Annotated in this window: 44 protein-coding genes (2 of these 44 only partly in view); 35 read left to right on the forward strand and 9 right to left on the reverse strand. The window is 54.2% G+C overall.

Annotation, left to right across the window (positions count from 1 at the left end; genetic code table 11):
- The 7 genes from ACFQPC_RS01735 to ACFQPC_RS01765 form a co-directional block, all read left to right on the forward strand.
- Positions 1-676: the 3' portion of a pilus assembly PilX family protein gene (locus ACFQPC_RS01735; RefSeq protein ID WP_382269922.1), read on the forward strand. Its footprint begins 71 nt before the window's first position; only the last 676 of its 747 coding nucleotides appear in the window; its start codon lies off the left edge, out of view; it ends in the stop codon at positions 674-676.
- A complete protein-coding gene (locus ACFQPC_RS01740) occupies positions 667-1,107 on the forward strand; it encodes a type IV pilin protein (protein WP_382269923.1) in 441 nt (146 codons plus the stop codon). Before ACFQPC_RS01735 ends, ACFQPC_RS01740 begins: the two co-directional genes overlap by 10 nt.
- Positions 1,108-1,111: 4 nt before the next feature.
- Entirely contained in the window at positions 1,112-1,639 is a 528-nt protein-coding gene (locus ACFQPC_RS01745) for a GspH/FimT family pseudopilin (protein WP_382269924.1), read from the forward strand.
- 51 nt (positions 1,640-1,690) lie between these two features.
- On the forward strand, positions 1,691-2,782 hold the full coding sequence (gene ribD / locus ACFQPC_RS01750) for a bifunctional diaminohydroxyphosphoribosylaminopyrimidine deaminase/5-amino-6-(5-phosphoribosylamino)uracil reductase RibD (RefSeq protein WP_382269925.1): 1,092 nt from the start codon (positions 1,691-1,693) through the stop codon (positions 2,780-2,782).
- Positions 2,783-2,799: 17 nt separating this feature from the next.
- Positions 2,800-3,411, forward strand: coding sequence for a riboflavin synthase (locus ACFQPC_RS01755; RefSeq protein WP_382269926.1), 612 nt, complete (start codon positions 2,800-2,802; stop codon positions 3,409-3,411).
- Positions 3,412-3,663: 252 nt separating this feature from the next.
- Positions 3,664-4,851: a BamA/TamA family outer membrane protein gene (locus ACFQPC_RS01760; RefSeq protein ID WP_382269927.1), complete on the forward strand. Its 1,188-nt coding sequence runs from the start codon at positions 3,664-3,666 to the stop codon at positions 4,849-4,851.
- Positions 4,852-5,265: 414 nt separating this feature from the next.
- Positions 5,266-6,240 carry a tetratricopeptide repeat protein gene (locus ACFQPC_RS01765; RefSeq protein WP_382269928.1) on the forward strand — a complete coding sequence of 325 codons (975 nt, stop codon included), beginning with the start codon at positions 5,266-5,268 and terminating at the stop codon, positions 6,238-6,240.
- Positions 6,241-6,277: 37 nt separating this feature from the next.
- Here ACFQPC_RS01765 and ACFQPC_RS01770 read toward each other — a convergent pair whose 3' ends face one another.
- The 6 genes from ACFQPC_RS01770 to ACFQPC_RS01795 all read right to left on the reverse strand — a co-directional run bounded on the left by ACFQPC_RS01770 (position 6,278) and on the right by ACFQPC_RS01795 (position 12,286).
- A complete protein-coding gene (locus ACFQPC_RS01770; RefSeq protein WP_382269929.1) occupies positions 6,278-7,024 on the reverse strand; it encodes an MgtC/SapB family protein in 747 nt (248 codons plus the stop codon).
- A gap of 31 nt (positions 7,025-7,055) precedes the next feature.
- Positions 7,056-8,258, reverse strand: coding sequence for a DUF2252 domain-containing protein (locus ACFQPC_RS01775; RefSeq protein ID WP_382269930.1), 1,203 nt, complete (start codon positions 8,256-8,258; stop codon positions 7,056-7,058).
- A gap of 162 nt (positions 8,259-8,420) precedes the next feature.
- A complete protein-coding gene (locus ACFQPC_RS01780) occupies positions 8,421-10,178 on the reverse strand; it encodes a sensor histidine kinase (protein ID WP_382269931.1) in 1,758 nt (585 codons plus the stop codon).
- Positions 10,179-10,324: 146 nt separating this feature from the next.
- Positions 10,325-11,005, reverse strand: a complete 681-nt coding sequence (locus ACFQPC_RS01785; RefSeq protein ID WP_382269932.1) for a response regulator transcription factor — start codon at positions 11,003-11,005, stop codon at positions 10,325-10,327.
- A 332-nt stretch (positions 11,006-11,337) separates the two neighbouring features.
- Positions 11,338-11,886, reverse strand: a complete 549-nt coding sequence (locus ACFQPC_RS01790; protein WP_382269933.1) for a DUF4136 domain-containing protein — start codon at positions 11,884-11,886, stop codon at positions 11,338-11,340.
- Between the two features lie 13 nt (positions 11,887-11,899).
- Positions 11,900-12,286, reverse strand: a complete 387-nt coding sequence (locus ACFQPC_RS01795; RefSeq protein WP_382269934.1) for a response regulator transcription factor — start codon at positions 12,284-12,286, stop codon at positions 11,900-11,902.
- A 404-nt stretch (positions 12,287-12,690) separates the two neighbouring features.
- Between ACFQPC_RS01795 and ACFQPC_RS01800 the strand changes: the two genes are divergently transcribed.
- The 26 genes from ACFQPC_RS01800 (at position 12,691) to ACFQPC_RS01925 (ending at position 46,529) form a co-directional block, all read left to right on the forward strand.
- A complete protein-coding gene (locus tag ACFQPC_RS01800) occupies positions 12,691-13,635 on the forward strand; it encodes a SphA family protein (protein ID WP_382269935.1) in 945 nt (314 codons plus the stop codon).
- A 9-nt stretch (positions 13,636-13,644) separates the two neighbouring features.
- Positions 13,645-14,811, forward strand: coding sequence for a BamA/TamA family outer membrane protein (locus tag ACFQPC_RS01805; protein ID WP_382269936.1), 1,167 nt, complete (start codon positions 13,645-13,647; stop codon positions 14,809-14,811).
- Between the two features lie 139 nt (positions 14,812-14,950).
- Positions 14,951-15,577: a hypothetical protein gene (locus ACFQPC_RS01810; RefSeq protein WP_382269937.1), complete on the forward strand. Its 627-nt coding sequence runs from the start codon at positions 14,951-14,953 to the stop codon at positions 15,575-15,577.
- A gap of 186 nt (positions 15,578-15,763) precedes the next feature.
- A complete protein-coding gene (locus ACFQPC_RS01815) occupies positions 15,764-17,152 on the forward strand; it encodes a hypothetical protein (protein WP_382269938.1) in 1,389 nt (462 codons plus the stop codon).
- Positions 17,153-17,187: 35 nt separating this feature from the next.
- Positions 17,188-17,673 carry a YidH family protein gene (locus ACFQPC_RS01820; RefSeq protein ID WP_382269939.1) on the forward strand — a complete coding sequence of 162 codons (486 nt, stop codon included), beginning with the start codon at positions 17,188-17,190 and terminating at the stop codon, positions 17,671-17,673.
- 117 nt (positions 17,674-17,790) lie between these two features.
- Entirely contained in the window at positions 17,791-19,320 is a 1,530-nt protein-coding gene (locus ACFQPC_RS01825) for an arylsulfatase (protein ID WP_382269940.1), read from the forward strand.
- 91 nt (positions 19,321-19,411) lie between these two features.
- Positions 19,412-20,707, forward strand: a complete 1,296-nt coding sequence (locus ACFQPC_RS01830) for a DUF1254 domain-containing protein (RefSeq protein WP_382269941.1) — start codon at positions 19,412-19,414, stop codon at positions 20,705-20,707.
- Positions 20,708-20,717: 10 nt separating this feature from the next.
- Positions 20,718-22,190: a DUF1254 domain-containing protein gene (locus tag ACFQPC_RS01835; RefSeq protein ID WP_382269942.1), complete on the forward strand. Its 1,473-nt coding sequence runs from the start codon at positions 20,718-20,720 to the stop codon at positions 22,188-22,190.
- Positions 22,187-23,935 (forward strand): SulP family inorganic anion transporter, encoded by a 1,749-nt coding sequence (locus ACFQPC_RS01840; protein WP_382269943.1) that lies wholly within the window; start codon positions 22,187-22,189, stop codon positions 23,933-23,935. Before ACFQPC_RS01835 ends, ACFQPC_RS01840 begins: the two co-directional genes overlap by 4 nt.
- Before the next feature lie 35 nt (positions 23,936-23,970).
- Positions 23,971-24,381, forward strand: coding sequence for a hypothetical protein (locus ACFQPC_RS01845; protein ID WP_382269944.1), 411 nt, complete (start codon positions 23,971-23,973; stop codon positions 24,379-24,381).
- Between the two features lie 43 nt (positions 24,382-24,424).
- Positions 24,425-25,423, forward strand: a complete 999-nt coding sequence (locus ACFQPC_RS01850) for a formylglycine-generating enzyme family protein (RefSeq protein WP_382269945.1) — start codon at positions 24,425-24,427, stop codon at positions 25,421-25,423.
- Between the two features lie 58 nt (positions 25,424-25,481).
- The gene (locus ACFQPC_RS01855; protein ID WP_382269946.1) at positions 25,482-26,483 is read left to right on the forward strand and encodes an HAD family hydrolase; all 1,002 of its coding nucleotides are present in this window, start codon (positions 25,482-25,484) and stop codon (positions 26,481-26,483) included.
- 128 nt (positions 26,484-26,611) lie between these two features.
- The gene (locus ACFQPC_RS01860; RefSeq protein WP_382269947.1) at positions 26,612-26,881 is read left to right on the forward strand and encodes a hypothetical protein; all 270 of its coding nucleotides are present in this window, start codon (positions 26,612-26,614) and stop codon (positions 26,879-26,881) included.
- 12 nt (positions 26,882-26,893) lie between these two features.
- Positions 26,894-29,104, forward strand: coding sequence for an autotransporter (locus tag ACFQPC_RS01865; RefSeq protein ID WP_382269948.1), 2,211 nt, complete (start codon positions 26,894-26,896; stop codon positions 29,102-29,104).
- Positions 29,105-29,237: 133 nt separating this feature from the next.
- Complete coding sequence (locus tag ACFQPC_RS01870) at positions 29,238-30,065, forward strand: hypothetical protein (protein ID WP_382269949.1); 828 nt, start codon at positions 29,238-29,240, stop codon at positions 30,063-30,065.
- A 35-nt stretch (positions 30,066-30,100) separates the two neighbouring features.
- The gene (locus ACFQPC_RS01875; RefSeq protein WP_382269950.1) at positions 30,101-31,357 is read left to right on the forward strand and encodes a DUF3300 domain-containing protein; all 1,257 of its coding nucleotides are present in this window, start codon (positions 30,101-30,103) and stop codon (positions 31,355-31,357) included.
- Between the two features lie 11 nt (positions 31,358-31,368).
- Positions 31,369-32,337, forward strand: a complete 969-nt coding sequence (locus ACFQPC_RS01880) for a DUF2950 domain-containing protein (protein ID WP_382269951.1) — start codon at positions 31,369-31,371, stop codon at positions 32,335-32,337.
- 12 nt (positions 32,338-32,349) lie between these two features.
- The gene (locus ACFQPC_RS01885) at positions 32,350-34,542 is read left to right on the forward strand and encodes a patatin-like phospholipase family protein (protein ID WP_382269952.1); all 2,193 of its coding nucleotides are present in this window, start codon (positions 32,350-32,352) and stop codon (positions 34,540-34,542) included.
- Positions 34,543-35,094: 552 nt separating this feature from the next.
- On the forward strand, positions 35,095-37,923 hold the full coding sequence (locus ACFQPC_RS01890) for a two-partner secretion domain-containing protein (protein ID WP_382269953.1): 2,829 nt from the start codon (positions 35,095-35,097) through the stop codon (positions 37,921-37,923).
- Between the two features lie 118 nt (positions 37,924-38,041).
- A complete protein-coding gene (locus ACFQPC_RS01895) occupies positions 38,042-39,760 on the forward strand; it encodes a ShlB/FhaC/HecB family hemolysin secretion/activation protein (protein WP_382269954.1) in 1,719 nt (572 codons plus the stop codon).
- A gap of 52 nt (positions 39,761-39,812) precedes the next feature.
- The gene (gene exbB / locus ACFQPC_RS01900; RefSeq protein WP_382269955.1) at positions 39,813-40,238 is read left to right on the forward strand and encodes a TonB-system energizer ExbB; all 426 of its coding nucleotides are present in this window, start codon (positions 39,813-39,815) and stop codon (positions 40,236-40,238) included.
- Positions 40,231-40,611 carry an ExbD/TolR family protein gene (locus tag ACFQPC_RS01905; protein WP_382269956.1) on the forward strand — a complete coding sequence of 127 codons (381 nt, stop codon included), beginning with the start codon at positions 40,231-40,233 and terminating at the stop codon, positions 40,609-40,611. The genes exbB and ACFQPC_RS01905 overlap by 8 nt, the downstream gene beginning before the upstream one ends.
- A gap of 28 nt (positions 40,612-40,639) precedes the next feature.
- On the forward strand, positions 40,640-41,314 hold the full coding sequence (locus tag ACFQPC_RS01910; RefSeq protein WP_382269957.1) for an energy transducer TonB: 675 nt from the start codon (positions 40,640-40,642) through the stop codon (positions 41,312-41,314).
- 50 nt (positions 41,315-41,364) lie between these two features.
- Positions 41,365-44,667: a two-partner secretion domain-containing protein gene (locus ACFQPC_RS01915; protein ID WP_382269958.1), complete on the forward strand. Its 3,303-nt coding sequence runs from the start codon at positions 41,365-41,367 to the stop codon at positions 44,665-44,667.
- 161 nt (positions 44,668-44,828) lie between these two features.
- Positions 44,829-45,758: a substrate-binding domain-containing protein gene (locus ACFQPC_RS01920; RefSeq protein ID WP_382269959.1), complete on the forward strand. Its 930-nt coding sequence runs from the start codon at positions 44,829-44,831 to the stop codon at positions 45,756-45,758.
- A 195-nt stretch (positions 45,759-45,953) separates the two neighbouring features.
- Positions 45,954-46,529 (forward strand): nitrogen fixation protein NifQ, encoded by a 576-nt coding sequence (locus ACFQPC_RS01925; protein ID WP_382269960.1) that lies wholly within the window; start codon positions 45,954-45,956, stop codon positions 46,527-46,529.
- Positions 46,530-46,571: 42 nt separating this feature from the next.
- Here the strand turns inward: ACFQPC_RS01925 and ACFQPC_RS01930 are convergent, their stop codons facing one another.
- Both ACFQPC_RS01930 and ACFQPC_RS01935 read right to left on the reverse strand, forming a co-directional pair.
- Positions 46,572-49,460 (reverse strand): autotransporter family protein, encoded by a 2,889-nt coding sequence (locus ACFQPC_RS01930; protein ID WP_382269961.1) that lies wholly within the window; start codon positions 49,458-49,460, stop codon positions 46,572-46,574.
- Positions 49,461-49,586: 126 nt separating this feature from the next.
- The gene (locus ACFQPC_RS01935; RefSeq protein ID WP_382269962.1) at positions 49,587-52,175 is read right to left on the reverse strand and encodes an autotransporter family protein; all 2,589 of its coding nucleotides are present in this window, start codon (positions 52,173-52,175) and stop codon (positions 49,587-49,589) included.
- Positions 52,176-52,846: 671 nt separating this feature from the next.
- Here ACFQPC_RS01935 and ACFQPC_RS01940 point away from each other — a divergent pair.
- Together ACFQPC_RS01940 and ACFQPC_RS01945 are read left to right on the forward strand one after the other, a co-directional pair.
- The gene (locus ACFQPC_RS01940) at positions 52,847-53,704 is read left to right on the forward strand and encodes a helix-turn-helix domain-containing protein (RefSeq protein WP_382269963.1); all 858 of its coding nucleotides are present in this window, start codon (positions 52,847-52,849) and stop codon (positions 53,702-53,704) included.
- 145 nt (positions 53,705-53,849) lie between these two features.
- The gene (locus ACFQPC_RS01945) at positions 53,850-54,392 is read left to right on the forward strand and encodes a GNAT family N-acetyltransferase (protein WP_382269964.1); all 543 of its coding nucleotides are present in this window, start codon (positions 53,850-53,852) and stop codon (positions 54,390-54,392) included.
- 58 nt (positions 54,393-54,450) lie between these two features.
- Here the strand turns inward: ACFQPC_RS01945 and ACFQPC_RS01950 are convergent, their stop codons facing one another.
- Positions 54,451-57,671, reverse strand: partial view of an autotransporter domain-containing protein gene (locus ACFQPC_RS01950; protein ID WP_382269965.1) — the 3' portion only. The gene runs 142 nt beyond the window's last position; only the last 3,221 of its 3,363 coding nucleotides appear in the window; its start codon lies off the right edge, out of view; it ends in the stop codon at positions 54,451-54,453.

Raw genomic sequence — 57,671 nt, forward strand, 5'->3', positions numbered from 1 at the left:
GCTACTGGTACTGTTGTTGGGAGTTGCCACGGCACAGATTGCGCTGCAGGGAGAAAAGACGGCGCGCAATGACAGGGACAGACTGATCGCTTTCCAGGCGGCGGAAGCAGCATTGCTTGATGCTGAACTGGATATCCGGCATTCACCTGATATCAGTGAATCGCGCAGCTATATTTTCTCTGCCGAGAGTAGTCCGGGCTTTCCCGAGACTGGTGATAGTTCCTGCGGCAGCGGCATACAGAACGTCTATCTGGGTTTGTGTCGCGCCATTGCAGATGGCAGGACACCGACCTGGAAGACTCTCGATTTTACCGATGATGCGCCGCTTACCGTGCATACCGTGGCTTATGGTCGTTTTACCGGGAATGCCTTTCCTTTTGGTGCGGGCTCTTTGCCAGCCAGGGCTCCACGCTATGCAATCGAATTACTGGACGATAAAAGTATTAGCCAATTCAGCGGCAAGCCGGCGTATTTCTATCGGGTGACGGCAATCGGCTTCGGCGCACGCGAGACTACCCAGGTAGTGCTGCAAACTGTTTATCGTAAATCACTACCTGCAGGTGCGTCCGTTATCCAGGCACCGCTGCGGGCTGGGCGGCTGAGCTGGCGCGAAATGATCAATTGGCCGGAATTGTCGCTTGTTGACAGAAAATGCCAGGGGCGGCGATGCGAGTGAACAGCGGTTTTACACTGATAGAAATAGTGGTAGCGCTGCTTATCGTTGCCTTGTTGGCGACCCTGGCGATTCCTTCGTATCAGAATGCAGTCATCAAGAGTAAGCGGGCGGAAGGGCGTGCCGCTTTGATGCGGTTGATGCAGCAGCAGGAACGTTATTATTCGGTACATACGACTTACTTGCCTTTCTCTGCGACTTCTGGCGATGAACATGAGCGGCAATTCAGTTGGTACTCCGGTACCAGTGAACAGAGCAGCTCCTATGAAATTAGTGCTGAAGCTTGTGACAGTAGCGGAATCCGTCATTGCATACGCCTGATGGCCCGACCCGGTACTGACAGGGTAGATGCGTCCTACCGCGATTTCGTGTGCGGCACCCTGACCCTCGATAGCCGTGGTGACAAATCCGCGGCTGCGAATGATTGCTGGTAAGGCGATGCAGCGTCATCCAGTGTCAGATGGACTCACGCTGATCGAGCTGCTGGTCATCCTGTCGATAAGCGCGGCGCTGCTGGCAGTCGCCATTCCCGGTTTTTCCAGCCTGATCCAAAGCCAGCGCCTGACGACGAGTAGCAATGCCTTGTTTATGGCGGTCAACATGGCGCGCTCTGAGGCGATCCATCGTGGGCGGCGGGTCGACTTGGTGCCGCTGGATGGGCGGCAATGGAGTAATGGCTGGCTGGTTTTTGTCGATGAAAACAATAACCAGCGGCCGGACCAGGACGAGCTGATCATCCATTCCTACCGTGCCAATATCCGGGATCTGCGTATCACGCCTCGCTTTAGCGATTCGAAAGTACAATATATCGCATTCAACGGTAGCGGCCGTAGCCGTAGCAATGCGGGTAAGCAGATCGCACAGTCCGGACATTGGTTGTTGGAACTGGGGCCACATTCGCGCAAGCTCGTCATCAACTTCCTGGGTCGGCCACGCGTTTGCAATCCGCGCAAGGCAGGCTGCTGAAGGCAAGCGGGCCGCTATCGATTAACGACTTCATCATTGGTAAAGACTCTCGTGGAAATTCATAGCGACGTACAGGGCATACGACTGGCATTGGAATTGGCTGCCAAGGGCATGTTCACGACCACACCCAATCCGCGCGTCGGTTGCGTCATCGTCAAGGAAAACAAAGTCATCGGTAGCGGTTATACGCAACCGGTCGGCCATGCGCATGCCGAAGTGCAGGCGCTCAATGATGCCGCAGATCGCGGCTTCGACGTCAGCGGCTCGACTGTCTATGTCACCCTGGAACCATGTAGCCATCACGGCCGTACACCGCCGTGTGCCGACGCCTTGATAAAAGCACGGGTGGCACGCGTGGTGGCGGCGATCGCCGATCCGAATCCGCTGGTTGCAGGGCAGGGCCTGGCACGGCTGGAAGCGGCTGGCATACAGGTCAGTTGCGGTGTACTGGAAGCGGAAGCACGGGAAATGAATATCGGCTTCCTGTCGCGCATGCAGCATGGCAAGCCGTGGGTGCGCATGAAGAGTGCGGCCAGCCTGGATGGCATGACCGCGCTGCATAATGGCATCAGCCAATGGATTACCGGTGACGAAGCGCGTGCGGATGGCCATTACTGGCGCGCCCGTGCCTGTGCGATCCTGACCGGTATCGGTACCATAATGGAAGATGATCCGCAATTGACGGTACGTGCCATCGATACACCGCGCCAGCCGCAACGCATCGTGATTGACAGCCATTTGCAGATTAGCCCGCATGCGCGTGTGCTGAGCGGTGGCGGTACGCTGATCGTGGCGGCGCAAGCCAATCCGGAAAAAGAAAAGCCACTGCGCGACCTGGGTCATGAAATCATTGTGTTGCCGAATCCCAGCGGCAAGGTTGACCTGGCGGCGTTGATGCAGGAACTGGGACGACGCCAGATCAATGAATTGCATGTAGAAGCAGGCTTTAAACTGAACGGCTCCTTGATACGCGAAGGCTGCGTCGATGAGTTGCTGGTGTATCTGGCGCCGACTTTATTGGGCGATGCGCAGCGCATGTTCAACCTGCCGCCGCTGGAGTCGCTGGAACATAAGAAAAACTTAACTTTCCATGAGGTCAAGCAGATCGGCGCCGATTTGCGTATCCTTGCTCGTTTCATCTAACTAATTTTCACGCAATCATGTTTACTGGAATCGTCGCTGCCATAGGCAAAATTACCCACATTACCCCGCTCGGCGATGCTGAAGCCGGACACCGCCTGACAGTCGATGCCGGTGGCTTGCCGCTGGCCGATGTTGCGCTCGGCGATTCGATCACGCTCAATGGTGCCTGCATGACGGTAGTCGCGAAGACGGACCAGCAGTTTGATGTCGATGTCTCGCGTGAAAGCCTGAATTGCACAGCCGGACTCGATGCCCTCGGTGAAGTGAACCTGGAAAAAGCCGTAACCCTGTCGGAACGCCTCGGCGGCCACCTGGTGTCCGGCCACGTCGACGGACTCGGTGTGGTCAGCAAGTTTGAACCGGTAGGTGAATCATGGCTGCTGGCAGTGACGGCACCAAAAGAGTTGGGCAAGTTTATCGCGGTCAAGGGATCTATCGTTATCAATGGCGTATCACTGACGGTGAATACCGTGGCCGATAGTACGGATGGCTGCACCTTCTCGGTCAACCTGATTCCGCATACGGTACAGGTCACGACGCTCAAGCATCTCAAGGTTGGCAGCAAGGTCAACCTCGAGATAGATTTGATTGCGCGTTATGTTGAGCGCATGTTGTCACAATCCAGATAAATCACTGCGTAAATTGAATCCATCAGGCCATGCTATTTCCAGTGTCGCTGGAATAGCAGGCTTGCCGGCAAAAATCATTTACTACGCTTTACCACCTTCCATCCTGCTAAATGCACCTTAGGGCATTTAGTCGCACCCTAAAGTACGATTGTCTCCCTTCCGTGCCTAGCAGAGCATGTATGTCCGTGCCTGGTCGTTTCATGCGCCAGCTTGATGTCATGTATTGCAGAAAAATATCGGAAGGTAGATCGCATGCAAGCTCACTTCGCTTTGCCATTCCGTACAAATGATAGCCAAGCCATGGGACGTGGCGTGCTGACAGCCATTGTTGTCGGCCTGCTTCTCGCTTTTGCGGCCGTACCGGAAGCACATGCCGATGACAAGCCCATCCAGTTTTTTGATCCGGGAGATGGCAAGCTGGACTTGAGTGACTTCCTGCTCAATCACAAGGGTGCGCTGGTCGTGCCGACCATCATTACAGAACCGGCGATAGGATATGGCCTGGGCATAGGCCTGGCATTTTTTTCACAATCAATTTCCGAAGCTGCGGCTGATGCCAAGAAAAGCGGTAAAGGCATGGCACCGCCGAATATGACGGTGCTGGGCGGCGCAAAAACAGAAAACGGCACCTGGGGTGCCGGCCTCGCGCACTTCCACACATGGGATGGGGATCGCTATCGCTACCTGGGTGCGATCGCCAAGATGGATGCGCAACTTGATTACTACGGCCAGTCCAATCGGCCACGTGGCTATGAACTTGACGGTGTGTTCTTCATGCAGCAATTGCTGGCACGGGTAGGTGATACGCCTTGGTATGTCGGTCCGCGCTATGTCTACTTCGATTCCAATACGCGCTTTACCGGTGAAGTCGCCAATGAACTCAATCTCCAGGGCAAGGACCTGAAGATAGGCAAGATGGGGCTGGTGGTCGATTACGATACCCGCGATAACATCTTCTATCCGAGTAGCGGTACTTACGCCGAGTTCGAGGCGCAATTCGCCCGCGGTGCGTTCGGCGGCAAGCAGGATTTCAATCAATATAATGCGCGTGGTTTTACCTGGCTGCCGATCTCCAAGAAATGGATACTCGGGCTGCGCGCTGACGGTCGTTTTTCCAGTGGCGATATTCCGTTTTACGCACAACCTTATGTCGATCTGCGCGGTGTCTCCAAAGGCCGTTACCAGGATCAGAATGCCGTCGTCACTGAAGTGGAATTGCGCTGGGACGTCACGCCGCGCTGGTCGGTGCTGGGCTTCACAGGCGTTGGCAAAGCGTATGGCAAGTGGAATGACTTTTCGAACGCATCGACCGCCGCCAGCGTGGGTGCGGGTTTCCGCTATCTGATCGCGCGCAAGCTGGGGCTTTCACTGGGTATCGATGTGGCGCGCAGCAGGACTGACAGCGCGTTTTATATCCAGGTCGGCAGTGCCTGGCACTGAACAGGAGCCAGCTGAGCAATCCGCCCGCATACTTTGGCCGGTGGGCTTATCCCGATGCGGCCTGTCAATACGCATAATTTCATCGACTGTACTTCGAAACAATTTGTACCCCCTTGTAACGTAACGGCGGAACATCATTGTCCTTATCAAAGTCCCAGGAAGGCAGGGTATCAGCAGGGTGATTATCCTAAGCTATTGTTTTTAAATAGTATTTCATCCATTCCCCTAGTAGGCCAAACCGCTCGCGCAATGAATTTGTAGCTGGCATGCAATGTGCAATCCTTCAATTGCACGCTGCTTTTGTCTGATACGCCAACTCATTTCAGCCAGCAGCCGCGTGTTGAATAAGTACAGCAGATTCAGACGGTTAAACATTTGACCGGGTGAAGCAGAACTGTTCAATGAGGGGGAAAGATGGGATTGATTTCCAAATTGCGTGCTGCCTTGGGCGGCGGCAAGTTTGCGGGTGAAAAAAATCGCAATGCCGTCCTGCAGGATCGCTGGCTGCAACTCACACATCCCTTGTTTGCCGGGCGGGCTTACTGTTCCCCGGATCAGCGTTGGGTCATGGGCTGCAAAGTCTTTGACAATGACAGCGGGAATGGCAGGCTGATCCTGGTTAATTATGAGTCGGATACAGTTGCGCACGAGCTGAACTCCTTCGCCCATCCGATGGGTGCGGCAGTTTCCAATACCGGGACTTATATCCTGGTCGATGCCGGATGCGGTTCAGAGCTGGAAGGTGCGCTGGTCGCAATTGATAGCCAGGGCAATGAACTCTATCGCAAGTGCTATCACGCCAATATTTTCAACATTGGTATTTCGGACTGCGGAAGATATGCAGCGGTACAAACAGCCAATGCCTTGAACGCCGATGCCGACCTGTTTGAGATCCTGGATATTAAACTGGGCCGGCTGGTATTTTCACGGTTGCCGGCAACCGGCTGGCCTGATCAATACACTTTTGATGTGGATGCCGCAGGTGAACTTGAAGCCGTCGGCGTAGTGCACAAATCCCTCGGACAATTTTTTTATTCAAGCCAGGGTGAATTCAGGGATCAGCAGTTATTTCAGGATGCGAGGCTGGGGATCGGACATTATGTGGCGAAGATATCCGCGGCGCGCGAATTGCTGCAGACCACCCCCACGGCGGATAACGCGATCATCGCCTTGTTCGCTGCCGATGAAGCGTTGCAGGAGGGCGCCGAAGACCGGGCCGACTGGGGTGCATTGGCGCATCGCATACGCGGCGAATCATATGAATTGCTCGGACAATTACCGGAAGCCATGGCCGCGTTCGAGCAAGCCCTGCGCCTGAATCCCAAAGTGGATACGCAAAACAGTGTGAGCTCTTTGCGCAAGAAGCTGGATACCAACAAGCTGGCTTAAGCTGGTCTTGCCATATGAAACGCGGACTTGCGCACGTTTACCCGCGTGCATGGGCCAGCTGGAATCCGGTCAGGTCCTTGATCTCTTCCAGTTTTTGCGTCAGGTGGGTAATTGCTTCGCCATGGCTGCGATCAATATCGATCGCAATAAAGCGCCATTCAATTTTTTGTTCCCGGCGACTGACAGAGAGCGAACGTTGTGCAATCTGGTAGCCGTTTTCTTGCGCGAACTGATACAGCATCGTGGTGGCGGGCGCGTGTTCGTGACTAAATTCCATCACCACCGCAATGCCTTCCTGTGCCGGCAGGGCGTTCTCCAGTTTGCCGCCGAAAGCCATGCAAATACTGGATAGCAGGGACAGGCCGACCGCCACCGGATACAGTTCAAGCCCTACCAGGATACCAATCGCCGATGAAGCCCAGATCGATGCCGCCGTTGTCAGGCCATGCGTTGAATATTGTTCATGTACGATCACACCGGCACCGAGGAAGCCGATGCCGGTGACGATCCCCTGTATCACCCGCGTGGGATCGGGGCCGACCACAGGAACAAACTGCGCACCGAACCAGACTTCCTGATGGCCAAGGATCGCAATCAAAGCGGCCGACGCCATGCACACTACGCCGTAGGTACGCATCCCCGCCGCATGGCCGTGATAAAAGCGCTCATAGCCAACGAGCGCGCCGAGCGCCAGGGCGACCAATAAAGTGACGACAAGGTGGAGGCTGGCGTCCAGGTGGGGACCTGACCAGTAAACCGAGAGGATTTGATCGAAGGAAGGCATAAGGTGGTCGGATAGGTCTATCGTTTAAAAGTCAAGCAAGGGTGAATATTCCATCATCATATGCTGTGCAATAGCTGCGCCAGTCTTCTTTTACCCGGGCCGCGAGTTCATGACATACCGGCAGCAGATTGGCCTGCCATTTCTTGCGTGCGGAAAAATCGATGAGTGCATCGGCAATTGCAGATCCTTGACGCCCCGCGCTGCGTAGCTGTGCCCACGCCAGGCACTGGCCCATAACCCGGACCACACCAAGTAAATGATCGAGGTGATGCTGCTGGCCTGTCAGTGGTACCCGGTCTTCGGTGGGCTGCAAGGCACGCAACACATAAGACTGACCCTGGATTTCAACCGCATGCAGGAAGGCGATGGAAACCGCCTGCATCCTTCTTTGCAAGCTGACGACGCGCTCCGCATGATTATTCCATTCAGGCTGCAGTTTTGGTAAATGTCTGGCGATGGACGAGGGCAGAGCCTGTTTTAGATCGAGTAAATAATTTTGCTCGGGTGAGCCTTTGCCTTCGACCAGGATGGCATAACGTGCCACACCCAGGCTGCCGGTACCGGCGACGCGACGGGCGATATCGATCGTCTTGTAAAAGCCGGGCTGGTCTTGCGCCTGCGCGAAGTCGTACATGAAACGATGGATCTGCTTGCGCTCCAGTTCGGAAATGGGTAGCAACTTCTTGCCATCGATACGGAAGCGCCGTTGTCCCTTGCTTTTCAGGGTTCTTTTGTTAAGGAAGTCGACACGCGAGCGCAGGCGTACCTGATCCAGTAACTGGCCGACCAGGCCGGATGCGGTTTCCCTTTCCACCCATCGACTTTTGCCGAGTCCCAGCGCATGGCTATAAGCATGCATGCATTCCTGGGCCAGCGTATGCGCATCCATGTTGGACAGGCCCAGCGATGGGACCCCGACCAGGATGCTGACCAGCAATCGGGATAGTTCCCACGGGACAGGAGCGAGCGCGGCTTCATCGAAATCATTGATATCGAAGTAGGCGAGTCGGTTGTCACCCTTATAGCTGCCAAAATTTTCGATATGCAAGTCGCCGCAAGACCATACCAATGGTGATGATTTGAACATCCCATCCTTCGGCAAGCGGTCATAGAACAGGTGGCAAGTCGCGCGTAAAAAGACAAATGGATCGGTGCGCATGGCAGCGTACTTCATCGCCAGTCGTTGCGGATCGCGTCCTTCATTGGCCTTGAGTATGCGGTTGATGACTTTCATGCGTCTGTCCTGACCCGATGGAAAAACAAGAAGTAAATGAAACGCTCAAATCAAAATATAGCGCTTAGTCAGCACTTGCGCTTGGGTCAGTGGATTTTCAGGTTTAAAGAAGATATCAGTCTGACGCGGGAAGGATAAATGCGCCCGGTGGAGGCCCCGGATCTACTTAAAGTGCTTTGCCACCGGAAAGGTAATGACAAAAGTCGTACCGCCGCCGGGATTATTGAAGACGTCGATGCGTCCGCTATGGGCATCGACGATGGTTTGCACAATCGCGAGCCCCATGCCCATGCCTTCCGGTTTGGTTGTGTAGAACGACTCGAAGATATTCGGCAGGATATTGGTCGGGATACCGGGACCATTGTCGGCGACGATCAGCTGGATATGGGAAGGATTGTTATGTTTGGTCCTTATCGAGAGTGTTCTTTGTGCGGGCGGAACTGCTTCCATAGCTTCCATCGCATTGGAGGCGAGATTGATCAGGACTTGCTGCAAATGAGTGCTGTCACCCATGATCAGCGGCAAATCTTCCGCCAGCTCGGTTGCAATCGTGACGTGATGCTTGATGGCGAGATTGCCGAGCAGGCTGCGCGAGGTATTGATTACCTCGTTCAATGAAACCGGTTTGGATTCCAGCGAACGCTTGCTCAGTAGTACGCGTAGTTTTTGAATAATCAGGCTGGCGCGCAAATTATCATCGCGTATATCCGCCAGGATAGCCCTGAGTTCCTGATCCGGATGTGATTGCTGGTTCAGCATCATGGTCGCTGCATCCGCATTCGCGAGGATCGCTCCCAGTGGCTGGTTTATTTCGTGGACGATGGAAGCAGTGAGTTCGCCGACACTGCCCAGGCGTGCCACATGGGCCAGGGCGGTACGTTGACGGTTCGCTTCTTCATCCGCGCGCAGTCTCTTCTTGCGCTGCCATTGCAGGCCGAAGATCAAGAGCATGATGACAGCTGTCATCAGTGCGAAGGCGATGATTTGCATCGCATTGCGTTCCAGCAGGGTGGGGGTATTAAAAGGGCGTTCGCAGTCTTCAGGGATAATGTTTAAATCAAATCCCCAACGCCGGATTTGGCGATCATCCAGTACGCAACGGGTTTTCTGGCTAATTTGTGTATACGGACCGCCGTTCGGGTTTTTCAGCAGTTGCAGTGCCAGCTGTCCGGCTTCACGGCCATGTTCGCTCAGGTTGATGACCTGGCCACCGACTACGCCGTTACCCATATAGCTGCTGCGCATACCGTATAGCGGCACACTGGATTTCTCCGAAATTGCCCGTACCACTTCATCGGTCGCATAGCGTACGCCGTCGCGATCATCATCTATGGTCATGGCCAGCAGTGCAGTATCGGGCGGGAGTGCCGCGACAAAGCTCAGCAAATCGGCCAGGGGTCTTTCGCCTATGGTATCTACATGCAAGTCTGCCTGTTTGGCTTTGGCGAGGGCGGCCAGTTTGGTATGCAGTTGCTGGATTTCTTCCGGATGGGGCGATTCCACTATCTGGATGATATGCCTGACGGTGGGCTGCAGCTGCATGATGAGCGCCAGGTTCGCCGCATAGTCGTAGTCAATAAAGACGCCGCTGATATGTTGTGGGCGCTGGCGCCAGTAAATGTCGGGACTGGACAAGGAGTAATACATTGCCGGCGTGTCAGGCCAGATCGTTTGTCCGTTGCGTTCGATAAAATCCAGTGCACGTTCGCCCCGGCCTATGATCAGGTCTATATGACGATCACTGTATTTCCTGGCAATCAGGTCGATTGCATCTTGTTCAAGTTTGCCGGGTGGTTCACTGTGCCTGATCAGGTGCTCGGAAAGAATTTCTACTTTTTGCGACGATTTGGAAAATACCTCGTACATCGCGTGATCGATCATTTGCGCATTGGGGGACAAGACCTCTGCGGGATTGATCACCAGTATTCTTTTGACGTGGTCTGCCGTCGCAGGCCAAGCACATACCTGCATTGCGATGAACACAATGCAGGTGCGCAAGCCCTTGCTTGAACTTAGGCGACTCCATTGGAAGAGCGTTTGCAGAATAGGGAGAGTCTGCTTGCCCGTCACGAAAACCGCGCTGAATTAAACGAAGTCTCGTATACCGAATCGGATTCGATGTGGAGTTTTTCAACGACATGCACCAGTTCGGCCAGCGTTTTGACTTCCATTTTTTCCATTACCCTGGCACGGTGTGCTTTTACCGTACGTTCGGCGACGCTAAGCTTGGCACTGATCTGTTTATTCAGTGCGCCCCGCGTCACCATCGCCAGCACTTCTTTTTCGCGCGAGGTCAGGCTTGCGTAGCGTGCTTCCAGGTCGGACAGGTCCTTGCTTTTCTGTCGCTTGCAGGCGGCGTCCCTGAGGGTCTTGTCCAGTGTGCTGAGCAGGGCCTGGCTATCTAGTGGTTTGCAGAAAAAATCAGCCGCTCCCGCTTTCATCGCACGTATCGAATCACTCACCGTGGCTTCGCCGGTGATGAAAATGATAGGTAGCGGATGTGCATCGGCGACCAGCATTTCCTGCAGATCAAGGCCGCTGGGGCCGGGCATATTAATGTCGAGGATGATGCAGCCGGATTCATTGCCGATGCCCGACAGGAGCATGTCACCGACCGAGCTATAGTCGAGTACACGGTAACCGGTAGTCTGGAGCAAGCGCTGCAGCGCGCGCCTGAAAGAGGGATCGTCGTCAACGATTCTGATGACGGCTGGTTCAGCCTTGTCCTGTAGTTCTATTACGTTCATGCGACATCTCCAAAAAGTCGACGCGACAAAATACGTGGAACAAAAAGGCTATTGATTTAACAAATACGACTGTATTCCTTAATTTTCCTTGCGGCAACTTTTCCTTGCTTTCGTTTTTTTATCGAAAGTCTAGGTGGGGGAATGCATCATGCGCCTGATAACAGGGGCAGGAATATTGGCCTAAAGGGCAGAGCATCCTGCACCAAAGGGCAAAGTGTTTTTGCTTTTTCTTGAAGGAATGTTAAATGCGAAGTGCTCACTCCGCAAGCAAAATCGTTATCAATTGTTAACAATTTTCCGGTTGTATTTGCAAGCGGGTGAGCAGTACTGCTTTACTTGGCCTTGACGACGCTGCCGGGCGGGAAGCCGGCAAACATTTTGTCGAGTGAGGCATCCAGCAGGGAAGTGGTTTGTTCAGGTTTGTCCGGGATATCCGCTTCGGCGGTACCGCGCCAGATTGCTTTTTTATTTGCGGTATCAAACAGGTCTACCACCAGCGTGCCGGTTTGATAAGTATCGACGACCGTGGTGGCGCTGCCCATGCCGGGTGCCGGCATTGCGCGCCAGCCCCAGCCTGCGTAAGGGCCGGAATCATAGAAGGTACTGATGGATTGCTTTTGCGCGGTGGCGACGTGGGCGACGACGGTGACGTCACCGGCATTGCTGGGACGCCAGCCTGCTGCCTGCAAACGGGCGTCGACACCGCTCATGATGCGTTGCTGGAATAAGGGATTGCTGACCTGCGGCCGGGCCAGCCAGGTATAGGTACGGTATTTGGCGAAGTTGACCGCCGGATCGCTGTCAACGGTGACGGTGGGGCTGCTGGCACAGGCTCCCAGAAGTGTCGTCAAGGCCAGCAACATGATGGCGCGCAGTTTCATGTGTTTCTCCTTTTTAAAGTGGACCAGCATGCTTCAGACAATCCCTTACCTTGGAAGCCAGTGACTGCCCGGTAAAAGGTTTGGGTAAATATAGTTTTCCTACGCCCTGGACACGTACCCGTATTTTTTCGTCGTCCTGTGCAGTAATAAAAATGATGGGTATATCTCTCCCCATGGCCTTGATTTGCTCCAGTAACTCGAAGCCCGAGATCCCCGGCAGATAGAGGTCCAGCACCAGGCAATCGACGGAGTCCGCAACTGCGGATTCGAGAAAGCCTTCGGCCGAAGCGAAGCCCACCGGATTCCAGCCGCAGGCATTGAGCATGCGCAGGATGGCGGCGCGCAAGCCATTGTCATCCTCAACTACCGCGATCTTCCACGGCGCATCAGCAGGCCTCATGACTCAGTCTCCAAACGAAGATGCAATCCACACACTGAAACAACTGAGCTGGACCGTACTGCCTGTTGCCATGCGTTTGTATTGATAAAGCCCGGCTTCGGTGCGCTGTTTCTCGTGTGCATCCATGCTGTCTTCCTCCCCGGTCGCCGCCCTGTCAGTCACCTGTGCTTTTTCGTATGTTTTTAGCCTCAGGCGTTTCGTGATGAAAGCGTGAAGCATGCGGGCCGTCTTGAATATTGCCGATTGAGGCAAACGCTTATGCACGTTAGGGCAGATACTGTCCGCGGCCACGTTGGACGACAGACTTGCACCAAGGGGCACTATTCTTATCACCAAGATACAAGTGCAATCGAAACGCCTTTTCTCCATGCTGTGCGCATATCGCTATCCCATGGAGATCAGACATGTTGCGCAAATACCTGACGATTGCCGGTTCCTTGATTTTCATATTGCCGGGTGCGGCACATGCGACAGAAGGTACGATGGGGCGGCCTATCACGGCTCAACAAATATCTTCGAATGCCGGTATCGTGCCGCCGGAACCCGGGTGGGCGGTGTCGGTACAGAGTATTTATTTCGATGGCGATATTGGCGCTTCGCGACAAGTGCCGATTGCAGGTGAGGTGAGTGCCGGTATCAAGGTCAAGGCTTCCTATACGATCGCGAACGTCACGCGCATCTGGGACACCGGCCCGGGTCAGTGGAATTATGCTTCGGCAATCGGCATACCACTGCAATATATAAAGGCCCAGACCTCACTACAGGCTGGATCCCTGGCCAGCGGCAGTTCAGATTCGACGACCGGCATCGCCGATATCCTGGTCACGCCCATCATCGCCGGTTACCACTTTAGTAAAACCGAACACATGTCGCTGTCGCTGCCTATCTATGCACCGAGCGCCAGTTACGACCCGAAGCGGCTTGCGAATGACGGGCAAAACACCTGGACGTTCATGCCGACCATTGCTTACACCAGTTTAAACAAGGACGGTGGCGAATTCACCGCGATGGGTATGCTGCAGTTTTACACCAAGAACAAGGACACCGATTACCGCAATGCCCCTTTGCTGGTCACTGAAGCGCTGTGGACCACACGTGTTGCGAAAGACACCAACCTCGGCGTGGTCGGTGGCGTGATTTATCAACTGGGTGATGACAAGGGCGCACTGGCGGATCGCCTGAATGGCTTTCGCGGCAGCGCAGTAGGGCTGGGGCCTATCATGACCTGGAGTGGAAAAATCGGAAATAATCCGGGTTCGGCGAGTGCACGGGCAGTGTGGGATATCGATACCAAGGACCGCCCCAAGGGTTACTCGATCGGTGTCAGCCTGAGTTTGCTCTTCATGTAATTCCCTTACATGACCATATTGCGGCCGGCGGCCTCGTTTGTCCTGTACCTACTGGTGCTGTCTATCGCCGGTATCGGTATCTGCCATGCGCAATCCGATGCGCTTAGCGCGACGCATGAGATGACGGCCAATGTGAATGACGCCGGGAAATTTTCCGAAGAAGCCGAGAAGAAACCGGTCAAGAAAACCAACTTCGTTGTACTCCCCATTCCGCAATCCAATCCGGCCCTGGGTTCGGGGCTGACCCTGGTTGGGCTTGCCTTGTATAACCCGAACGAAAGTGAGCGCCCGTGGATCAGCGGGGTGGCAGTGATGAAGGCCGGTTCCAGCAGCATGGTGGGCATCGTGCAGCAGGCGACCTTCATGCAAAACCGCTTACGGGTGATCGCCGGTATAGGCCATGCCGATCTGGATTTGAAATTTTACGGTATCGGCACTGCCGCCGGTGATCGTGGCGTATCCATTCCCTTGAACCAGGTCGGTACCGGTGGCATGGTGCAGGCGCTGTACCAGGTCGGTGATCACTGGTTCCTAGGCTTGCGTTACCAGAATACGCATCTGAAAAGTGCGATGGATTTGTCGCAGCTGCCACGTATAGGTGCGGTCATCCCGGAAGCCGACCTCAGGCGGACTACGGCCTCGCTCGGGCCGGCTATCGAATATGACTCGCGCGATGACGGCTTCTATCCGACCACCGGCACTTATGCCAAAGCCAATCTGAATTTCTACACATCCGCTTTTGGCAGCGACGTTAACTTCCGTCAATTCTCTGCGTCATGGAATCGCTACTGGCCGTATAGCGCGGGAGTAGTGGTGGCCGGACGTGTCGCCACCTGTGTGGTGGGCGGCAATGTACCTTTCAGCGATCTCTGTATGTATGGCCGCAACAATGACTTGCGCGGCTACACCACCGGCCAGTACCGCGACAAGGCGATGCTGGCGGCGCAGGCCGAAGTGCGCTGGAGCCTTGCGCATCGCTGGGGCGCGGTGGCCTTTGGCGGTATCGGCAGTATCGGTCCTTCATTCAATGAATTGCTGCAGCAAAAAATGTTGCCGTCGATAGGTGCCGGCCTGCGCTGGCAAGCCAGCAAGGATTACAAGATGAACGTCAGCCTGGATGTCGCCTTTACCAAGGATGACCGCGCCGTTTACTTATATGTAGGTGAAGCATTTTGAATTGTCACGCCATGCATCAAAGGGCATGGCCGGTCGCACCATAGACCAATTTTATTAAGGGCAATGAATATTCATGATCAATGCCTGGCTTCGCGTTCCATTTTTTACCCAGATGCATTCACAACATAGGAGAAACACCATGTATATCCAAGTTACCAGCCTCACATTGCTCGCCCTGGCTTTATCGATTAACCCGGCCTATGCACAGGATGCAAAAGCCCCCACGGCCACACCTGCCGGTGGAGAAGTGCTGGTGGTTGGCCGCGGCAAGGGCGTGGTTGCCGCAGCCGGCAAACGTGTCGTACGCGGCACGATTACCAATGTGAATGCCGAACGTCGCGAATTTACGGTCAAGCGCAGCAGTGGTGAAGAAATCGTGGTGCCGGCCGGACCGGAAGTAAAGAATTTTGCTCAGATCAAGGTTGGAGACCAACTGGTACTGCGCGAAGGTGAATCGGTGGTCTTGAGTTTGCAGAAGTCACAGGCCGGCAAACAGTTGCGCGAACGTTCTGTCGCTGAAACCGCATACGTCGCCAAGGCAGGTGACAAGCCTGGTATTGCCGCCACGCGTGAAACGCATATCGTCGCCGACGTCATTGCCGTGAACAAAAAGGATGGCAGCGTCACGTTGAAGGGTGCCAGCCGGACGCGTGTGTTTTACCTGACTGACCCGACAGCCCTGGCCAATATCAAGAAAGGTGACCAGGTCGAAGCGGTCATAAAAGAAGGGGAATCCCTGTCGATTGAAACACCGCGCTCACCTTAAAGCCGAAACGCAAGCGTCTCCGGCCAGGCAGCTAGCAATGCTGCCTGGCCGGAATGCACTAAAGGGCAATGGCTTTGCTCACTAATGAACGATTTTTTTCTTTTTTGTCCTGGGTAATGATGAGCAGCATGAGAACAGGACGATGGAAGTCGTCTGATCCGCCTGATAAATCGATGAGAGACAGATATGTTGAGCATCAGAGCAGGAGCACCGCAGGGCGAGACTGATCACCGGCCAAGGCCGGCGATGCTGATGGCGCGCGCGGCCATGCATTCTGCCGGACAGGCACTGCAACATTGGATGAAAACATGCATACGCGACGGCATGGCGCAAACCGTTCTGTTATCGACGCGAGCAGATGAAGCTGGCGAGCGGCCACCAGCACCGCCTGCACCGGGTTCCGGCAAGGATGATGGGACTGGAACAGAGGCGAGCGCAGCGCAACCTTTCAGTGGCGGACCCCTATACAAGATCCAGGGCGTGGTTGGCCTGCTGGCCGTGGATAAACCCAATGTATTGCGGCGCGCCTTGTTTGCGATGGCGCTGTGCTGGTTGCCGCTGGCATTTCTAACTGCGCTGCCTGGGCATGACAACAGCAGCTTCTGGCCGGATTTCGGGACCCATGCGCGCTACCTGATAGTGGTGCCGTTACTCATCATCGCCGAAGGTATCTGCATACCGCGCATAGGGGCGCTGGCTTCGCATTTCCTCGAATCTGAAATAGTCGCCGATGCGCAGCGCCAGGCCTTCCTGGACATTATTGCGTCTACCCAGCGCTTGCTGAATATGCTGTGGATAGAGGTAGCGGTCATTGTCCTCGCCTACCTATGCATTGCCGCGATCTACGAGGCTCGGCCCTTCGACGGGGTTCCGGCATGGATTACCGTCAGCACACATGTCGGCAAAGTGCCGTCTCCCGCCGGCTGGTGGGGCTTGCTGGTCAGCCTGCCGGTCATGCTGTGCCTGCTGCTGAGCTGGGTATGGCGGCTCTGCCTGTGGGGGCGTTTCCTGTATCTGGTTTCAAGGCTGGAGTTGCGCCTGATCCCGGTCCATCCGGATGGTGCGGCGGGCCTGGGTTTTGTCGGCTATTCGTCGCAGGCATTTGCCGTCCTGGCGACCGCTCTCGGCGTGCTGGTTGCCGGTGCCATTGCCAACAGTGTATATGCCGGTGCATCGCTGACTTCCTACCATTACCTGGTGCTGTTCTTTGTTGTCGGCGTCGTCCTCTTTTTCAATCTTCCGCTGCTGGTGTTCCTCGATCAAATGTTGCGGGCCTGGCGCCGCGGCACCTTGCAATACGGTGGCCTGGCCGACCGCTTTGGCCTTGAGTTTGAACGCAAGTGGCTGCATGACCCGCAAATCGCGCATGAATCCATGATGGACCGGCCGGATTTTTCATCGGCCACCGATTTGTACCAGGTGGTGGATCGCGTTTATGCAATGTGGCTGGTCCCCATCCATCCAAAGAGTGTGGCCATGCTGGCGGTCGCCGCCTTCGTACCGTTTATCCCGGTCGCGCTGATGGCGCTGCCTTTCGATGACATCGTCGACAAACTGACAGGCTTGTTGTTTTAGCGGGCAATTTTCACAAGTTATACATGAGGCCAGATATGAGCAAGGAAGAAAAACATGGTTGGTTTGCACGTTTGCATGACCGCTTCCTCGGTGCCGAACACGAGCATGGGCGTTTCGAGGTCAGGCCAACCGCAGAGAGTCATTTTTCATGGTTGCGGACCAGGATGAGCCTGGAGCGCACCTTGATGTCATGGGTACGTACCTCAACCGCGCTGATTGGTTTCGGTTTCACTATCGTGCAGTTCTTCCACAGCAATTTGATCGTCGCCAATGCTGTACCGATTCGCCATCCGGAGATGCCGCGCTATATGGGTCTGGCCCTGATCGCCGCCGGTGTGCTCGCATTGCTGGTGGCCTTGTGGCAGTACCGCGCCTTTGCACGCTATTTATGGAACCGCGATTTTGCAGAACTGGCGGGACCGGCCCGGGCGCCGGTCGAGACACCGATCTTTGCGGTCGCAACCTGTCTGTTGCTGATTGGTTGTTATGCATTTTTAGCGGTACTGATACGTGCGATTTGAAGGAGTAGTGGAGAAGAAGTTTGATTTGTTAAGTGAATACCAGGATGGAAAGTTGTGGTTCGGCTTGCTTGCCTAAGGCTGCTGGTCGTTATTGTTAACTATCGTAAAGGAATGGACATGGCAAAGAAGAAACCCAATATCGTCGTTATCTGGGGTGATGACATAGGCATCGCAAACCTGAGCTGCTATACACACGGGCTGATGGGCTACCAGACACCGAATATCGACCGTCTCGCCAAGGAAGGGATGATGTTTACGGACTCCTATTCCGAACAGTCCTGCACCGCCGGGCGTGCATCCTTCATCACCGGGCAAAGCGGCTTCCGCACCGGACTGACCAAGGTCGGTGTGCCAGGCGCGGATGTGGGTTTAAAAAAACAGGATGCGACGATTGCCGACCTGTTACGGCCACTCGGTTACGCGACCGGCCAATTTGGCAAGAACCATCTGGGCGACCGCAATGAATTCCTGCCGACAGTCCATGGCTTCGATGAGTTCTACGGCAATCTCTATCACTTGAATGCGGAGGAAGATCCGGATTACCCTTCGGAAAAAGATTTTCCGGGGTTTAGCAAGGCATTCCGTCCACGCGGACTATTGCATTGCTTTGCGACCGATAAGGATGACACCACCGTAGATCCGCGCTTCGGCAAGGTCGGTAAACAAAAAATTGAAGATACAGGTCCGCTGACACGCCTGCGCATGGAAACCGTCGACGATGAAATCGCCGAAAAAGCCATCGACTTCATCAAACGCAAGAGCTCGGAAGACACGCCATTCTTTGTCTGGGTCAACTTCACCCATATGCATTTGCGCACGCATACCAAGCCTGAAAGCATAGGACAGGCCGGCCGCTGGCAATCGCCTTACCACGACACCATGATCGACCATGACAAAAACGTCGGTTCGGTACTCGATGCATTGGACGAACTCGGCTTGTCCGAAGACACCCTGGTGATTTACTCGACGGATAACGGTCCGCACATGAATAGTTGGCCGGATGGCGGCATGACGCCTTTCCGCAGCGAAAAAAATACCAACTGGGAAGGCGGCTTCCGCGTTCCCGAGCTGGTACGCTGGCCCGGCAAAATCGACGCCGGCGTGATTTCCAACGAGATCATCCATCATCACGACTGGTTGCCTACTTTCCTGGCGCTGGCAGGTGAGCCCGACATCGTCGAAAAATTGAAGAAAGGGCATAAGGTTGGCAGCCAGACCTTCAAGAATCATATCGACGGCTACAACCTGTTGCCTTATCTGACCGGCAAGGAAAAGAAAAGTCCTCGCAAGGGATTTGTCTACTTCAGTGACGATGGCGACGTGGTGGCGGTGCGCTTCGATAACTGGAAGCTCACCTTCATGGAACAGCGCACCGAGGGTACCTTACGCATCTGGATGGATCCCTTCGTCAAGCTGCGTTGCCCCAAAATCTTCAATTTGCGTACCGACCCGTATGAGCGTGCCGACATCACTTCAAACACTTACTACGACTGGTACATGAGCAAGGGCTACATGATATTTGCGGCCCAGGCCATCGTGGGGCGCTTCCTGTCAACCTTCGCGGAATTCCCGCCGGCGCAAAAAGCAGCTGCATTCAATCTCGACGAGGTAATGAGAAAGATGGCAGACGCACCGACCAACGGTTGATCCCGCGGCAAGTGCCGACCGGTGTGGCGATGTCGCACCGGTCACGACGGAAATCCAAGTGGACGTTTATCATCAATTGATTGGGATATTAATGGCTAACTCTTTGCCGGTCGACGAAGCAGCGGAAATTGCGAAGGATGCCTATATCTACGCGTTTGCGATGATGGAAAGCTATAACACCTGGTATTCGCAGGCTGTGGTCAAGGATGCTCCCGGATACGTCGGCGGCTTTAATCGCTTCCGTCATTATGCACAGACGTTTACGCCTGATAACCATGATGTCGTTACGCCAAATAATGACACGCCGTACTCATGGGCCTGGCTGGACTTGCGGGCAGAACCGATGGTGATCAGCGTACCTGAGGTTCCTGCTGATCGTTATTACGTCCTGCAATTCATTGATCTGTTTACATATAACTGCGCTTACATTGGTTCGCGCGCCACCGGTAATGGTGCCGGCGATTACCTGATGGTCGGACCGCAATGGTCGGGCCCCATCCCGGATAACTTCAAAAAAGTCTTTCGCAGCGAAACCGAGATCGTCGGCATCCTCGGGCGCACCCAGCTGAACGGCGTGCAGGATATCGACAATGTCAAGAAAGTACAGGCCGGCATCAAGATTACGCCCTTGAGTGCTTTTCTGAATAAGCCGGCACCACCGCCTGCTGAAGGCCTGACTTTTCCACCGTATAACAAGGCAAAGGCCGCCACGCATGATTTCATCGAATACCTGAATTTCCTGTTGCGCTTCGTGCCGGTGCCGCATACCAGCGAAGTGGCTTTACGCAAGCGTATGGAAAAAATCGGGATTAAACCTGGCGCGCAGTGGGATGCCAGGCACGTCGATCCGGCCATCCTGGCTGCGATTGATAAGGGTGTGGCTGATGCGCAGGCTGCAATCAAAAGCAGGATAAGCGTCACGCATAGCTCGAATGGCATCTTCGGTTCGCGCGCAGCGCTGGGTGAAGATTACCTGACGCGCGATGTTGCCGCCGCGATGGGTTTGTATGGCAATGACCTGGCCGAAGCCTGGTATGGCGGTTTCGTCGGCGATGGCAGCATTAGCCAGGTGCTGCGGTTTCCGCAAGGGCAGTTGCCACCGGCGAAATTTTTTTGGTCGATCACCCTGTACGCCTTGCCGGACCGCTTTCTGTATGCCAACCCACTGAATCGTTACTCGATAGGTGACCGTACGCCGGGTTTGCAGTATGACGCCGATGGCGGTTTGACCCTGTACGTGGGGCATGCGTCACCAGGGAAAGATGTCGAAAGCAACTGGTTGCCCGCACCGCCGGCATCCTACAGCCTGGTCGCACGCATCTATGGCCCGAGCGAAGCAGCGATGAACGGCACATGGAAGTTGCCGTCGCCAACCCCATTGAAATGAAGGAAGCCTCATGTCCAATCCTTTGCACGCTGGCGATCTCCTGGGTACACCGACCTACGCGTCCGATTCGTCGGACCAGCTACTCAGCGGCCAGATCTATACGCCTATCGGCACCATCAATTTAGATAAAGGCTTGCCGGCCGGACCGGTGGATTCGCATGCCTTATACGATGAACTCGATTTCCAGCGTGCCTGCCAGACGTATCTATGGGCTTTGCCTATTGTGTCCTTTGCCGAATGGCAGCACCAGCATGAAAAAGTATTCGGCGCACCGGATGGACAGCTGGTGATTTATGAAAGTTATCAAGACAAGCTCGGCATCCTGACCGCGAACGCAACCACGCCTTACATCATGTCGTTTGCCAATCTGCACCGTACCGGACCTTTGGTGATTGATTTCCCGGCCGGTGCGATGGCTGGCGGCGTTGGCGATTTCTGGCAGCGTAGTGTGACCGATATGGGTGAAACCGGACCGGATCGCGGGCAGGGCGCGAAGTACCTGTTGCTAGGCCAGGGGCAAAGCGTGGCGGACACGACTGGTTATAGCGTGGTGCAAATGCCGATGAATAACATCATGTTCGGCGTGCGCAGCCTGGAAGCTGATCCGCAAAAGTCGAAAGACTTGATTGCCAAGCTGTCGATTTATCCGCTCAGCCAAAAAAACAATCCACCGCCGACCAAGTTGATTTCACCTGCCGGTCGCCGCTGGAACCAGGGCCAGCCGCGTGGCCTGGCTTACTGGAAGCGATTGCACGCGATCCTGCAGGAAGAGCCGGTAGAGCCGCGCGACCGCATGATGATGGCGATGCTGATCCCGCTCGGTATAGAAAAGGATAAGGCCTTCGATCCGGACCAGCGCCAACTCGAAATCCTGCAACAGGGTGCTGATGTCGGCGAGTTGATGGCGATGAACTTCTCATTCAATAAACGCTTCGAAGGCGCGCGCTATCGTGCGGATGCCAGCTGGGTGTATGTGCTGGAGTTGAAGGATCCTGACCAGGAAGACGATTACTACACGCAGCTTGATCAACGCACCGCCTGGTTCTACGAAGCGGTGACCGCCAGCAAGGGCATGATGAGTCGCAGCGCCGGATTGGGCCAGGCTTATCTGGGCAGTTATCACGACAAGGCCGGGCATTGGCTGGATGGCAGCAAGACATACCGATTGCGCGTACCGCCGAATCCGCCGGCCAAACAATTCTGGTCGCTGACCGTGTATGACACACGCACGCGCTGCCTGATCGATAACCCGCAAGGCATAGGCGACAAGTCTTCGCGCATGCCCGAGCTGGTGAAGAATGCAGACGGTTCGGTCGATATCTATATCGGGCCGAAGGCGGTGCCCGGCTTTGAAGCGAACTGGATTCCATCGATACCGCAACGCGCATGGTTTGCCTACTTCCGTCTCTATGGTCCGCTCGAAGCCTATCTGGATGCATCGTGGCCCTTGTCGGATATTGAAATGGTGAAGGAGACATCATGAGCGCCGCGCCGCAAACGAAAGCCGAATCCGGTTCCTGGCTGAAACGTTGTCTGCCGATACTGGACTGGGCGCCGAAGTATCAGAGCAAATGGCTTGGTGCCGACTTGTTGGCAGGTGTGACGGTTGCCGCGTTTTGCATACCGGAGAGCATGGCCTATGCAGGCCTGGCGGGCTTACCGCCGCAAGCGGGTTTGTATGCCAGCCTGCTTGCGGTATTTGCGTATGTTTTGTTTGGTACCTCGAAGCAGGCCGCCATCGGGCCGACCTCGGCGCTGGCGATCCTGGTGGCGACGGGACTGGCCGGCGTGGTCAGCCACGACCCGGCGCGCTACGGGGAGCTGGCTGCGTTGCTGGCGATCCTGGTCGGCCTGATCGCGATCGTGGCGCGTGTGCTGCGGCTGGGTTTCCTGGTGAATTTCATTTCCGAGTCGGTATTGACCGGCTTTTCCGCGGGTGCGGCGATTTATATCGCAACGACGCAATTGGGGAAATTATTTGGTATCGAAGGCGCAACGGGTGAATTTACCGACCGTATCCTTTATATCGGTGCGCATCTGGGTGAGACCAATCTTTACGCGCTCGGCCTCGGTGTATTCGGCATCGTGTTCCTGTTGGTAACCGAGAAGCTGGCACCCAAGGTGCCATGGGCATTGGTGCTGGTAGCGTTATCCATACTGTTGATGATATTCACTGCCTTGAATACGACCGGCATCAAGATCACCGGCCAGATCCCCACCGGCTTGCCACCGATGAAGGTGCCATCTTTCACGATGGCCGACGTGCAAGCCTTGCTGCCGACGGCATTCGCGGTGTTCCTGCTGTCTTATGTAGAGGGCATGGGTGTGGTGCGTACCTTTGCTGCCAAGCATAAGTATCCGGTCGACGCGAACCAGGAATTGCTGGCAGTCGGTGCCGCGAATGTATTGTGCGGTTTGGGTGCGGCGCAACCGGTCGGCTGCAGCATGTCGCGCTCGGCGGTCAACGATGAGGGTGGTGCGAAGACGCCGCTGGCGGGTGCCATTTGCGGCATCTTGCTTGGCATAATCGTATTGTTCTTTACCGGTGTGTTTACCAACTTACCGGAACCGGTGTTGGCAGCGGTAGTGATCATCGCGGTCAAGGGTCTGATCGATATTCCTGCGCTGGTGCGCTTGTACCGGGTCAGCCCGAAGGAATTCTGGATTGCACTGGCTGCGATGCTCGGCGTCCTGGTGTTCGGCATGCTGGAAGGCGTGATGATAGGCACGGTACTGTCATTGCTGATGCTGGTCTGGCGCGCCAGCAATCCCAGCACGGTCTTGCTGGGTCGTATTCCGGGTAGCGAGCTCTACAGCGACCTGGCACGTCATCCGGAAAACGAAACCATACCGGGCATCATGGTGTTCCGTGCCAATGCCGGCCTGTTTTACGCAAACATTGCGAAGATCAAGGACGACTTGCTGGATGCGATTGAGCGACAGCCTGCACCGGTCAAGCTGGTGGTTTTTGATCTGTCGTCTTCGCCTTATTCCGATATTGCGGCTGCCGAGATGCTGCTGGACTTGCAGGCGGAATTGCAGGAACGCGGCATCACGCTGAAGTTATCCAATCTGACCGGCGAGGTGAGGGATTTGTTGAGGCGTGACGGGCTGGACCTGAAATTTGATATCGGACCACGCGCCGGGGTGGAATCCATCGTGCGTGAATGGAGTGCCAATGGCGGCAAGCCGGTCACCGGTCGCCTGAGTAACCTGCCGCAAAGCTGAGACAGCACAGTAGCCCAACCTCTGAGGGGAAAGTGATGACGGAATTCACAGACATACTGACACGCATCTGGCATGACCTGATCTCCAGGCCGAGCGGACCGATGGCGTTCCGCTTCATGTTGCAGCCGACGATGGCGATCATTGCCGCTTTGCTGGACGGCATGAAGGATGCACGCACCGGCCGTTCGCCATACTTCTGGACCCTGGTGCATTCACCTGACGAGCGTTCAGGCCGGCTCAAGGAAGCCTTGAAGGCGACCAGCCGCATCATCGCCTTATCGCTCGGCATGGAAGCGATTTATCAATACAAAGTGCTGCATACCTTTTATATTGGCGAAGCACTGATCATTACCTTCTTCCTCGCAGTGCTGCCGTACATATTGCTGCGCGGGCCGTTTGCACGTATCGCCCGTTACTTCATCGAGAAGAAGAAAGCGAATCAGTGAAAGCCGTTACACACTCTCGTCGATTGCCTTAAGGGGACTCAGTATGCAAGTAGATACACAGCTGCAAACAGCAATGCCACTACAGCCGTCGCTGCAGGCACCGCGCAATATGGTGTGGATACCGGGCGGGAAGTTTTTGATGGGGTCCAACGATCACTATCCGGAAGAGGCGCCGGCGCACAAGGTGGTGGTAGACGCCTTCTGGATGGATAAGTATGCGGTGACCAATAGCGATTTCAAGCAATTCGTCGATGCGACCGGCTATGTGACGATGGTGGAACGCGAGGTCAATCCGGATGACTATCCGGGCGCGCGTCCCGAATTGCTGGTGCCATCGTCGGTGGTATTTCAAAAGACTCCGACCAAGGTCGAGCTGGATGATCCGCATCAATGGTGGCATTACGTGCAGGGCGCTGACTGGAAGCATCCGCGTGGTCCGCAGTCGTCGCTACAGGGCTTGTGGAAACATCCGGTCGTGCATGTCGGGATTGAAGATGCACAGGCGTATGCTGAGTGGGCCGGCAAGTCTTTGCCGACCGAAGCCGAGTGGGAATTCGCGGCGCGTGGCGGACTGGATGGCGCCGAGTATGTCTGGGGCGATGAATTTACGCCGGGCGGACGCTATATGACGAATAACTGGCAGGGCGATTTTCCGCATCAGAATTCGTTGCTGGACCGCTACGAGTGGACTTCGCCGGTCGGGGTGTTCCCGGCCAATGGCTATGGCTTGTACGACATGGCCGGCAATGTCTGGGAGTGGACGGTCGACTGGTATCAGGAACACAGCAAGATCCAGCATGCCTGCTGCACCATTAATAATCCGCGCGGTGGCGAACCGGACGGCAGCTTTGACCAGCGCGTCAAGAATGTGCAAATCCCGCGCAAGGTCATGAAGGGTGGTTCACATCTGTGTGCACCGAATTACTGTCGGCGCTATCGACCTGCCGCCAGGATGGCGCAACCGATAGATACCGCGACCTGCCACCTGGGTTTCCGTTGCATCGTCCGTATCAAGGGTGAACCGGACGTCGCCAGCCAATAGACGAATGATTAGCTGAAATGCCGGGCCTGGATCAAGGCCGCAACTGACAGGAGTCAATATGAAACATTTTTCAGAATTGCGTCGCCAGTTTATCCAGGCTACGGTCGCCGTCTCGCTGCTGTTTGCCTTGCCGGCCTGGGCCGCCGATGCCTTGCCCTCCTGGCGTGACGGTCCGACCAAGCAGGCGATCATCAAATTCGTCATCTCGGTGACCGATACCAATGCCAAGACCTATGTCAAACCGGATGATCGTATCGCCGTGTTTGATAACGACGGCACGCTGTGGAGTGAGCAGCCGTTTTATTTCCAGCTTTATTTCATGGCCGACCAGGTACGCGCCGCTGCGCCCAAGCATCCTGAGTGGCAGGATTTGCCGGAATTCAAGGCGCTGATGGCGCGTGATATACCGGCCCTGATGAAGATAGGTGTCAAGCCGGTACTGGAATTGCTGGCAGTCGCCAATTCCGGCATGACGACCGCGGAATATGACAAGGCGATAGACGACTGGCTATTCTTTTCGCGTCATCCGCGTTTCAACCGTCCTTATACCGACCTGGCTTATCAGCCGATGAAGGAATTGTTGCGCTACCTGGAAATGAATTTCTTCAAGAATTTCATCGTATCCGGTGGCGGGGTGGAGTTTATGCGGGTGTGGAGCCAGAAGGTGTACGACATTCCGCCGGAACGTGTGATCGGCACTGTTGGTGGCGTGAAGTTTGAAGAAAAAGACGGCAAGCCGGTACTGATCAAATTGCCGAAGATGGAATTTCTGGATGATGGTCCCGGCAAGCCGGTCGGCATCTATCGCAGTATCGGGTGCCAGCCTATCTTCGCTTTCGGTAACTCGGATGGTGATTTGCAAATGCTGCAATGGACTGCCGCCGGCAAAGGCCTGCGTTTCATGGGACTGGTGCATCACACCGACGAAAAACGTGAATGGGCATATGACCGGACCTCGCATATCGGCAAGCTGGACAAGGCACTGGATGCAGCATTGGCAAACGGCTGGACCGTGGTCGATATGAAAAAGGATTGGGCCAAAGTCTACGCATTTGATTGAGGTGGTGGCATGGTACTTCGGGGCAGTGCCTGCGTCACCAAGGTTCAATTCCGTCAGCGTCCTCATGCATACACAATGAGTCATCGCTGTCGCCATCGGCTGCGATGACTACATTGTGAGGGGGTGTCATGACTGTATCGGGCTATCGATTTGTCGCTGCGCTATTCATCATTGCATGTTGCCTTATCGTTGATGCACATCGCAGTGCATACGCGGCCGATACCAGGACTGATGCGATCGGCAAGGAATCATCGTGGCCGCTCGCCATCACTTCCGGCAGTACGAAACTGACGGTATTCCAGCCGCAACTGGATAGCTGGGATGGCTTCCACCTGACGGCACGCATGGCGGTGCGGGCGACTACCAATTCCGGCAGCAAGACGCCGAATACGAGCTAAGGCATCATCACCATGCAGGCGAATACGCTGACTGATAAAGGGACACGAGTCGTCACGATCAATCAGGCCAATATCATCAAGAGTGATTTCGGTTCAGCCACAACGGCACAAACGCAGGCGTGGATCAAGGTTATCGAACAGGATTTCGCCGGTAAATCGCACACGATTGCCCTGGACCGCCTGCAACAGCAACTGGCAATTAGCGCGTCGAAAAAAAATGATGCGCGCCTGCCCTTGCGCAACGTGCCGCCGGCTTTCATCTTTTCCAATGTCCCGGCGATATTGATATACGTCGATGGCGCACCGACTTATCGCGCCATGCAGGGCTTGCCATTCCAGCGCGTCATCAATACCCGTGCTTTGCTGTTGCGCGACGGTAGCGGTACTTACTACCTGAAGATATTCGATGGATGGATGACGACGACGGACCTGGCCGCGCCCTGGCGCGTGTTGAACGCGACATCGGCGCATCTGGATGAAGCTTTCAAGCAAACGTCGAATGCGCATTTAATCGATGCATTGAGTGGCCAGCCGGCAGCGGACAAGCCGGGACCGTCCTTGAAAAACATCGTACCGAATGTGTATGTTGCGACCAGGCCGACTGAACTGATTGTGACTGACGGTGCGCCGAAGTACGCCGCAATCACCGGCACCAATCTCTCTTATGTGAGCAATACCACCGGCCACATTCTGCGCCACGCACCGGATAACAGCATGTATGTCCTGGTATCGGGGCGCTGGTTTCGTGCTCCCGGTGAAGCGGGGCCGTGGGAGTTTGTGGCAGCCAATGCCTTGCCGGCGGATTTTGCCCGTATTCCAGATGACAGCCCCGTGGAAAATATCAAGGCTTCGGTCGCCGGCACCGCACAGGCTGCCGATGCTGTAGTGGCGGCAACAGTGCCGCAGACCGCAGCCGTCAACATCGTCGGCACGCGTCTGGCAACGCCGCAGTTTGATGGTGCGCCGGTCTTCAAAACCATAGCCGGGACGACTGTTGAATATGTCGCCAACTCGGCGACGCCAATAGTGCGGGTCGATGGTTCCACCGTTTATGCAGTGCAGGACGGCGTATGGTTTTGGGCTTCGTCGGTCAACGGACCATGGGTGGTCGCGACCATGGTGCCGCTGGCAATCTACAGCATCCCGCCCAGCTCGCCTTTGTATTACCTGACCTACGTCAGGATCTATGCGGTGACGGGTAACACGGTGTATGTCGGCTACACGCCGGGTTATCAGGGGGCATATATCGATCCGGTGACCGGTGTCGTCGTGTATGGCACCGGCTATGTGTATGAGCCGTGGGTCAGCAGCTATTGGTATGGTGATCCGGTGACTTATGGTTATGCCGCTTCGATTGCATATACGCCGTGGACCGGTTGGGCTTATGGCTTTGGCTTCGGCTGGTTCTGGGGCGCCGCGACGGTGGCTTACGGCTGGGGTTGGGGACCGTATCCGTACTGGGGACCATGGGCTTATCCGGCATGGGGGCGGGCCTGGGGCGCGGCCGGTGGTGCAGTCGCATGGGGACCGGGTGGATGGGCCGGGTATAGCGGCAATATTTATCAGCAGTGGGGTAATCGCGCCAGCGTATCGCGCGAGTATGGCGGCTTCGATGCATGGACCGGCAATGAATGGGCCGGCCGCGTAGGTGCTTCCTACAATTCGCGTACCGGTATTGCATCCGCAGGACAGCGCGGCGCGATCGGCAATGTATATAGCGGCAACTACGCCGCCGGTTCACGTGGTGTCGCAACCGGACCGCAAGGCAATGTCGTGGTCGGCGCGCGCGGTGTTGCCGGGAATGCTTATAGCGGCAATGAAGTGCACGGCAATCGTGGTGCTTATTACGACAAGAGCACCGGGCAGTGGACCACCTTCGGTGGCGCGACCGGGCAGGATGGCGGCCATGTCGCACATATAGGCGACGACGTCTACGCCGGCAAGGATGGCAATGTCTATCGCAAAACCGGTGACGGCTGGCAACAGCATACAAGCGGCGGCTGGCAATCGGTACCCGGCAGCAGCCAGGGCCAGGCGACCCGCAGTGCGACTGGCGGCCTGGGCGCATCTCGTGGCAGCCCGCCTGCCACAGAAAATTTCCAGCGCGAGCATGCGGAAGGACTCGAGCGCGAACGGAGTGCGCGCATGGCCGGGGGCCAGCAGGCGTTTCAGTTGCGGCAATCTTCGATGGGCATGCACCGGGGCAGTTTCCGCCGGCGCTAGTGCAGATTCGTTGTGGGTGGCGTGCAGGGAATTGCACCAAAGGGCACGTCGCCTTGCCTGAATGCCCGATATTCTCCGGCAGTATTTTTGGCTAAGGTGAGCAATGCACAAAAATCCTATGGAGATGCGCCACATGCAAACTTTGCTGAAACGAATAGAGGTTTCTTATGCCGGGCGGGCGTGGCTGGTCTTGCTGGTCGCGTTGATCCTGTTGCTGTGCAGCGCCAGCGTGTATGCGCAGCACCCGTCGGCTGAAGAAATGAATGCCGCCAATAATCCCTTGCAGCCGACGCTGGGTGTGAATTTCCAGGACCAGTATGTCGGCCGTTCCTATGGGCTTGGCGACAAGGATAGCAATGCCTTCCTGTTCCGCGGCACGCTACCGCATAAATTATTCAATCAACCGCAAATCCTGCGTGTGACCATGCCGGTGGTGACCACGCCGGATATGGATCCGATTGGCCGCAAGACTGGTGCCGGTGATCTCAATATCTTTGATATTTTCGTATTCAAGCTGGACGGTATGGAAGTGGGCATAGGTCCGCAGTTGACGATACCGACCGCCAGCCGCGATGAAATGGGTACCGGTAAATGGCAGGCGGGTCTGGCCGGGATGGCGATCGCGCCGCAGAAGTGGGGTTTGCTGGGTGCTTTGCTTACCTGGCAGCGCTCCTTCGCCGGTGACAACGATCGTCCGACACAAAACAATTTTTCCGCACAACCCTTCTTTATGTACAACCTGCCGCAGGGTTGGTATGTACGCAGCACCGCGACCTGGAACTATGACATCCAGCGCAGTACCTATTCGATCCCGATCGGACTCGGCGGCGGCAAGGTATGGAAATCCGGCAAGACCACACTCAATCTCTTCGCCGAGCCACAGTGGACGGTGTCGCATCAAGGTGACGGCGTGCCGAAATTCCAGGTTTTCATGGGTTTGAACCTGCAGTTCCCTTTGTAGGCAAAGATTCGACAAGAATTTGACAAGGAGGAGTAATGAGTAAGCTCATACCCGGATTGCTCAGCGCACTGGCGCTGGTCTTGTGTCTGCAGCCTGTCCTGGTGGCCGCGCAAGCTGCGCCACCTCCGCTGACCAAGGAAGAGCTCGATCAACTGGTGGCGCCGGTGGCCTTGTATCCGGACACCTTGTTGTCACAGGTACTGATGGCGGCGACCTATCCCGCCGATGTCGCTGATGCCGCCAAATGGTCTGCTGCCCATGCAAATGTAAAGGGGGATGATGCCGTCAAAGCAGTCGACGCGCAGCAGTGGGATCCCAGCGTCAAGGCATTGGTGGGCTTTCCTCAAGTATTGCAAATGATGGGACAGAAGCCGGACTGGGTCCAAAAACTCGGTGATGCCTTCCTCGCATCATCCAAGGATGTACTCGATTCTGCGCAACGCTTGCGGGCACGCGCGCAAAAGGCCGGCAATTTGAAATCAAATGAACAGCAAAAAGTCGTGGTCGACACTTCGCAGACAACGCAGGTGATCCAGATCCAGCCGGCCAATCCGCAAGTGGTGTATGTACCGGCTTATAACCCGACCGTGGTGTACGGTACCTGGCCATATCCATCGTATCCACCTTATTACATGCCACCGCCACCGGCCTATTATCCGGGCGCGGCACTGGCATCCGGTATTGCCTTCGGCGTAGGTGTCGGTATCACGGCTGCCTTGTGGAGCGATTGCGACTGGCACCATGGTGACGTCAATATCAACGTCAACAAGTACAACAACATCAACGTCAATAACAGGATCAACGCGAACCAGACCACCTTCCAGCACAATGCCGCCAATCGGCGCGGTGTGCCGTATCGTGATCCGGTCAGCCAGCAACGCTATGGCAAGAACATCCCGGGTGCCAGCGGACGACAGGATTTCCGTGGTCACGATCCGGCCCGCGATGCGCAACGCAAACAGGCGCAAGGCACTTTGCAGCAACACGGAATGGATCCCGCCGCCGAACGTAATCGCCTCAATAACGATCCGCAAGCAAAGAGCCGTGCCCAGAATGCCGCACGTGATAACAACCGTAATCAACTTGGCGGTGCAACGCGCAACCAGCCGGCGCGGGGCGGCGGCGATAGTGCTTTGCGCGGGGCGGGTAACGGTCAGCAGGTCAGGCAGCAAGCCGAGCGCGGCAATGCCAGTCGGCAAGCGATGGCCCAGCATCAGAATGTCGCCGCACCCCGTAGCGGTGGCGGTGGGGGCGGGCGCGCTGCAGGTGGCGGCCTTGGACGTCATCACTAGGAGCGGCCGACATGAACAAGACTATGAACCCTTCTTTCTCCGTGCCTGCGGTCAACGGCTGGCGCAATCTGCACACGCTGCTGCTGGCGGCAGCCTTTACGTTTTCATCCACAGCAGCGCTGGCGCAGCAAAGCTACCCGTCCGCTGATGATGCGGCGAACGCATTTGCAGATGCGGTCGCGCGGCCGGATCCGGAGCAACTCAATAAAGTCCTGGGCAAGGACTGGAAGACCTTGATGCCGACGCAAAATATTGCGCAGCAGGATATCGATGACTTCCTGAGCGCCTGGAAGCAGGCACATCGGGTTGTTGCGCAGGGTGCTGACCGGGCTGTGGTGGAAGTCGGTACGCAGGGCTGGACCTTGCCCATGCCGGTGGTCAAACGCGGTAGCGGCTGGCAATTCGATGTGCAGGCCGGTTCCGAAGAAATGCGCACCCGACGTATCGGCCGCAATGAGTTGAACACCATGCAAGCCTTGCTGGCTTACTACGATGCGCAAAAGGAATATGCCAGTGTGGATCGTGGTAGTGACGGTATCCTGCAGTATGCGCAGAAATTCAAAAGCAGCCCGGGCAAACATGACGGCTTGTATTGGGTCGTGGCCGATAAGGAAGCGGAAAGCCCCTTAGGTTCATTGTTTGCCACCCTGAAACCGGGCGAGGGTTACCACGGCTATTACTATCGTATCTTGACCGCGCAGGGTGAAAATGCCAACGGTGGCGCATACAGCTACATCATCAACGGACGCATGGTGAGCGGCTTCGCCTTGCTGGCCTGGCCGATCAATTACGGACAGACCGGCGTCAAAAGCTTCATCATCAGTCACGATGGCAAGGTATATGAAAAAGACTTCGGCCAGAATACACCGGCCCTGGTCAAACGCATCAAGGTTTTTGATCCTGACAAGAGCTGGCAAAAAGTCGCCTTGCCCGAACCGGTTCCCCAGAGTGCCAGCAATGCCAGTGATAAAGCCCGTTGATGCGGACATGACATGCTCCGACCACGAGACTGGATATGTGCTGCCGCGCTGTCGGTTTTGTTGGCCCCCGGCGGCACCTTTGCCAGGGAGCCGCTGGACCGGCCGCGCATAGGATTGGCATTATCCGGCGGCGGTGCCCGTGGCGCAGCACATGTCGGTGTATTGAAAGTATTGGAAGAATTGCGCGTGCCGGTCGATTGCGTGGTCGGCACCAGCATGGGTTCCATCGTCGGCGGTGGCTTTGCGATAGGCATCGCGCCGAGTGAGATGGAGCGCATCATTTCCACTACCAGCTGGAAAGATGTGTTTACCGATCATCCGCCACGCAATGAAATTCCGATGCGGCGCAAGGATGATGATTACAAGAATTTGTTTGCCCCCGAGTTTGGCGTGCGTGGTACGCAAATCCTTGCCCCCAAGGGTGTGATTGCCGGTATTTCCATTGAAAGCTTCCTGCGCGACTTCACTGCCGAAGGTACGCAGAACAGCGATTTCCAAAAACTTCCTATCCCATACCGTGCCGTCGCCGCCGACCTTGAAACCGGCAAGCAGGTGATCCTTGCCAGCGGCAGCTTGCCGGCCGCGATGCGCGCCAGCATGTCCTTGCCGGGTATCGTGCCGCCGGTAGAAACCAATGGACATCTGCTGGTCGATGGCGGTATCGCGAATAACCTGCCGATTGATGTCGCGCGTGAACTGTGCGGCGATATCATCATTGCCGTCAATATCGGTACGCCGCCGCTCAAGCGCAAGGAGATAGGTTCTATCATTTCCGTCGTCGGGCAACTGGTCAATTTGCTGGGAAATGATTCGATAGAGCGCCAGCTGGCGACGCTGGGTGCCAAAGATGTGCTCATCAAACCTGAGCTGGGCGACATTTCGGCCGCCAGCTTTGACCGCGCGAAAGAAGCCATCCAGATCGGCGAACAGGCCGCGCGCGCCATGACCGAATCATTGCAGCGTTACAGCCTGCCGCCGGATGTATATGCACGCTTGCGCAAGACACAGGCGGCGAAGCCGGCCAGCATGCGTGCCATTGATGAAATCCGCTTTGAAGGTTTGCAAAGGACAAATGAAGCTGTCTTGCGCAACCTGGTCAAGACCAAGGCCGGTGAACCCTTGTCGGAACAAAAGATCGGCGAGGACTTGCGTCGCATCTATGGGCGGGGTGACTTTGAAGGGGTGAACTATCACATCAGCGATGACGATGGCCGTCGGGTACTGGTGATAGAAGCGCATGAGAAATCCTGGGGGCCGGATTACCTGCGTTTCGGCGTGTCGCTGCAAACCGATTTCCAGGGCGAGAATGATTTCAATGCCGGTGTCAGTTACAAGCGTACCTGGCTCAGCAACCTCGGTGCGGAATGGACCACCGATGCCCAGGTAGGACGGGATACCTTTATCTCCACCGAGTTTTATCAACCGATCGATGCGGCGGGACGTTTCTTCGTCGCCCCCTACGGCAAGGTCAGCCAAAACACGCGCCCGGTTTATCTGGGCGAGGACCAGGTGGCGCGTTACCTGACACGACAGTTGCGCCTTGGCGTTGATCTCGGGGTATCCATGGGGCCGTGGGGAGATGTACGTGCAGGTCCGGCTTACCGGCGTATCAATGCCGACGTGAATACCGGTTCACCTATCCTGCCTGACTTCAAATCCGATGGCGGCGGTGTACGTGCGCGCTTCTTCCTCGACCAACTGGATCGCGCCTTCCTGCCACGCGAGGGCTATGCCGTCGTCATGACAGCAGAGCGCTGGTTCGATAAGGACGCATACAACAAGCTGGATGGGCGAGCGACCTACGTCAAGAGTTTTGGTGAACATACGATCAGCCTGAATGCATCCGGTGGTTCCAGCGTCGGCACGCAAATACCGTACTTCGACTCCTTCCGCCTGGGCGGTCCGTTCAGGCTCTCGTCATATCGGATAGACCAGTTTTCCGGCAACAATTATGCGATGGCGCGTGCGATGTATTACAAGCGCATCTTCAACCTGCCATCGCCATTGGGTAATGGTGTCTACCTGGGCGGATCACTGGAAGCCGGACGTGTTGCATCCATACTGGACAAGCGCGACGGGCAGGGTACGCTGAAGTCGGCATCGGTATTTTTTGCGGCGGATACCTTCCTTGGACCGGGCTTCCTGGGCTTTGCCGCTGGTGGCGGCGAGACTTCTTTCTATTTGATGTTTGGGGTGCCGTATTGACGGTGATGGGTTTGTATCTTCACTAAGATAAACGGGCTTTCCAAGCGGTACAGAAGTCATTCTGCGATCTCATCATTTCTATCCACTCATCCCGAACGGGAATAGCGGTAATTGCTCCTTCTGTTGATGTATTTTATTGTACAGAGGAAGAACGACGGTTTTATCTGACAAATAGCATTGTCATTCATGCATGTTTTCATGTGATTACAAAAATGCGATATATCAGTTAAAATACAGCGCCCAGAGTTTTACCGTCCCTTCATCTATCCATCAGATTAGTGGCGAGCCTGCCTCCAAATACACTGCGAGGTAAGGATATACGTTATTACCTATAGCGAATATCAGTACGGCGCACGGTATATCTGCGAACAATAATAGAGCATCCTGTTTTGCACGGCTCATTCATTCGCCTATCGTTATATCTGTTCATATATAGCAATAAAAGAGCGAAGCGTGACCGGTAAATTTATTTATACCTAAAAAAAGCATAGAGATTCGCCCGGCTTATGCCACGCGAGGCCTTGCTGAGTCCAATTCTTCGAAGGAATAGACATGCGCGCAGTTTCCAGTTTTTCTCCAAGCCGGCGGGCGGCCTTACAACGCACACAGTTATGCCTGGCGATATCAGCGATGCTGGTACCGGTGTGGTCCTTTGCAGCGCCGGTCGTGGGGCCGAATGGTGGTGTGACCAGTGGTACGGCGACCATCGTGCAGAACGGTGCCGTCACTGACATCAATCAAAGTTCAAACAAGGCGGTCATCAATTGGCAGAGTTTCAGTACTGCGCCGAATGAAACCGTCAATTTCAACCAGCCCAATGCGGCGTCCATCACCCTCAATCGTGTGATCGGGAATGAACAGAGTGTGCTGCAGGGTGCACTCAACGCGACAGGTAAAGTCTTTCTGGTCAATCCGAACGGCGTATTGATTTCGACCGGTGCAACGGTCAATACCGGTGGTTTCCTCGCCAGTACCTTGAATATCACTGATGAAGATTTCAATAAAGGGAACTACACCTTCAAGGGTAATGGTTCGACCGCATCAGTGACTAACCTTGGCACCATCACGGTCACTGATGGCGGTTATGTAGTGCTGATGGGGCATCTGGTGTCGAACCAGGGGGCGATAGTGGCGACCAAAGGCACGGTATCGCTGAATGCTGGTAACAAAGTCACGCTGAACTTCAATGGCAACTCGCTCTTGAGCGTGACGATAGATGAAGGTGCGTTGAATGCTTTGGTAGAGAACAAGCAGGCGATCTATGCGGATGGCGGCCAGGTGATCCTGACGGCGAAAGCTGCGGATGAATTGCTAGGTTCGCAGGTCAACAATACCGGCATCGTGCAGGCACAAACGATAGATGACCTGAAGGGTACGATCGAAATCTACGCACATGGCGGCACGGCGAACATCGCCGGGAAGCTGGACGCATCGGCTCCGACTACGGGTGATGGTGGCTTCATTGAAACCAGTGGTGATAAGGTCAAGATTGCGGATAGTGCAGTCATCACGACGAAATCGGCAACAGGAAAAAGCGGTACCTGGCTGATTGATCCAACTGATTTCACCATTGCAGCGAGTGGTGGCGATATAACGGGTGCTGCGCTGAGTGCGCAGCTTGCCAATAACGCTCTCGTCACTATCGAAGCCGCGACGCTGGGGGCCAATGGTATCAATGGCGATATCTATGTGAACGATGGTGTGAGTTGGTCAACGGACTCTATCCTGAAGTTGGTCGCAGTGCGTGACATCAATATCAATAATGAAATCAAGGCGACCGGAGCCAATGCCGGCCTGGTGATGAATTATGGCCGCGACTACAACATCCGGACCAAGGCCAGCTATAGCGGTTCGACGCGGGATGCAGCTGGGAATCTGGTCGCAAAACAGGATACCAGTGGTGGTGTGTACGGTAGCGTCACTTTAAGTGGTGCCAATGCGAGTCTGAATATCAATGGTGATAATTACACCTTGATTCATGACATGGCTTCGCTCGCAGCTATCAATGGCACGGGTAAATTTGCCTTGGCGCAAAACCTGGATGCCGCCAGCGGGATATACAACGGTGCCGTGATTGCGAGCCTGGACGGAACATTGGCCGGGATGGGACATACCATCAGCAACCTGACTATCAATACACCTAACAACGACTATGTCGGTTTAGTCGGGCAGTCTACGAATACCAGCATCATCCGCGATCTTGGATTAGTGAACATTAATATTGCGGGTAACAGCAATGTTGGTGGTGTAGTCGGATATAGCACAGGTAGTAATGTCCATCATGTGTATGTAAGTGGAACGGTAAAAGGTTTCTCGAACGTGGGTGGGGTGCTTGGTTTCAATAACGGTGGTTCTGTCATCAGTTCGTATTCCACCGCTGATGTTGAGGGTGCCTCAAGCGTTATCGGTGGACTCGTCGGACGAAATTTTGGTGCGATGGCCACCATAGTCGGAAGCCACGTCACCGGCAAGGTAACGGCTTTCAATAACCAGGGGATTAGTCCGGGTAACGTTGGTGGCCTGGCCGGGATGAATGTCAATGCAACCATTGCCGACTCCTACTATGCCGGCGAGAGCGTCACGGTATCCATGGATGCTACTTCTGTTGGTGGTTTGGTTGGTACAAGCGGAGCAGGTGCTGCAGTCATCCGTGACTCATTTGTGGTGACAAACGTTATCGGTGGACTCAACAGTGTCGGCGGATTTGCGGGAAATAACTCGGGCCTTATCAAGAACTCAAGTGCCGTTGTGAGCGTATCGGCAGGACAGCCATTCAATACCCAAAATATTGGTGGATTTGTTGGTTTTAATGGTGCTAGCGGGGTGATCAGTGATTTCTCGGTAAAGGCTACCGTGACCGCCCCGGGCAATATCGCCGGAGGAGTGGCGGGGAATAATGCAGGCAGCATTCTTAATGGCGTCGTTGTTGCCGATGTCACGGTCGGTACTGGTGGATATGCAGGGGGTATAGCAGGCATCAACAATGGCGCGATCTCCGGAATTACGCTGAGCGGTTCGGTATCTGGTGAGATAACTGGTCGAGAAGCTGCATCGAATAATGGCACGATTACAAATATCAGTGCACCGCCACCACCCCCTGATCCAAATACCAACGCAAATTCAAATGCGGCAGCCGTCCAGCAAGCCACTCTGGAAAATGTTGGCCAGCAACTAGGTTCGGCTGCGCAATCAATGCAACGGGATGTTAAGCCAACGCCGCAACAATTCTCCACCGCAGAGAAATATCCTTCAATCGATAAGCAGATCGTCTTCGCCGATACGCAGAATTTCTCTGCCGATGTGAAGAGCATCGTCGTCGACGGTGTGCGCTTCAATCTTGAAGACAGCTCCAACCCTCAAGACAAGGAATCCCGCAAATAAGCGCTGAATACGACGTTGGCGAAGCTGACAGGGAGTGTCTTTTTTCGCTGCCAAGGTGTCCTTTTCCGGGCTATTTCCGATTTTGATTTCAACATTCAAATAAATTATTAAAACCATTATGTTCAACATCTATAAGCAACAAAAAGCATTGCTGTCCATATCGCTGCTTTCCAGCCTGGCCTTGGCGTCACCAGCGGTGCAGGCGCAAGTCCTCAATTACGGTATCGGCGACGCGGTAAGGGATACCAATGTAGCGAAACCTCCTGTCCAGCCAACAGAGCCGCCGGCACCGGTCATCATCCAGGAAGAAGAAACGCCACTGTCCCTGGCAGATGGTGAAAAGATTGCAGTCAGGGATTTTCGTGTGGAAGGTGCTGAATTTCTTGATGAAAACGAAGTGTCGTCCTTGCTGCAGCCATATCGCAACCGTGAACTGAACATCAACGAGATTCGGCAGGCTGCAAACAAAATCACGGTGTATGCGCGGGAACAAGGGTATATGGTCGCGCGCGCTTTTGTACCCAAGCAAAACATCCAGGATGGGGTGTTGCTGATCAAGGTGGTTGCCGGGAAATACGGCAAGTTCCAGATGAAAAATAGCTCGCTGCTGAAGGATGAGCGTTTGCAAGGCATATTTGAGCAGACGAAGAGCAAATCCGGGATAGTGACCAAAGAAGGGCTGGAGCGTTCGATATTACTGGTCAACGACACGCCGGGCGCACGCATGCCGCGCGTCAGCATTTCTGCCGGCGCAGAACCCGGCACCTCCGATTTCCTGGTTGAAACCGAAGCAGCCGATCGTGTGCAAGGCTATGTCATGGCGGATAACTATGGCTCCCGCTTTACAGGTGAAAATCGTGTAACCGGCGAGTTGTATATCAACAGCCCTTTTGGCATAGGCGACCGCATTTCCCTCAAGGGCACGACCACCAAAGCCGCCGGCTTGCAAAATGCGCGTGCCGCTTATGAATTTCCATTGAATAACGATGGCTTGCGCCTGGAAGTAGCCGCCGCGAAAACCACTTACAAGCTAGGCGATGAATACGTTGCGCTGGAAGCCACCGGCGAAGCCGAAATGTACAGCGCCAGATTGTCTTATCCCATCAAACGCACGCGCGAAGATAGCATCTACCTGTCATTGGATGTAACGAACAAGCAGCTGAAAGACAGCTATTTCAGCGGAACTTCGACAACTGCCAAACAAGAAAACGTCGCTACATTGAATCTGCAAAGGGAGACCTATGGCAGCCTGTTTGGCCTGTTTGCCTATTCCAATGTGAACGTCGGCGCTGCCTTCGGTCATTTGAATTTTGATGACAAGGCACTGGAAGCGGTATCGGATACGGCCGGCAATTTTTCCAAGCTGAATGTGTCCTTCTTTGGCAATCTGGCCCTGACCGAAAAATGGTCTTTGGAAACGACCGCCCAAGTGCAGGATTCATTGGGCAACCGACTCGACGGGGTTGAGCAATTCAGTGTTTCCGGTCCCAGCGGCATCAAATCCTATCCGGATGGCGTGACCGGGGATAAAGGCTATTTGCTTGGTGCAGAACTGAAATTTGCGCTTAACCCGGGTGCTGACATTAGCCACACCGTTGGGGTATTCGCCAATTACGGCTCGGTCAAACTGGAAGGCAAGCCTTACCTCTACGTATTCAATGGTGCGGTCCAGCGCGCCAACAAATTGAACATCAGTGACATCGGCCTGGCTTACTACCTGAGCAGCAAAAAGTACTTTGGCCGCTTGCAAGTTGCGAAGACCACGGGTAACAGCGATGCAACCAATGTCTACAACGATGACGTGAAGGTCCAGGCAATGCTGGGCTTGCGTTTCTGATGACGCCGGATGTGAACTTTAAGCTCTGAATGAGAAGGGATAAGCAATGAAAATGGAATGGCTCTCCGCCGCTATCGATTACGGCATCATCGGCTTGCTGCTTGTTTTAAGCATAGCGGTGGTCGCCGTTGCACTTGAACGCATGGTTTTTTATCGCAGCATCAAGGTAGAAAACTTTAGCAGTATCAAATCGCTGGAGTTGGTGCTGACGGCAAAACTGGGCTTGATCGGATCGGTCGGCAACAATGCCCCTTACCTGGGATTGCTCGGGACGGTGCTGGGCATCATGCTGACTTTCTACAATATGGGGCTGGATCCGTCCGCCATGGATGCCGGCAAGATCATGACCGGCCTGGCGCTGGCGCTAAAGGCGACGGCAGTCGGCCTGGTGGTCGCCCTGGTGGCGGTTGTGTTTTACAACGCGCTGTTACGCAAGGTAAGGGTGCTCATGCTGCAATGGGAAATTGCCCATGGATGAGAAGCCCTTTGACACTATCAACGTGATTCCCTTCGTGGACATCATGTTGGTATTGCTGACTATCGTGCTGACCACCTCCAGCTTTATCGCCAGTGGCAGGATACCTATCAACCTGCCGCAAGCATCCAAAAGCGCGGATGAAGCGAAGCAGGCCAAGATGATAGAGATCAGCGCAAAAGGCGATATCCATTTCGAAGGCAAGGCGGTGACGCCGGAACTGCTGAAGAAAGAACTGCAGGCATTGCAGAAGGATACATCCTTCGTCATCCGCGCCGACAAGGAGGTCGCGCTGCAGCGTTTTATTGATGTGGCCGATGTACTCAAACAATTGAGTTTTGCCAAAGTTGCGGTGCAAACCGAGAACAGGACATAGAGCGATCATGGTCCGGTCCGGCACACAATTGATTGAGTACAAAGGGAAGCAGACGATGACATATGCCGTCGCTGCCTCCCTGTTCCTGCACGGCGCATTGGTGCTGGTGGCACTACTGCTGTTGACCAAGTCTGTTGAAGAGATAAAGACGGATAAATTATTGCTTGAACTGGTCGGCATGGTTGCAAATCGCCAACGGGAAGAAAGCACACCGTCCTCTGCCGCGTCAACCACGACCCCGGTGCAAAAAACGGTACAAAAGGAAGAGACAAAAAAGACGCCGGTAAAAAAAATCAAGGCGATTAGCGCGGATAGCCCGGTACAGATAGAGCAGCGAGAAGAGCTGGCAACGTCGTCATCCCGGTCTTCGGAAAGCAAGAGAGACAGTGATTTGCAGAAGCAACAGACGCTGAATAATGAACTCGAAGAGCTAAAGAAGTATCAGGTCAAGCTCACAAAAAAAATTAAATCCAATCTTGTGTATCCGTCTGATGCCAGAAGACGAGGTTATGAAGGAGTAACCGCAGTCAGGTTTGTCGTGACCGACAGCGGAATGATCCAGCCAGGCACCTTGATAGTTGCTCGCAGCAGCGGATATCCGATGCTGGATACAAATGCGTTGAAATCGGTGCGCGACAGCGAACCTTTCGATAGGCCGCCACGCACCATGCCGGTTGAAATTGATCTTGGATTTTCCAGCTAATTATTCGCCCAGCCGCAAATGCAGCAATACTTTATTGAAAGAAAACTATTATGCGTCCTGCTTCACACACGGTAAAAAACTCTGCATCCGCCCGTCCGTCTGCTTTTCAGCACACACAGTTATGTTTGGCGATATCAGCGCTGCTGGTACCGGTGTGGTCCTTTGCCGCGCCGGTCGTGGGTCCGAATGGTGGTGTGAGCAGTGGTACGGCGACCATCGTGCAGAACGGTGCCGTCACCGACATCAATCAAAGTTCAAACAAGGCGGTCATCAATTGGCAGAGTTTCAGTACTGCGCCGAATGAAACCGTCAATTTCAACCAGCCCAATGCGGCGTCCATCACCCTCAATCGTGTGATCGGGAATGAACAGAGTGTGCTGCAGGGTGCACTCAACGCGACAGGTAAAGTCTTTTTGGTCAATCCGAATGGCGTATTGATCTCGACCGGCGCAACGGTCAACACCGGTGGTTTCCTCGCCAGTACCTTGAATATCACTGATGATGATTTTAATAAGGGCAACTATACCTTCAAGGGTAATGGCTCGACTACATCCGTGACTAACCTTGGCACCATCACGGTCACTGATGGCGGTTATGTAGTGCTGATGGGGCATCTGGTGTCGAACCAGGGGGCGATAGTGGCGACCAAAGGCACGGTATCGCTGAATGCAGGTAACAAAGTCACACTGAACTTCAATGGCAATTCCTTGCTGAGCGTGACGATAGATGAAGGTGCATTGAACGCACTGGTAGAGAACAAGCAGGCGATCTATGCGGATGGTGGTCAGGTGATCCTGACGGCGAAGGCTGCGGATGAGTTGCTGGGTTCGCAAGTCAACAATACGGGCATCGTTCAAGCGCAAACCATCGATGACTTGAAGGGTACGATAGAAATCTACGCACATGGTGGCACGGCGAACATCGCCGGGAAGCTGGACGCATCGGCTCCGACTACGGGTGATGGTGGCTTCATTGAAACCAGTGGTGATGTCGTCAATATTGCTGCGGGCACCAAAGTCACCACCTTATCGGCGCAGGGAAAAACCGGTAACTGGCTAATAGATCCTAATGATTTCACGATTGCTGCTTCGGGCGGGAATATGACGGCAGCAGATGTTGTCAGCAATCTGGCAACTACCAATTTTGAAATCAAGACTGCGACGATGGGTACGGCCGGTGGCAATGGCGATATCCATGTCAATCAGGCGATCAGCTGGAATACGCCAACCATACTAACGCTCAATGCGGAGCGCAACGTCAATATCAATGCAGGCATCACGGCGACAGCAAATAGCGTAGTTGTGGCCGGAATGGAACAGCATGCAGGACTGACACTTGTCGCAGGCAACGATATCAATATTAATGCGCCGGTCGTCCTTGCGGGCACCAAGGCTGCCATGTCGATGACTTATAACGGTGATTACTACATCCGGACCAAGGCGAGTTATAGCGGTACGGTACTGGATGCAAATGGCAAACCGGTTGCTAAGCAAGATACGAGCGGCGGGCTATACGGCAGCATCACGCTGAACGCTGCGGATTCGACTCTTAATATAAACGGCGATAGCTACACACTGATTCGTAGCATCTCTGATCTGGAGGCAATCAATAACAATCCGACAGGTCATTATGCGATCGTGCAAGACTTGACCGATACCGGAACCCGTAGCCAAGCAGTTATAGCTGAATTGGGCACACCAACGACATTGAATTATTTCGATGCCAATGGCGATTTTCTTTTAGATGCCGATGGGAATCTCGCTCCAGTCATTACTCCGGGAACGCCAGGTATTTTGGCGGGTATGGGACACACCATCAGGGATTTGAATGTTGATATTCCAACGCAGATCCGTTTCGCAGGTGGTCTTTTCGGCAGTGTCCAAGGTGGGAGCCTGGTAAGAGACCTCGGTTTGCTCAACACAAAAGTGAACGCGCAGGCAAACGATCCTTTTGGTTTTTCACCCTATGCAGGTTCTTTGGCCGGCTATGTTGATGGAACTATTCGCGGAGTTTACGCGCAAGGCGGGCAAGTTACCGGTAATCCTTTCTTTTCTACCGCCGGCCTGATTGGAATGACGGATGGTGCCAATATCAGTTTCACGTTCTCGGATATTTCAGGCGTGCAATTTGGCTTGATCAGTCGCTTGGAAAACGGCGGCAGTGTTAACAACTCCCATGCAACCGGTAATGTAAGTCGAGGCGGATTGCTGGGATATACAAAGGGAAGCTATGTCGCCAATTCGTACGCCACCGGCGATGTGATTGGCCTGAATAACTCCCTGGCACTTGGCGGCCTGATTAGCGAGTATTCGGCCGAGGCTGGTCGCCCCAATATGGTCGTCAATTCTTTCGCAACCGGTCAAGTGATTGGCGGTACCAAGTTGGGTGGTTTGATTGGGGCTGCTGATGCCGGTCAAACTATCCTTACCATCAAAAATAGCTATGCGAAGGGAAACGTCACCGGCAATTTCCCAAGTTCTATTACTGAAGCCGGTATAGGTGGCCTGGTCGGATATTTCAGCGGGGGAGATATCCTTATTCAGGATTCCTATGCCAGTGGGAACGTTACGGCAAACACTGCATTCGTAGATTCAGTTGGGGGACTGGTCGGGTATTTGAATGGAAGCGGGAATGGCACCAGCCTGATCACGAACTCCTATGCAAGCGGACAGGTCAATGCCGTCTTTTCCGATGACGTAGGAGGGCTATTGGGTACATCCGTTGGTGCAAGTGTCAAAGGATCTTACGCAACGGGAAATGCAACGGGCTTTAATAACGTGGGAGGGCTTGCTGGCGCGCTACAGAAAGGAGACGTCGAGGCCACGTATTCAAGCGGAAAAGCGGTCGGAATGAAATCCCCCTTTGCTGTTGACTACTCGGTAGGCGGATTAATCGGTCGTGCGAGTCAGGCAAATATTGATCCGAATACTTATTACAACGCGGATGGAGTCAAAGGCAGCCTGGGCAATGCCCCCTTTTTCTTTGGCGGTATCAATAGCAGCAAAGGTTTGAGTGGTACACAGATCGCAGACGTACAGCATTACGTCAATGGCACGATTGATCAGGTTTTAGCGGATCGCGCTGTTCAAACAGCAGCAAGACAGGCGCAAGCCCTGCAGCAAACTCGCATTGAAGATGCTGGAAAGCTATCCAATAGCGCTGTCAGCTTGCTTCAACGTGCCGCCACTAACGGTGCAATACCGTCTTCTTCCATTAATCAAGCTCCTTCCATCGATAGTCAAATTGTCTTCGCAGATACACAAAGTTTTTCCGCTGACGTAAAAAGCATCGTCGTTGATGGCGTTCGTTTCAATCTCGAGGAAGAAAACGCATCAAAGGCGAAAGGCGATTAACACGACCTTTCCAGAAATGACGTACGGAATTTGTGTCAATGAGTACCGGGCGTGTTTCCGTTATTAGCTCATTTTTGAGAAGGCTGGCCAAGTAAAGAATTCGTCTCACCGGGACGATGTTTGAAGAAGTACCCACTCTAATTTTTATAAAGGGATTTTTCATGTCATTCAGTACTAAGCACGTTTCTTCAGGTATTGCTGCGGTCGCATTGGTTTGCGCGACATCGCTTGCATTAGCAGCACCTACAGTTTGCACGGTCGTGCCGTCCGGTTCGCCATATGACGCCACTATTGCGGTAGCATCCAATTTTTACGGTCCTGCACAAAACCTGGTGACCGACTTTACCGCTGCTGGTAAACCAGGTGCCGGGAAACGTATTCGTATCTGCCACAATGCTACGGCGGATTTGAATACTGAAATCAGAACCGGTACCTCGGGTTACAGCTTGTTTCTGGCCGCGAATGCATCAACCCCGAATGGGCTTGTCGGAACCACTTATGTGCAAAGCGGCGCAACGTCAGATCTTTATGCCAAGGGTATCCCGGTATTGTTTGCACGCAGCGCCACTGTCAGTAGTGTAAAAACCTTGATACCGGCACTTCCAAATGGCGCGTCTGCAAATGTATCGTTCGTTGCCACCCCGGCTTTTTCTCTGAGTACCGCTAATTCGCAAACCGTAGCGGTAGCTGATCCGGTTGCTGCCCCATATGGAAATGCAGCGGTAACTATTCTGGCGGATATGGGGCATACCGTGTCGTCAAGTTCTATTCCTGCCTGGGTTAATAATCCTTTGTATGGCAACATTTCCTTGACCTTTGATGCGGTCGCGACCAGCCCGTTTCCTAACAAATCCGGGTTTGTATCGAAAGCCCAAATCTGTGACGGTGTTGCACCGGCTTCGCCAGTAATTTACACATATGTTGCATTTACAAATGCCAAGTACGTCTTGAATCAAAACGGTATTTTGATTGACTCCGGCAATGCAGGGCAGAACGCTTTGGGTGCGTCATTGAGAACTTTTATGCTCGCGAACAGCGATCCTAATTACTGGTCTGGTTTCCTCAGCACACATTGCTACGCTCCTATTTGATGCCATAGCTTGTCTGTAAAAGATGATGTACGTACGCCAGCTTTCTGTCGAAAGCTGGTTTTTTTACATACGGCCCAATGTCGTGTTATTTTCTCCCAGGGGCTTTCCCTGCACTTTTCCCGGGATTAACTTCGCTGCACCGAGCGACCATGTCCTGGAATTGCGCAACGGTTCTATCTATTCGGATTCGATGACATGAATAACTGCGAACTCCTGTTGGAAGCCTTTTCCGCCGAACCCGGGAACCATGCTTATCGCGCCATTGCCGGCGTGTTGGACGGCGCATCGGTCGGAGCCTTGCCTCGCTTCGGTGAATGGCTGGGGCTGGGCGAAGAAGAGTTCTGGGAAATGCTGGATGTCTGCTTCCCCGGTGCGCGTGACGCCGGATGGGAGCCATCCGTGCCGGTGAGTGATGCGGCGATACCGTGCGAATTCCAGGACCTGGTTGATATGCTGGAAGCGGATCGCAGCAGCGGTGCAGTCGAAACCGGATGGCTGGCACATGCACTTGCTTGCGGCTGTTTCGGTGGCAATCATCTGTGGCACGATATGGGGCTATCGGGCCGCGAAGATGTGACTGTGCTATTGCAACAGTATTTCCGTCCGGTCTTCGATGCGAATACCAATCAAATGAAGTGGAAGAAGTTTTTCTATCACCGCATTTGCGAACGCATGGACCTCCATCCGTGTCCGGAACCGGTGTGCAGCGATTGCGACAATTACGCGGTTTGTTATGGCTCGGAGAAGACTATTACCGTGCACCGCGTTTAAGCGCTGCCACACATACTCGCAAGTAGCGTAAGTAATGCCAGTCTAGAATGCCATCCTGATCCCAAGCGTAGCGCTAAAGGTATAGCTATCGCCGAAGTTCTTCAGGCTGGTATTGAGCATGCCTTGTCCGTAGACCATGTACTTGCCGTCAGCCCAGCTGTACGAAGTACCTGCACCTATCCCGCCCCACAAGCGCTCATTGCGATTGGCGAAACCAACGCCTGCAACGTCAACCCGTGTGCCATCCAGGAACTCGTTGTATAAATTGACGATGGCGTAGTTGCGTTGAGAGCTGGATTTTCCGGCGCTATCCAGTGACTTCTTTTCATGTGCCAGCGACAGGCCGAGGCGTCCCAACAGGCTAGCCCCTTTGTCTAGTGTCACTTGTGCACCGAAGGCATCCTTGAAGCTGTCGAACTTCACTTTCGAATAAATCAACTGAACCTGTGGTGTCAGTGTCCAGCCGGATTCCTGTTTGATGTCTAGGCCTAGCTCGCTGGATAGCGCGTAACCACTGCCATTGTTGCCGTGGATCAGACTGGCACCGGTCAGTTTGGAACTGAGGTCGCTGTCATAGATGTTGAATTGCAACTGGTTGTCGACATATAAACCGTTGTTGCCGAACCAGCTCAGGGTCGCGCCCACTCCGTAGCCATTCGTATTGATCTTGCCTGCACCGAATGGAGAGTACGTCGCGGTTCGTCCATTGCTGTATTGCGCCAGCACACCTGCTATTAATTGACCGGATGCCGCATTTTCATAGAGCAGGGTGTCGACGCCGGCCTGCAATTTATAAATATTGCTGTTGTAATTGGTTTGGCTATCCGAGGTTGCCGGGCGGATACGGTGGTGGCTACCTTCCATGCGACCCCAGGTACCGGTGCGCACAGTCCTGTTATCACCCGCGCTGAGGCCGGTTGTGTCTGCCCACTGGCGATTGCCTACACGCTGCTGCAGTGTTGCCAGTGTATTTAATTGCAGCAAGGTTTGTGGATAGACTTCATAGCTCGGAACGCCGGCCTGATACAGAGGTATTTCCTGCTGTGGCATCAGTTGCGAACGCAAATACCAATCGCCGTCATTCGGGTCAGTGATGCCGTTCTTGTGCAGCGTATAGGCATAGGCACCACCGACGACGGCTTGCTCGCCCTGGATGACATAGTCGCTGCTGAGGGAAAATTTGGCATTGGAAGCACCGACCACATCAATGATCTTAATGCCGTTGATGGTTTGCGCGCCACGGCCGCCGGCATTCCTGATTCTGACCTTGGCGGTACCGTTAGTGTCACCTTCGACGACCAGTTTGTCGGTCAGCGAATTGTCGTCGCCAAGCACGGTATTGAGCTGGATAGTGCCATCAGCAGAGTCAAAATTATTCTTGACTGTCAGGGTCGTGGGGCTGAAATTGCCACTATTGGTGTAGACCACAGAGGAGTTGCTCAGCGATAAATTACTCAGCGTTGAATCGCCACTTATATTCCACACCGACTGATTCTTCAGCGTCATGTCAGAAGTGTTGCCACTACCCAGTCTGGTCGCTCCGTTCAGTATTGAATTATCGGCAGTCAATTTAAGTATAGCCACATAGCCAGGGGCGTTGCTGTCGACTTCGATGACATTGGTTTTTCCACTGACGGTCGAGTTTGTCAGCGATACTTCCAGTGTAGTTGCGTCTGCCGCTGTATTGCCCACGACGCGTATGCCGGCAGCTTGTTTCGATGTGATCGTACTGTTGGTGATGCTTGCCTTGCTGGCTCCGCCAACTTGGTAGGTGCTTGCGATCAGGCCGCTTGCATCCGCGCCGTAAGTGGTGATATTGGTGTTGTTAAGTTGTAATTCGGAAGCACTACGCATGTAAGCACCATAGGCATTGTCTCCCGTGGTCGTAATATTGATCCCGCTTGCTTCGATACGGGCAGCCACGCGTGTTGCGCCAGTCGGCCCACCCATTCCTGCAACAAATAAACCGTGGGCAAGCGAACCTGAGGTCGTGATTGATCCGCCGTTCAGGATGACCTTGCCACCAAATTGTGCCACCGCTCCCATGCTGGAGTCACCCAGGGTTTGTACATTCACCTGGCTTGCCGTGATCCTGCCCTGGCTCAAGGCTGTCAGGCCGTAAGCATTTGCAGATTCGGTCACGATGGAGCCGCCATTCATTGTTAACACTGAAGAACCGGCTGTGCCGCTGGAGGAATTGATGTCATTGATGCCGTCGACCCAGACCCCATCTCCACCCGAACCTGTCGTATGAATACTGACATTTTCAAGGTGCATTTTTCCGACATTGATTTCTGCGCCACGCGCATTGAGACCTGATGTTTTGATACGGGTACCGTTTGCGGTCAGGCTAATCGCAGTGGTATCTGAATTAATGACATATAAACCAGCGGAGCGTTCTCCCGTGGTGGTTACGGAACCACCAGTCAGTTCAACGCTGCCTTTCGTGTTTACTTCCACGCCGTGCTTGAACCATGTACCGGTACCGCTTGCAGTGATGGCGACGTCTTTTCCTATGAATTTACCGCCAGTAAAAGCATAGACACCTTTCTCTCCTGTGATGGCGCCGCCGGTCGCGCGAATCAGTCCGTTATCGACAGCACTTGCACCGATGGAGTCGGTTCCGTTCACTTCTACGTCTGCATTGTTAACAGTGATCTCTGAGTCGGTCCCTGTTGCACTTAATCCTATTGTGCTGATTCCGGTACCACGGATAGTGGCGCCATCCGTAAGAAAAATTTTCCCGCCGCTTTCCGCATTCACAGGGTTGGCACGTGGTCCTCCGGTGTTGATGGTCACCGGACCCGTACTTTGGATCGTGCCGCCTTTCTCTGCAAACAGACCATAGCCGGACATGGAAGAAAGTATGCCGGTATCGATGGTACCGCTGACTGATTCCGTGCTGCCATCCGCATGCACTTGCTGAGCCATCGATCGCTCCGCGTTAACAAGTAAAAGGGTAATGACGAGATTTTTGCTTAATCCTACTGAGATGGTGATCAATTTCTCTTTCATTTTGAAATTCCGTGAGTTATGACTATCGGGCAGGTATCACGACTAGAACGCCATCCTGATTCCCAAGGTGGCGGTGAAGACATGGCTATCGCCGAAGTTCTTCAGGCTGGTATTGAACATGCCTTGTCCGTAGACCATGTACTTGCCATCGGCCCAGCTATACGAAGTTCCCGCGCCTATCCCGCCCCATAAGCGCTCATTGCGATTGGCGAAACCAACACCTGCAATGTCAACCCGTGTGCCGTCCAGGAACTCGTTGTACAGATTGACGATGGCGTAGTGCCGCTGATGCCTGGCTTTGCCGCTGCCGTCCAGCGATGCGCTTTCATGCGCTAATGACAGTCCCAGTCGTCCCAGCAGGCTGGTTCCTTTTTCGAGCGTGACTTGCGCGCCGAAGGCATCCTTGAAACTGTCAAACCTGATCTTCGAATAAATCAGCTGTGCCTGCGGTGTCAGTGTCCAGCCTGCCGCCTGCTTGAAGTCCAGGCCGAGCTCGCTTGATATTGCATAGCCGCTGCCGTTGTTGCCATTGACGAGAGCAGCACCGGTCAATTTTGAACTCAGGTCGCTGTCGTAGACGTTGAACTGCAATTGGTTGTCGACATACAAGCCGTTGTTGCCAAACCAGCTCAGGGTCGCGCCCACACCGTAAGCATTGGTATTGATGTTGCCGGCACCGAAAGGTGACGAAGTTGCGGTGCGGCCATTGATGTATTGCGCAAACAGGCCGCCTATCAGTTGTCCGGATGCGGCATCTTCATGCAGCAGGGCGTCGACCCCGGCTTGCAGTTTGTAGATATTGCTGTCGTAGTTGGCCTGGCTCGCCGAGAGGGCCGGCTTGATACTGTGATGGCTGCCTTCCATCCGGCCCCAGGTACCAGTACGTACTGCGTCGTTGTTTCCCGCGTTGATGCCGCTGGCATCGGTCCAGACCCGGTTGCCCAGCCGCTGTTGCAATGTTGCGAGGGTGTTGAGTTCCAGCAGGGCTTGCGGATAGGCTTCATAGCTGGGGACACCGGCTTGGTATAGCGGTATATCGGTTCGTTCTATCAGTTGCGAGCGCAAATACCAGTCGCCATCATTCGGGCTATTGATACCGTTCTTGTGCAGGGTGTAAGCATAGGCCCCACCGACGACTGCTTGCCGACCCTGGATGACATAGTCACTACTGAGGGAAAAGTCGGCGTTGGAAGCACCTGTGACGTCAATGATTTTGATGCCGTTGACTGTCTGCGCGCCGCTACCGCCGACATTCCTGATCCTGATTTTGGCGGAGCCTGCGGTGTTAGCTTCGACGATCAGTTTGTCGGTCAGTGAGTTATCGTCACCGAGTACGGTGTTGAGCTGGATAGTGCCGTTGTTTGAATTAAAGTCATTCTTGACCGTTAAGGTCATTGGACTGAAATTTGTATTGTTGGTGTAAATCAGCGATGAATCGATCAGCGACAGATTGCTGACTGTCGAGTCTCCGGTCATATTCCAGGCGGAGTTTGCACCGCTGATATTCAGCTTGATGATGCCCTGGCTTTCTAAGTTTGCTTTTCCCGTGAGTGCGCTGTGGTCACCCATCCACAAATCAATGACGCCAGCATTCTTCGCCAGCATATTGCCGTTGATACGGTAGACCTTGTCTTTGACGATCTGGCCGGTTTCGCTATCGTAGGATTTGATGCTGGCGATTTTTCCGTTTTGATCTTTGCCGTCGGCGGCGTTGAAACTGTCAACGTAGAGCGCGTAGGCATCCTTTCCTTTTACATCAATAGATACATTACCGATTAGCTCAATCGAACCCGCATAGTCTTGCTTGCCCCTGTTGGCGGAGCTGTAGTAATAGTCGCCCGCAACCCTTTGCGCCACCACGCCATGCGCACGATCTCCATTGGTTACGATGTCGATATTTTTTGCTTTGATATATGCGTGTCCATTGGCAAATATCGCATGCGCTCCGCGACCATCAGTCGTGATCCTGTGAACATCGCTATCTTTTCCGAGTAAATAAATTTCACCCGGACCTTCTGCCTTGCAAGCATATAAAGGCAGGCCAAAAGGACCGCAGCCATTTTCATTGTTACCTGCATAGACCGCGTAACCGGAATTGTCACTGCCTTCGCCTTTGGTGCTGATATCGGACTTGCCTTTCAGGATGATGCTATGGGCGCCGGTACTGCCCAGGATGGCGGACGATACCGCACGGATGCCCATGCCATGTTCCGTCCTGATCCTTGTATTGCCATTGACGGTCAATTTGGAGTCGGTCGCATCACGGCCCAGGTTGATGCCGTCGGCGCTATAGCCGGTCGTGGTCACATTCAGGTTGTTGAAAACGACGGTCGGCCCCCAATTGTTAAGGCGAACACCATCCGCTGCGCTGCCCGAAGTCGTGATCGTGAAATCCTTGTATTGCGTCTGGTTCGACCACTGCACATAGCCAAAGTTATTGTCCGTCGTGGTTGTGATATTGACGGAGTCATAGTCTTTTAACTGCTTGCCACCGTGTGCATTGGGATCGTATTGCGCATTTGCCGCACACACCAGCGCATTGCCATCCACGCTGCAACCGTCAGCAGCCACTACGCTATTACTTAAACCCAAGGACAATAAAGCTATGGCATAAGTCAATTCTTGTTTCATTTTGCAAGCCTCGTAACGATGACTCTGGCCAGGTCGAGCGACACACTGATTGGGTGCCGCACGCTTGAATGACGGCTCGTATCAGCGCGAGTGTTTAATTCAGTGAAAGGGGTAGTACTACGAGGAGGATTGTCGGAGTTCGAGCGGAAGAACGTATCTGACGATCGTTCGTTAGCGGTACTTTCGTCCGCAAATTTTCTAAACAATCGTTAACGGATGGATCGCAATAAAAAGTTTGGGATGGAATATTTTTTAGCGACTGCCGTAAGAAATATATATCTATAAACAAGGAGGGTGATCAACACATATTTCCATGCAGAAACTTTTCAGCTGTTAACGCGTGAGAAAAAATGTGGGAGTGTAAGAAGCGACGCAGTCAGTCTGTTTTATGTATCAAGCGACAGTTTTCATGCAATGAATTGATAACGATTGTTACGTATGTTTACAGCGGAAAAATTGCTGATAAGATAGAGATGCAAGACAAGATAAAAGCGAATATTTTGCAAAAAAATTACACTTGATAGTCGGGCATCAGAATGGGCCAAATATTTTCAACTGAAAATACGCAATTGCCTCCCTCGTCGTCCATATCTTTGCCCGGCGAATCTGCCAACATCCATACTCCCCGCAAGAAAATAGTACGTCCGGAATTCCTGCTTAAGGAAACACCGATGGTGTTTGATGCAAGCCGCGAAATCATACGCAGCAGCGACGGCTTGCAATGGTCAAATATGGCGGCGGTACTCGCACGCACCGATCCCTTTGAAGAATTTGTTCCACCTATTTCGCCCCTGTTCATAGCGGTCCCCCAGCAGAAAATCAACATCGTGCTGGAAAAAGACGGCAAGACCTTTCAGGGAGAAATGGCAGCCAATAGCCACAATATTATTGCGCCGGGAAACGGCTATGCGGTGCAAGGCCTGGACTTGATTAATGCTTTTTATGTCTATATCAAGAATGAGATATTGCGCGAGCTGGCGGATGAAATTTACGGTCGGCGACTTGAGGAAATTGATTTGCTCGCGCCGACTGAAACGGCCGATCCCAGCCTGTCTTATTTGCTGAATACTTGCAAGCATATGCTGAGTGAGCCTGCCGGCAGCAGTTTGAGTAGCGACTATCTGGCGCAGGCGATAGTGGCTTGCGTCTTTGCCCGGCATTCGCAATTACGGGATGTGCCACGCATAGCCGAAAGCAGGATTCCGCTATCCCAGGCGCAGATGCAACGGATCAACGATTATTTACAAGCCAATCTGGATGGCAGTTTCCAGGTTGCTGACCTGGCCGCCGTCATAGGCCTGAGCCGGACCATATTCTTCGAGCGTTTTACCGTGACTACCAAGGCTACGCCTAATCAGTATTTGCAGGTATTACGCATCAATCGGGCCAAGCAACTGCTACGCGATGGGAAGTTATCGCTGGTGGACATAGCCTTTGCCTGCGGTTATGCGGATCAGTCGCATCTTGCGCGTTTTTTCAAACGCTTTGTCGGCGTGGCGCCGGGCCGCTACCGCAAGGATACGCATTAGCTACAACGCGGGTCACCGAACACAGCCCGGGGATCAGGTATTAACTAAGAACATATCGCCTGCTATCGATATGCCCATCCTTTGTTTGTTCTCCATAGAAAGGCAAGGCACACTCCGTTTTTGCACAATATCCGAGGTCAATCTCATGCCTGCAGTATTGCCAAATGATTTAAGGACATCGCGGCTAATCCTGCACGAACCGCGGCCTGAAGATGCATCGCTTATCTTTCAGTCATATGCGCAAGACGAACGCGTCAGCCGTTACCTGATCTGGAAACCGAACACCAGGCTTGCGGAAACCGAATCGTTTATAGATGGTTGCTTGCAGGGCCGCCTGGATGGCAATCGCTATGCGTATGTGTTGGTTCTGCCATCCGATGACGATATCCCGATCGGGATGCTGGATGCGAAGATTAGCTTGCATGGCGTTGAAATAGGATACGTACTATCGCCTGTGCATTGGGGTAAAGCGTATATGGCCGAGGCAGTTGCTGCATTCGCAGAAGCGGTACTGGCAATGCCGGAACATTTTCGTGTCCAGGCATATTGCGATGTCGATAATCCGGCGTCTGCCCGGACGCTGGAAAACGCGGGCTTCCATCGCGAAGGACGTTTGGAAAGATTTATCGTCCATCCCAATATCAGCAGGGAGCCACGCGCCTGCTATTTATATGCGCGTTGCAAATGACATGGGCTTATCTATTTACAGTGTTGTGTCGATCAGGGCGCGCCAGCCTTCCATTTAATCAAAATGCCCACTTGGCCCGTACCGAGGCCGTCTGGTTCAGATAATCGCTACGGCCTTCTGCGTCGTAACGCAATGCGACTTCGGTACCGTTCACAGTGGTGTGGACCAAGCCTATCCCGCCACGTAGCAGCCACGGTGAATGAGCTATGCCGGTAGTGACGAAGGCCTGTCCCGGCGCACCGGCATACGCAGCCACGATATTGCCGCGTTTATTGATGGTGTCGTAGCCGACGCCGAAGTTAGCGTCCAGGCGGGATACAGCGGAGTAGCGGTGCTGCAGATGCGCGTCAGCCCCGAGTACAAAGGCATCAGTCTTTTGTGCATCCACATTCAAATTCAAGGCGTTCGCACCTGTCTCGCTATAGCTTTGTGATTTGAGCCAGCTATAGTCGGCGCGCAAGCCCGGTGTCAGCGTCGTTGCACTGCTGAGTGCGATTTGCTGTGTAAGCGCAGCACCAAGGTGGGCGCTATACGTGCGGTAGTCGGCAGTCGCACTGCGGTTCAAGCCGCCGAATTCAATCTGGCGCGTGCTCTTGTTGTTGTTCATGCCGAGATCTGCCTGCCAGGAAATGCTGCGTGCATTGCCTATGTCCTTGCTGCCATAAGCAGACAGGATATGTGAATCGATATTCGCGCGTTGTGCGGTGCCGGCCAGCTCGGTATTGCCGTTGACAGATGTCTTGGCGTAACCATAAGCGACACCGAAGCGTGCATCCGCTGCAATCTGTGCATCGGCACCGAAGGCCATGCCCCAGCTATCGGCGGTGAAGCCGGACGTGCCATTACGGTCATCCTGTTCGGCACGCGAACCAAAGGCACGCGCCCATGCTTCTTTGCTTAGCAATGCATCGCCGGAAGACACGCCGCTCGCGGTGTCGTTCCGGTTTTGTACCAGGCGCTGGAAGGAGGTCAGCGTGTTTAGGATGGCTTGATTGCCTGATACCAGTGGCAAGGTCTGTGTTGCCGCACGTGCGACATCGCGATTGGTCGACAGTTGACCGAATGCGTTGATGACATTACCCATGTCACCCGTGACACTATTATTCAGTTGCGTATCGAGTACATCGGCCGCGCCCATGGTTGCCCAATGACGGCGTTCGACGACTGCATCACGAATGCCGGTCGCACTATTGGAAACGACGCGCAGATCGATGGAATTGGCATTTCCGATGGCGCGGAAATTGAAGAGTGCCGAGTTATCCGTGACTCTAAAGTCGGATGATGTCAGGCCCGTATCCGCTTTGACGACATCGGTCAGGATATTGCCGAGTGCCAGTGTATTGATCGGATTCACATTGACATCCAGCCTGGTGCCAGCCGCGAAGGAGGCGTTGCCTGTAACATGGAGTTTGCTGTAATTACTGCTGCTCGTTGCATCGATACGCAAAGTGGCGTTGATGTTCTGGGTGTAGTTGCCGTCTATGGTCAGGATATCCGCATCCGAATGGACGGTACCGCCATCCATCACTGTCGTATTTTTGACCATACCCGAGCCGGCCAATGTGCCACCGTTATTGACGTTGACTGCACCGGCGAGACTGCCGGTATTGGCGATACGCAGGATGCCGGCATTGATTTCAGTGTCACCACCGTAAGTGTTGGCAGCAGTAAGCGTCAATGTACCGAGGCCGAGCTTGCTCAGGCCGCCGCTGCCATTCAATATGGTGTTGATACCGATATTGTATGTATTGGTATCGAAGTAGGCGCCGGCGCTGCCGATGACGATATCCGAGCTTGCCAGGTTGCGCAGGAAGTTGGTTTCGTTGCCGGTGGCGCGCAGGATGCCGCCGTTCCAGTTAAACGCAACAGTGCCGGCACCTTTCGTCACATAAGCTGTCTCCAGCACACCGCGTGCCGCACTGCTGCCATTGAGTTGGATGCTTGCATTACCGGATAAAGAGTTTGTAAGTTGTGTGTACTGGCTGCTGTGAACTATTCCACCGTTTTCGATGGTGAGTTCGCCTGTACCATCGTAACCAATAGTGAGAGATCTGGAGGCCGTCCATTTGGAATTGATGTCGCTAACCGTTACCGTGCCGTTGGCGCTTGGGCCGCTACCGATATCGCCCCAGGTACTTGTTACTGTTCCACCGTTTGTTATCGTGAGTTCGCCGGTCCCGTGGTTGCCAACCGTGAGATAGTTTGAATTGTTCCATGTCGAACCGGTGCCGCTAACGCTTACAGTTCCGCTGCTACCGGCAAGCGTGGCGATCCGGCCTATAGTGTTTTCCACCTTTCCGCCATTGGCGATGGTAAGCGTACCAGTGCCAGAGTAGCCAACATCAAGCAGCCCTGAATTTGTCCACTTATTGCCATTCCCTTCGACTTTTACTGTAGCGGATTGGTTAATGTCGCTACCGGTGTAATCAATCCGCCCGCTCGCGGAACTGATGTCACCGGCAATGGCAAGTGTGCCTTCTTCAACACCGATTTGCGACAGCACGCCTGAACTATTGCCGTTGAGCGTCAAGGTTCCTGTGCCGAGTTTGGTGAAATCACCCGAGCCACCCAGGCTGGCGGCATTGAGGCCGACATTGTAGGTATTCGTATCAAAGTAAGCGCCGCCGCCGATGATGACATCCGCGCTGGTCAGATTGCGAAGGAAATTGCTTTCGTTGCCGGTGGCACGCAGAATGCCGCCGTTCCAGTTGATGCGCGCCGTGCCGGTACCCTTATTCACATATCCAGTCTCAAGGATGCCGCGTACGCCACCGGTAGCGTTCAGGTTGAGTGTGCCGGAGCCTGAATTGTCCTGCGTCAGTAGGATGTTGTTGCCGCGCACCGTGCCACCATTGTCGATGGTGACGGTGCCGTTACCACTACTGCCAATTTCAAAAATATTCGACGATACATCCAAGCGGGAATCCGTTCCCGTCACATTGATTTTGCCAGTGCCGGCTGAAGTGAGGCCGACATAGATTAGGCTAGTATTTACCCGGCCGCCATTTTCGATATTGAGCTCACCGTTACCGCCTTCGCCAACATAAAGGGAGGAGGTAGTATTCCATGTCGCTGTCGCACCCTTTACATTTACCGTGCCGCTAGCATCGTTTGCACCGATAAGGCCTACGATATTGGTAACTATTCCACCCGGGATGATGTTGAGTGTGCCGTCAGTCACACTACCTACAAAGAGTAGGTTTTCAGTCCAGGGTGATGCATGATCGCCCGGCACCGTCACTGTTTGCCCGCCGTCTATGATTGTGTTTGCCATTGCAG

Source organism: Herminiimonas glaciei (genome assembly GCF_042664955.1).
Lineage (GTDB): Bacteria > Pseudomonadota > Gammaproteobacteria > Burkholderiales > Burkholderiaceae_D > Oxalicibacterium > Oxalicibacterium glaciei.

What these genes read in the sequence shown, in the direction of transcription:
- exbB (WP_382269955.1), top strand. Translation starts at nt 39,813, where the DNA reads ATGGAATGGCTCTCCGCCGCTATCGATTACGGCATCATCGGCTTGCTG.
- ACFQPC_RS01880 (WP_382269951.1), top strand. Translation starts at nt 31,369, where the DNA reads ATGAACAAGACTATGAACCCTTCTTTCTCCGTGCCTGCGGTCAACGGC.
- ACFQPC_RS01835 (WP_382269942.1), top strand. Translation starts at nt 20,718, where the DNA reads ATGTCCAATCCTTTGCACGCTGGCGATCTCCTGGGTACACCGACCTAC.
- ACFQPC_RS01770 (WP_382269929.1), bottom strand. Translation starts at nt 7,024, where the DNA reads ATGCCTTCCTTCGATCAAATCCTCTCGGTTTACTGGTCAGGTCCCCAC.
- ACFQPC_RS01740 (WP_382269923.1), top strand. Translation starts at nt 667, where the DNA reads ATGCGAGTGAACAGCGGTTTTACACTGATAGAAATAGTGGTAGCGCTG.
- ACFQPC_RS01865 (WP_382269948.1), top strand. Translation starts at nt 26,894, where the DNA reads ATGCAGGCGAATACGCTGACTGATAAAGGGACACGAGTCGTCACGATC.
- ACFQPC_RS01825 (WP_382269940.1), top strand. Translation starts at nt 17,791, where the DNA reads ATGGCAAAGAAGAAACCCAATATCGTCGTTATCTGGGGTGATGACATA.
- ACFQPC_RS01930 (WP_382269961.1), bottom strand. Translation starts at nt 49,460, where the DNA reads ATGGCTCAGCAAGTGCATGCGGATGGCAGCACGGAATCAGTCAGCGGT.
- ACFQPC_RS01915 (WP_382269958.1), top strand. Translation starts at nt 41,365, where the DNA reads ATGCGTCCTGCTTCACACACGGTAAAAAACTCTGCATCCGCCCGTCCG.
- ACFQPC_RS01885 (WP_382269952.1), top strand. Translation starts at nt 32,350, where the DNA reads ATGCTCCGACCACGAGACTGGATATGTGCTGCCGCGCTGTCGGTTTTG.
- ACFQPC_RS01890 (WP_382269953.1), top strand. Translation starts at nt 35,095, where the DNA reads ATGCGCGCAGTTTCCAGTTTTTCTCCAAGCCGGCGGGCGGCCTTACAA.
- ACFQPC_RS01850 (WP_382269945.1), top strand. Translation starts at nt 24,425, where the DNA reads ATGCAAGTAGATACACAGCTGCAAACAGCAATGCCACTACAGCCGTCG.
- ACFQPC_RS01745 (WP_382269924.1), top strand. Translation starts at nt 1,112, where the DNA reads ATGCAGCGTCATCCAGTGTCAGATGGACTCACGCTGATCGAGCTGCTG.
- ACFQPC_RS01820 (WP_382269939.1), top strand. Translation starts at nt 17,188, where the DNA reads ATGAGCAAGGAAGAAAAACATGGTTGGTTTGCACGTTTGCATGACCGC.
- ACFQPC_RS01855 (WP_382269946.1), top strand. Translation starts at nt 25,482, where the DNA reads ATGAAACATTTTTCAGAATTGCGTCGCCAGTTTATCCAGGCTACGGTC.
- ACFQPC_RS01790 (WP_382269933.1), bottom strand. Translation starts at nt 11,886, where the DNA reads ATGAAACTGCGCGCCATCATGTTGCTGGCCTTGACGACACTTCTGGGA.
- ACFQPC_RS01765 (WP_382269928.1), top strand. Translation starts at nt 5,266, where the DNA reads ATGGGATTGATTTCCAAATTGCGTGCTGCCTTGGGCGGCGGCAAGTTT.
- ACFQPC_RS01760 (WP_382269927.1), top strand. Translation starts at nt 3,664, where the DNA reads ATGCAAGCTCACTTCGCTTTGCCATTCCGTACAAATGATAGCCAAGCC.
- ACFQPC_RS01810 (WP_382269937.1), top strand. Translation starts at nt 14,951, where the DNA reads ATGTATATCCAAGTTACCAGCCTCACATTGCTCGCCCTGGCTTTATCG.
- ACFQPC_RS01795 (WP_382269934.1), bottom strand. Translation starts at nt 12,286, where the DNA reads ATGAGGCCTGCTGATGCGCCGTGGAAGATCGCGGTAGTTGAGGATGAC.
- ACFQPC_RS01755 (WP_382269926.1), top strand. Translation starts at nt 2,800, where the DNA reads ATGTTTACTGGAATCGTCGCTGCCATAGGCAAAATTACCCACATTACC.
- ACFQPC_RS01840 (WP_382269943.1), top strand. Translation starts at nt 22,187, where the DNA reads ATGAGCGCCGCGCCGCAAACGAAAGCCGAATCCGGTTCCTGGCTGAAA.
- ACFQPC_RS01895 (WP_382269954.1), top strand. Translation starts at nt 38,042, where the DNA reads ATGTTCAACATCTATAAGCAACAAAAAGCATTGCTGTCCATATCGCTG.
- ACFQPC_RS01905 (WP_382269956.1), top strand. Translation starts at nt 40,231, where the DNA reads ATGGATGAGAAGCCCTTTGACACTATCAACGTGATTCCCTTCGTGGAC.
- ACFQPC_RS01775 (WP_382269930.1), bottom strand. Translation starts at nt 8,258, where the DNA reads ATGAAAGTCATCAACCGCATACTCAAGGCCAATGAAGGACGCGATCCG.
- ACFQPC_RS01800 (WP_382269935.1), top strand. Translation starts at nt 12,691, where the DNA reads ATGTTGCGCAAATACCTGACGATTGCCGGTTCCTTGATTTTCATATTG.
- ACFQPC_RS01845 (WP_382269944.1), top strand. Translation starts at nt 23,971, where the DNA reads ATGACGGAATTCACAGACATACTGACACGCATCTGGCATGACCTGATC.
- ACFQPC_RS01805 (WP_382269936.1), top strand. Translation starts at nt 13,645, where the DNA reads ATGACCATATTGCGGCCGGCGGCCTCGTTTGTCCTGTACCTACTGGTG.
- ACFQPC_RS01935 (WP_382269962.1), bottom strand. Translation starts at nt 52,175, where the DNA reads ATGAAACAAGAATTGACTTATGCCATAGCTTTATTGTCCTTGGGTTTA.
- ACFQPC_RS01940 (WP_382269963.1), top strand. Translation starts at nt 52,847, where the DNA reads ATGGTGTTTGATGCAAGCCGCGAAATCATACGCAGCAGCGACGGCTTG.
- ACFQPC_RS01920 (WP_382269959.1), top strand. Translation starts at nt 44,829, where the DNA reads ATGTCATTCAGTACTAAGCACGTTTCTTCAGGTATTGCTGCGGTCGCA.
- ACFQPC_RS01925 (WP_382269960.1), top strand. Translation starts at nt 45,954, where the DNA reads ATGAATAACTGCGAACTCCTGTTGGAAGCCTTTTCCGCCGAACCCGGG.
- ACFQPC_RS01830 (WP_382269941.1), top strand. Translation starts at nt 19,412, where the DNA reads ATGGCTAACTCTTTGCCGGTCGACGAAGCAGCGGAAATTGCGAAGGAT.
- ACFQPC_RS01785 (WP_382269932.1), bottom strand. Translation starts at nt 11,005, where the DNA reads ATGAACGTAATAGAACTACAGGACAAGGCTGAACCAGCCGTCATCAGA.
- ACFQPC_RS01860 (WP_382269947.1), top strand. Translation starts at nt 26,612, where the DNA reads ATGACTGTATCGGGCTATCGATTTGTCGCTGCGCTATTCATCATTGCA.
- ACFQPC_RS01945 (WP_382269964.1), top strand. Translation starts at nt 53,850, where the DNA reads ATGCCTGCAGTATTGCCAAATGATTTAAGGACATCGCGGCTAATCCTG.
- ACFQPC_RS01870 (WP_382269949.1), top strand. Translation starts at nt 29,238, where the DNA reads ATGCAAACTTTGCTGAAACGAATAGAGGTTTCTTATGCCGGGCGGGCG.
- ACFQPC_RS01815 (WP_382269938.1), top strand. Translation starts at nt 15,764, where the DNA reads ATGTTGAGCATCAGAGCAGGAGCACCGCAGGGCGAGACTGATCACCGG.
- ACFQPC_RS01875 (WP_382269950.1), top strand. Translation starts at nt 30,101, where the DNA reads ATGAGTAAGCTCATACCCGGATTGCTCAGCGCACTGGCGCTGGTCTTG.